Source organism: Microcystis sp. LE19-195.1E (assembly GCF_027532095.1).
Classification (GTDB): Bacteria; Cyanobacteriota; Cyanobacteriia; order Cyanobacteriales; family Microcystaceae; genus Microcystis; species Microcystis aeruginosa.
Map to the genome: position 1 here is coordinate 1 of NZ_JAPZSZ010000010.1, position 57,671 is coordinate 57,671.

Annotated in this window: 53 protein-coding genes and 2 pseudogenes (1 of these 55 running past the window's edge); 24 read left to right on the forward strand and 31 right to left on the reverse strand. The window is 42.2% G+C overall.

Going from position 1 to position 57,671, the window contains the following annotated elements; all coding sequences use genetic code 11:
* Positions 1–141: 141 nt before the first annotated feature.
* Together O9300_RS00425 and O9300_RS00430 are read left to right on the forward strand one after the other, a co-directional pair.
* A pseudogene (locus O9300_RS00425) lies at positions 142–257 on the forward strand (IS1 family transposase); the annotation flags it as partial.
* 444 nt (positions 258–701) lie between these two features.
* Positions 702–1,913, forward strand: a complete 1,212-nt coding sequence (locus tag O9300_RS00430; RefSeq protein ID WP_287969454.1) for a PulJ/GspJ family protein — start codon at positions 702–704, stop codon at positions 1,911–1,913.
* A 239-nt stretch (positions 1,914–2,152) separates the two neighbouring features.
* On the opposite strand, the gene trpE is transcribed toward O9300_RS00430, so the two are convergent.
* From trpE to O9300_RS00475, 9 genes are all read right to left on the reverse strand, one after another.
* Complete coding sequence (trpE, locus tag O9300_RS00435; RefSeq protein ID WP_287969365.1) at positions 2,153–3,673, reverse strand: anthranilate synthase component I; 1,521 nt, start codon at positions 3,671–3,673, stop codon at positions 2,153–2,155.
* A gap of 358 nt (positions 3,674–4,031) precedes the next feature.
* Complete coding sequence (locus O9300_RS00440; RefSeq protein WP_002796771.1) at positions 4,032–4,457, reverse strand: photosystem I reaction center subunit II PsaD; 426 nt, start codon at positions 4,455–4,457, stop codon at positions 4,032–4,034.
* A gap of 168 nt (positions 4,458–4,625) precedes the next feature.
* Complete coding sequence (locus O9300_RS00445) at positions 4,626–6,263, reverse strand: ABC transporter permease (RefSeq protein WP_287969368.1); 1,638 nt, start codon at positions 6,261–6,263, stop codon at positions 4,626–4,628.
* A 65-nt stretch (positions 6,264–6,328) separates the two neighbouring features.
* Positions 6,329–6,655: a hypothetical protein gene (locus O9300_RS00450; RefSeq protein WP_287969369.1), complete on the reverse strand. Its 327-nt coding sequence runs from the start codon at positions 6,653–6,655 to the stop codon at positions 6,329–6,331.
* A complete protein-coding gene (locus O9300_RS00455) occupies positions 6,655–6,882 on the reverse strand; it encodes a hypothetical protein (protein ID WP_287969371.1) in 228 nt (75 codons plus the stop codon). Before O9300_RS00455 ends, O9300_RS00450 begins: the two co-directional genes overlap by 1 nt.
* A gap of 180 nt (positions 6,883–7,062) precedes the next feature.
* Positions 7,063–7,872: an MBL fold metallo-hydrolase gene (locus tag O9300_RS00460; RefSeq protein WP_287969374.1), complete on the reverse strand. Its 810-nt coding sequence runs from the start codon at positions 7,870–7,872 to the stop codon at positions 7,063–7,065.
* A 61-nt stretch (positions 7,873–7,933) separates the two neighbouring features.
* Positions 7,934–8,521: an anthranilate synthase component II gene (locus O9300_RS00465; RefSeq protein WP_287969376.1), complete on the reverse strand. Its 588-nt coding sequence runs from the start codon at positions 8,519–8,521 to the stop codon at positions 7,934–7,936.
* A gap of 338 nt (positions 8,522–8,859) precedes the next feature.
* Entirely contained in the window at positions 8,860–9,360 is a 501-nt protein-coding gene (locus tag O9300_RS00470; protein ID WP_002758466.1) for a pentapeptide repeat-containing protein, read from the reverse strand.
* Between the two features lie 2 nt (positions 9,361–9,362).
* Positions 9,363–10,751 (reverse strand): LCP family protein, encoded by a 1,389-nt coding sequence (locus tag O9300_RS00475; protein WP_287969380.1) that lies wholly within the window; start codon positions 10,749–10,751, stop codon positions 9,363–9,365.
* 512 nt (positions 10,752–11,263) lie between these two features.
* On the opposite strand from O9300_RS00475, the gene O9300_RS00480 reads away from it, so the two are divergent.
* Together O9300_RS00480 and O9300_RS00485 are read left to right on the forward strand one after the other, a co-directional pair.
* Positions 11,264–11,941 (forward strand): C40 family peptidase, encoded by a 678-nt coding sequence (locus tag O9300_RS00480; RefSeq protein ID WP_287969382.1) that lies wholly within the window; start codon positions 11,264–11,266, stop codon positions 11,939–11,941.
* 162 nt (positions 11,942–12,103) lie between these two features.
* Positions 12,104–15,208 carry an efflux RND transporter permease subunit gene (locus O9300_RS00485; protein WP_287969384.1) on the forward strand — a complete coding sequence of 1,035 codons (3,105 nt, stop codon included), beginning with the start codon at positions 12,104–12,106 and terminating at the stop codon, positions 15,206–15,208.
* A gap of 860 nt (positions 15,209–16,068) precedes the next feature.
* Here O9300_RS00485 and O9300_RS00490 read toward each other — a convergent pair.
* From O9300_RS00490 to O9300_RS00500, 3 genes are all read right to left on the reverse strand, one after another.
* Positions 16,069–18,438 carry an endonuclease MutS2 gene (locus tag O9300_RS00490; RefSeq protein ID WP_287969386.1) on the reverse strand — a complete coding sequence of 790 codons (2,370 nt, stop codon included), beginning with the start codon at positions 18,436–18,438 and terminating at the stop codon, positions 16,069–16,071.
* 168 nt (positions 18,439–18,606) lie between these two features.
* On the reverse strand, positions 18,607–19,008 hold the full coding sequence (gene psb27 / locus O9300_RS00495; protein WP_287969387.1) for a photosystem II protein Psb27: 402 nt from the start codon (positions 19,006–19,008) through the stop codon (positions 18,607–18,609).
* Positions 19,009–19,303: 295 nt separating this feature from the next.
* Complete coding sequence (locus tag O9300_RS00500; RefSeq protein ID WP_287969390.1) at positions 19,304–20,668, reverse strand: sensor histidine kinase; 1,365 nt, start codon at positions 20,666–20,668, stop codon at positions 19,304–19,306.
* Between the two features lie 242 nt (positions 20,669–20,910).
* Here O9300_RS00500 and O9300_RS00505 point away from each other — a divergent pair, with 242 nt between their 5' ends.
* The 3 genes from O9300_RS00505 to O9300_RS00515 all read left to right on the forward strand — a co-directional run bounded on the left by O9300_RS00505 (position 20,911) and on the right by O9300_RS00515 (position 23,310).
* Positions 20,911–22,170 (forward strand): RNA-guided endonuclease InsQ/TnpB family protein, encoded by a 1,260-nt coding sequence (locus tag O9300_RS00505; RefSeq protein ID WP_190722986.1) that lies wholly within the window; start codon positions 20,911–20,913, stop codon positions 22,168–22,170.
* Positions 22,145–22,837, forward strand: a complete 693-nt coding sequence (locus O9300_RS00510) for a response regulator transcription factor (protein WP_002758477.1) — start codon at positions 22,145–22,147, stop codon at positions 22,835–22,837. Before O9300_RS00505 ends, O9300_RS00510 begins: the two co-directional genes overlap by 26 nt.
* A gap of 170 nt (positions 22,838–23,007) precedes the next feature.
* Positions 23,008–23,310: a hypothetical protein gene (locus O9300_RS00515; RefSeq protein WP_287969392.1), complete on the forward strand. Its 303-nt coding sequence runs from the start codon at positions 23,008–23,010 to the stop codon at positions 23,308–23,310.
* A gap of 57 nt (positions 23,311–23,367) precedes the next feature.
* Here O9300_RS00515 and O9300_RS00520 read toward each other — a convergent pair whose 3' ends face one another.
* Entirely contained in the window at positions 23,368–23,856 is a 489-nt protein-coding gene (locus O9300_RS00520; RefSeq protein ID WP_159249892.1) for a helix-turn-helix domain-containing protein, read from the reverse strand.
* A 161-nt stretch (positions 23,857–24,017) separates the two neighbouring features.
* On the opposite strand from O9300_RS00520, the gene O9300_RS00525 reads away from it, so the two are divergent.
* The 8 genes from O9300_RS00525 to O9300_RS00560 all read left to right on the forward strand — a co-directional run bounded on the left by O9300_RS00525 (position 24,018) and on the right by O9300_RS00560 (position 29,754).
* Positions 24,018–25,169, forward strand: a complete 1,152-nt coding sequence (locus O9300_RS00525) for a HesA/MoeB/ThiF family protein (protein ID WP_159297604.1) — start codon at positions 24,018–24,020, stop codon at positions 25,167–25,169.
* Between the two features lie 8 nt (positions 25,170–25,177).
* Positions 25,178–25,429: an EsaB/YukD family protein gene (locus O9300_RS00530; RefSeq protein ID WP_287969395.1), complete on the forward strand. Its 252-nt coding sequence runs from the start codon at positions 25,178–25,180 to the stop codon at positions 25,427–25,429.
* A gap of 2 nt (positions 25,430–25,431) precedes the next feature.
* On the forward strand, positions 25,432–25,926 hold the full coding sequence (locus tag O9300_RS00535; protein WP_287739674.1) for a ubiquitin-conjugating enzyme E2: 495 nt from the start codon (positions 25,432–25,434) through the stop codon (positions 25,924–25,926).
* 104 nt (positions 25,927–26,030) lie between these two features.
* On the forward strand, positions 26,031–27,308 hold the full coding sequence (locus tag O9300_RS00540; protein WP_287969398.1) for a Mov34/MPN/PAD-1 family protein: 1,278 nt from the start codon (positions 26,031–26,033) through the stop codon (positions 27,306–27,308).
* A gap of 292 nt (positions 27,309–27,600) precedes the next feature.
* Positions 27,601–27,795 carry a hypothetical protein gene (locus O9300_RS00545; RefSeq protein WP_232023740.1) on the forward strand — a complete coding sequence of 65 codons (195 nt, stop codon included), beginning with the start codon at positions 27,601–27,603 and terminating at the stop codon, positions 27,793–27,795.
* A 16-nt stretch (positions 27,796–27,811) separates the two neighbouring features.
* A complete protein-coding gene (locus O9300_RS00550; protein ID WP_287739677.1) occupies positions 27,812–28,381 on the forward strand; it encodes a hypothetical protein in 570 nt (189 codons plus the stop codon).
* 30 nt (positions 28,382–28,411) lie between these two features.
* Positions 28,412–29,014 (forward strand): hypothetical protein, encoded by a 603-nt coding sequence (locus tag O9300_RS00555; RefSeq protein ID WP_287739678.1) that lies wholly within the window; start codon positions 28,412–28,414, stop codon positions 29,012–29,014.
* Between the two features lie 176 nt (positions 29,015–29,190).
* Entirely contained in the window at positions 29,191–29,754 is a 564-nt protein-coding gene (locus O9300_RS00560; RefSeq protein ID WP_272015323.1) for a Uma2 family endonuclease, read from the forward strand.
* Positions 29,755–29,885: 131 nt separating this feature from the next.
* Here the strand turns inward: O9300_RS00560 and O9300_RS00565 are convergent, their stop codons facing one another.
* A complete protein-coding gene (locus O9300_RS00565; RefSeq protein WP_287969402.1) occupies positions 29,886–30,545 on the reverse strand; it encodes an SDR family oxidoreductase in 660 nt (219 codons plus the stop codon).
* Positions 30,546–30,668: 123 nt separating this feature from the next.
* Here O9300_RS00565 and O9300_RS00570 point away from each other — a divergent pair, with 123 nt between their 5' ends.
* The 3 genes from O9300_RS00570 (at position 30,669) to O9300_RS00580 (ending at position 34,495) form a co-directional block, all read left to right on the forward strand.
* Positions 30,669–31,373, forward strand: coding sequence for a DUF1997 domain-containing protein (locus O9300_RS00570; RefSeq protein WP_287969404.1), 705 nt, complete (start codon positions 30,669–30,671; stop codon positions 31,371–31,373).
* A 152-nt stretch (positions 31,374–31,525) separates the two neighbouring features.
* On the forward strand, positions 31,526–33,319 hold the full coding sequence (gene typA / locus O9300_RS00575; RefSeq protein WP_287731961.1) for a translational GTPase TypA: 1,794 nt from the start codon (positions 31,526–31,528) through the stop codon (positions 33,317–33,319).
* Between the two features lie 204 nt (positions 33,320–33,523).
* Positions 33,524–34,495 carry a ribose-phosphate pyrophosphokinase gene (locus O9300_RS00580; RefSeq protein ID WP_287969456.1) on the forward strand — a complete coding sequence of 324 codons (972 nt, stop codon included), beginning with the start codon at positions 33,524–33,526 and terminating at the stop codon, positions 34,493–34,495.
* A 272-nt stretch (positions 34,496–34,767) separates the two neighbouring features.
* On the opposite strand, the gene lepB is transcribed toward O9300_RS00580, so the two are convergent.
* The gene (gene lepB, locus O9300_RS00585) at positions 34,768–35,370 is read right to left on the reverse strand and encodes a signal peptidase I (protein ID WP_287739680.1); all 603 of its coding nucleotides are present in this window, start codon (positions 35,368–35,370) and stop codon (positions 34,768–34,770) included.
* Positions 35,371–35,664: 294 nt separating this feature from the next.
* Here lepB and O9300_RS00590 point away from each other — a divergent pair, with 294 nt between their 5' ends.
* Entirely contained in the window at positions 35,665–37,836 is a 2,172-nt protein-coding gene (locus tag O9300_RS00590) for an EF-hand domain-containing protein (RefSeq protein WP_287969406.1), read from the forward strand.
* 187 nt (positions 37,837–38,023) lie between these two features.
* On the opposite strand, the pseudogene O9300_RS00595 reads toward O9300_RS00590, so the two are convergent.
* From O9300_RS00595 to O9300_RS00660, 14 genes and pseudogenes are all read right to left on the reverse strand, one after another.
* Positions 38,024–38,695: pseudogene (locus O9300_RS00595) on the reverse strand (DUF2290 domain-containing protein).
* Between the two features lie 7 nt (positions 38,696–38,702).
* Positions 38,703–40,802, reverse strand: coding sequence for a DEAD/DEAH box helicase (locus O9300_RS00600; protein WP_287969409.1), 2,100 nt, complete (start codon positions 40,800–40,802; stop codon positions 38,703–38,705).
* Between the two features lie 271 nt (positions 40,803–41,073).
* Entirely contained in the window at positions 41,074–41,736 is a 663-nt protein-coding gene (locus O9300_RS00605; RefSeq protein ID WP_125730147.1) for a Na(+)/H(+) antiporter subunit B, read from the reverse strand.
* The gene (locus O9300_RS00610) at positions 41,736–42,278 is read right to left on the reverse strand and encodes a DUF4040 domain-containing protein (RefSeq protein ID WP_287969412.1); all 543 of its coding nucleotides are present in this window, start codon (positions 42,276–42,278) and stop codon (positions 41,736–41,738) included. Before O9300_RS00610 ends, O9300_RS00605 begins: the two co-directional genes overlap by 1 nt.
* Positions 42,279–42,286: 8 nt before the next feature.
* Positions 42,287–42,556: a monovalent cation/H(+) antiporter subunit G gene (locus tag O9300_RS00615; RefSeq protein ID WP_002752066.1), complete on the reverse strand. Its 270-nt coding sequence runs from the start codon at positions 42,554–42,556 to the stop codon at positions 42,287–42,289.
* Complete coding sequence (locus O9300_RS00620; protein ID WP_002739224.1) at positions 42,553–42,804, reverse strand: hypothetical protein; 252 nt, start codon at positions 42,802–42,804, stop codon at positions 42,553–42,555. Before O9300_RS00620 ends, O9300_RS00615 begins: the two co-directional genes overlap by 4 nt.
* Entirely contained in the window at positions 42,801–43,184 is a 384-nt protein-coding gene (locus O9300_RS00625) for a Na+/H+ antiporter subunit E (protein WP_287969414.1), read from the reverse strand. Before O9300_RS00625 ends, O9300_RS00620 begins: the two co-directional genes overlap by 4 nt.
* On the reverse strand, positions 43,181–44,617 hold the full coding sequence (locus O9300_RS00630; RefSeq protein ID WP_287969415.1) for a cation:proton antiporter: 1,437 nt from the start codon (positions 44,615–44,617) through the stop codon (positions 43,181–43,183). The genes O9300_RS00625 and O9300_RS00630 overlap by 4 nt, the downstream gene beginning before the upstream one ends.
* Positions 44,614–44,961, reverse strand: a complete 348-nt coding sequence (locus tag O9300_RS00635; RefSeq protein WP_002761414.1) for an NADH-quinone oxidoreductase subunit K — start codon at positions 44,959–44,961, stop codon at positions 44,614–44,616. The genes O9300_RS00630 and O9300_RS00635 overlap by 4 nt, the downstream gene beginning before the upstream one ends.
* 539 nt (positions 44,962–45,500) lie before the next feature.
* Positions 45,501–46,145 carry an HNH endonuclease family protein gene (locus O9300_RS00640; RefSeq protein WP_287969418.1) on the reverse strand — a complete coding sequence of 215 codons (645 nt, stop codon included), beginning with the start codon at positions 46,143–46,145 and terminating at the stop codon, positions 45,501–45,503.
* A gap of 17 nt (positions 46,146–46,162) precedes the next feature.
* Positions 46,163–47,533: an AAA family ATPase gene (locus tag O9300_RS00645; RefSeq protein WP_287969421.1), complete on the reverse strand. Its 1,371-nt coding sequence runs from the start codon at positions 47,531–47,533 to the stop codon at positions 46,163–46,165.
* Between the two features lie 115 nt (positions 47,534–47,648).
* Positions 47,649–48,695 carry a class 1 fructose-bisphosphatase gene (fbp, locus tag O9300_RS00650; RefSeq protein ID WP_002801107.1) on the reverse strand — a complete coding sequence of 349 codons (1,047 nt, stop codon included), beginning with the start codon at positions 48,693–48,695 and terminating at the stop codon, positions 47,649–47,651.
* 177 nt (positions 48,696–48,872) lie between these two features.
* Positions 48,873–49,655: a DUF3153 domain-containing protein gene (locus O9300_RS00655; RefSeq protein WP_287969424.1), complete on the reverse strand. Its 783-nt coding sequence runs from the start codon at positions 49,653–49,655 to the stop codon at positions 48,873–48,875.
* A gap of 2 nt (positions 49,656–49,657) precedes the next feature.
* On the reverse strand, positions 49,658–51,910 hold the full coding sequence (locus O9300_RS00660; RefSeq protein WP_287969427.1) for a ribonuclease R family protein: 2,253 nt from the start codon (positions 51,908–51,910) through the stop codon (positions 49,658–49,660).
* 92 nt (positions 51,911–52,002) lie between these two features.
* Between O9300_RS00660 and O9300_RS00665 the strand changes: the two genes are divergently transcribed.
* The gene (locus tag O9300_RS00665; RefSeq protein ID WP_287969429.1) at positions 52,003–52,134 is read left to right on the forward strand and encodes a hypothetical protein; all 132 of its coding nucleotides are present in this window, start codon (positions 52,003–52,005) and stop codon (positions 52,132–52,134) included.
* Positions 52,135–52,334: 200 nt separating this feature from the next.
* Positions 52,335–53,111 (forward strand): slr1353 family protein, encoded by a 777-nt coding sequence (locus O9300_RS00670; RefSeq protein ID WP_287731477.1) that lies wholly within the window; start codon positions 52,335–52,337, stop codon positions 53,109–53,111.
* A 339-nt stretch (positions 53,112–53,450) separates the two neighbouring features.
* Here O9300_RS00670 and O9300_RS00675 read toward each other — a convergent pair whose 3' ends face one another.
* Positions 53,451–54,647: a DUF4377 domain-containing protein gene (locus O9300_RS00675; protein ID WP_287969433.1), complete on the reverse strand. Its 1,197-nt coding sequence runs from the start codon at positions 54,645–54,647 to the stop codon at positions 53,451–53,453.
* A 263-nt stretch (positions 54,648–54,910) separates the two neighbouring features.
* Here O9300_RS00675 and O9300_RS00680 point away from each other — a divergent pair, with 263 nt between their 5' ends.
* The 3 genes from O9300_RS00680 (at position 54,911) to O9300_RS00690 (ending at position 56,416) form a co-directional block, all read left to right on the forward strand.
* Entirely contained in the window at positions 54,911–55,255 is a 345-nt protein-coding gene (locus O9300_RS00680) for a YbaB/EbfC family nucleoid-associated protein (protein ID WP_002783109.1), read from the forward strand.
* Between the two features lie 59 nt (positions 55,256–55,314).
* Positions 55,315–56,037, forward strand: a complete 723-nt coding sequence (locus O9300_RS00685) for a pyridoxine 5'-phosphate synthase (RefSeq protein ID WP_287969437.1) — start codon at positions 55,315–55,317, stop codon at positions 56,035–56,037.
* 67 nt (positions 56,038–56,104) lie between these two features.
* Positions 56,105–56,416, forward strand: coding sequence for an MgPME-cyclase complex family protein (locus O9300_RS00690; protein WP_002783106.1), 312 nt, complete (start codon positions 56,105–56,107; stop codon positions 56,414–56,416).
* A gap of 222 nt (positions 56,417–56,638) precedes the next feature.
* Here the strand turns inward: O9300_RS00690 and O9300_RS00695 are convergent, their stop codons facing one another.
* Positions 56,639–57,671: the 3' portion of a DUF655 domain-containing protein gene (locus tag O9300_RS00695; RefSeq protein WP_287969442.1), read on the reverse strand. 608 nt of this gene lie beyond the right edge of the window; the window shows 1,033 of its 1,641 coding nt (coding positions 609–1,641); the start codon falls outside the window, past its right edge — the gene reads right to left on this strand; it ends in the stop codon at positions 56,639–56,641.

Below are 57,671 nucleotides of genomic sequence, written 5' to 3' on the forward strand. Positions count from 1 at the left end.
TGAAAATTTTTGCCTCAAACCCTATCTGCGTAAGGACTTCAGGATTTTGTGTCCAGTAGTCCATTAGTATTATATGGCTTTAACTCAGGCTCTGTAAGACTTTTAGCCATAGCTAGTATGTTTATACGGGGGAAGTCCAGAAATAATACCTTTCGACAAAGGATTTCTCGGCTGGTGAGAGAGAGTCTATCTTTCTCTAAAAAAATGGAGAATCACGTTGGGGATCCCTTTGGTATTTTATCCATGACTACAATGCACAGCAAAGGATTAAGCCGCCATCACTACTACCGAATCACCACCCATCCTTGATTGTAACCAGTCCTTGTGCCTTCTTATATCCTTGAGGGTCAACAATTATACCAATACAATTGTACAGAAAAACTCACCTGTAAAATCACTTACTCCCCAAAGCGATTAATAGCTGTGAACAAAATCACATTTTTGGCCATACCTAAATCACTATCTAGAGGATTTTCTCGGTCTATTGTGTAGTTAGTGGTGAAGTTAGTTAGGTCAAGACATTTTTCATCGGGAGTTTTCTGGGGAAATTGTCAAGGAAGTAGGTAGTAGTAAATTTTCACTGGTTTCCGAAAACCCTTTTCGACTTGATTGACCGATAGTTTAATAAAATCTCTGTGACTGCAATAAATGTTAAATATTTAGGCAAGTATATAAAATGGGAATCAGGACAGGTTAAAGCTATGCGTTTTTATTTAGAGTATATCAATCACTTGGGTCGTTTGCAGAAAAAATCCGCTCATCGTCGTCTGCAAGCGGGTTTCACGATTACAGAAGTCTTACTGGCAGGTTTGATGATGCTGATTGCCGTCTTGGTGGCGGGAATTGGCTTGATTAACCTGCTCAGAAGTAACTATCGAGCTAATGCCGATAGTGAAATCCGGAATAATCTTAATCGTACTCTAGAGTTTGTTTCAGATGAAGTGAGACGAGCAAGAATTATCGCTAATTCTGAAACAGCGATCACGAGTACTGAAGTACCCACAGTAGCGAAAGCAGGGAAAGCAGTTCTTGCTTTCCAAATTCCCGACCCCAACAATCCCAGTCAGGCTCCGCTCGATGAACAGATCGTTTACTATACCACCGGCCCTGAAAGTAGCTTGACCGGTTCGCGAGTCTTGTGGCGCTTTGGTCCAAACTTGGACGATAAGGGCAACTACATCACCCCCGCAAATGTTGCTACTTGGCAACATTCCCCCGTCACCGATATGTTAGCAGCGACTGCTAAGAACTCCAATTGTCCTACGGATTTTAACCGAATCGTCGCCCCTAGCAGTACTGTGGACGGTTTTTTTGCCTGTGTTCACAAGGATGGTAATCAAGTGATTTTGAATGCCAACGCTCAGGTAAAGATGACTACCAATGAGAAAGTTGAATACTCTGTCAGTACCAGAGTTTTCTCGAGAGCTTGTGGTGAAATATTTTGCCTCGCAAGCGGCACCTCAGACTCTCCCACCTCTACTACCACCTCTACTACCACCTCTACTCGTCCTTTTGCTAACAAAAGTGGTGGCGGGTCTAAAACAGAAACTCTACCCGTCCTTACCGTGCCGGCAACTGTTACAGCTACAGTTATTCAAGGAACAACTTGTACATTCAGTTCTTCCTGCGGTGTTGTTACTGCACCTGACAAATATTTGCCTGAGAAACCGGAAGGAGCTTTCGGTTCACCTGTTCTGGCAAATGCTGGAGATGGCATTTTGGTTTCTGTGAATGGGTTGCGTAATGTCTATGAAGACACTGAAGCTCAAACCGTAGATGTATATACCTCTGATAGCAGCAATTTACCTCCAAGCATCAAGAGTCTTACTAATAACGAAATTTTATTCGTGTTTACGACTAAAACGACTCCAGCAACCTCCTATCATATTTTAGTAACCATTGAACCCAAGTAGCTAAACTTATGGCAATAAGCTGAAACCTTGATGTTATCCTGGTTAGGGTTTGCGGCAAAAAGCTTTTCCTGGGGGCAGGGTGTAGGGTGTGGGGTGTGGGGTGTAGGGTTTTACCCATTTTCAGGGGGTCAATTACCTAATTTTCAGGGAAAAAGTCCCTGAATTTTCCCCCCGATCACTTCAATCACTGGCACTTTTTGATGGGAAAAAAGTCTAAAGGACGATCCTGGGCAAAAAATCTAACTTAAACAGCGAATTGCCTCCAATAAACCCCTGGCTTTGTTGAGGGTTTCTTCATACTCTTTCTCCGGCTCAGAATCGGCTACTAACCCTGCTCCTGCTTGCACGGAAACCAGATAATTTTGATTACCTTGGGGACGAACAATCATAGTGCGAATTGTGATGGCACTATTTAACTGTCCCTCGAAATCGTAGTAACCATAAACCCCTGAATAGGGACCACGACGACAGGGTTCCAATTCATGGATAATTTCCATAGCGCGAATTTTCGGGGCCCCACTGACGGTTCCCGCGGGAAAACAAGCTTTTAATAAATCCCAAGCACTTTTATTGGTTGCTAAATCCCCGACCACATTACTAACAATGTGCATAACGTGGGAATAACGTTCAATTATCATTAATTCATCCACTTTGACCGTACCTCGATCGCACACCCGACCTAGATCATTTCTCCCCAAATCCACTAACATAATATGCTCGGCAATTTCTTTGGGATCTTGCAATAAATCCGTTGCTAAAGCTTGATCTTCACTCAAGTTTTGTCCCCGGCGACGGGTGCCAGCAATTGGTCTGACCGTAGCCTTTATTTTACCTAATTCGTCCCGTTCTGCCTTAACCATCACTTCAGGACTAGAGCCAATAATTTGCCAATCCTTAAAGTTATAAAAAGCCATGTAAGGAGAAGGATTAATCAGACGCAGGGAACGATATAAATCGAAGGGATGACCCTGATAATTAGCATTTAAACGCTGGGAAATAACCACCTGAAAAATATCCCCCGCTTTGATGTAATCCTTCGCTTTCAAGACATTTTGACAGAATTTTTCCTGAGTTGTATTGCTTTCATAGACTAATTCTTTCCCCTGACCAACGGGTAATAATTCCAGGGTTTTGGCATTAGTTGGTAGGGGTAATCGTAACTTCAGAACTAACTGTGTCACTCGATCGCAGGCCGCTTGATAAGCGGCCGCTAAATCGGGATTTTTACCCCGGATATCGGCATAAGCGATCGCCCAGATTTTCCGTTTAACTTGATCGAAAATAATCAGATTATCCACCTGCATCCAAATACCATCTGGTAGATCGGCATCGGTAGCGGGATAAATAGGCACTCGCGGTTCGATCCAATTAATTAATTCATAACCCCAAAAACCAAATAAACCCCCTATTCCGGCGGGTAATTGCGGCAATTTAACCGGCACGATCGGGGCTAAACATTGGGTTAAAATCTCGAAAGGATCCCCCGAAAAAATCTCTTGAGAACCATTGCGAAAACTTTGGGTAGTGGTGTTTCCCCGCGCTTCTAATACCCAGACGGGATCACCTCCTAAAAAGCTGTAGCGTCCCAAGGTTTCGCCCCCTTCCACCGACTCTAATAAAAAATTGTAGGCTTGATTGGCACAAACTTTATACCAGGCCGAAACGGGTGTTTCTAGGTCAGCGATCCATTCTTGATAGACAGGAATAAAGTTACCTTGGCCAGCGAGTTCACGAAAGCGATCGAAGTCGGGGAAGATCATATTTTGATGGTTCAGGAAACGGATAGCACAACACTTGTAGGGGAGAAAACGGAATTATGAATTATGAATTATGAAGGAGTGGGAAGTGGGAAAGTGGGGAAGTGGGGAGGTGGGGAAGTGGGGAAGTGGGGAAGTGGGGGAATTTCAACTAAAACCCTAACACCCCCCGCAACGCGCACACAGTGACCACCCTATCTCCTGACTCCTAACTCCTAACCCCAGGAAAAACTTTTTCAGCAAACCCTAACTAGCAATTAATTGCCGATTGCGATAAGAGAAATCGAGAGTCAGAAGTTAAATCTTGGGGCTAAATAGCTTCTTAATCTAACTCCCCACTCTCGATTTTAGGGATTATTTATTATGCTTCGTAGGGAGTGACACCAGAGAACTTAATTGTCGCTGGTTCGGGGTTTTTGCCGATATTGCGGTCTTTTTTGCCGAAAAATTCACGACCGGCGTTAACTTTTTCGGGGAAGACACCATCAGCAGGGTGGAGATATTGCACTTCACCACTGGGGTAAATCCGATAGATTTTGTAATCTTCGATTTTGGGCTTGAATTTCGTCCGTAATTGGGTACCAAGAGCGAGCGCGTGTTCTTTGCGGGCCAAATAGAGGAGATTTTCGCCTTCGTTCATGATAGCGGCGCCACCGGTGGGCATTTCAAAGACTTGTTCTTTGCTGCTGGTCCAGGTGATGGCGTACTTTTCTTCCAGATCGGCTTTGGTGAGTAAACCGCCCGTGCTGCCACCGAACTTAGGAGCTTTTCCAGAAAGTTCTGTCATAGGATTTTGTTCTCTCTACAAAAATAAACAAAAGGGGTTTTAGGGAATCCTATCACTGACACCCCCTCTCTCTAGTAGTCTTGTCAAGAACTGTAACATTATTTTGTACTACACTATAGAACTAAGCTCTTGGCCGATCGCCAACTTGCCTAGGAATCAGCCGCCACTTTAATCGATCGCCCGCCGGGAAATTTGCCAACTTAAAAAAATTACCGGAATTAATCCCACCAAGACAATGGCCAGGGCCGGTGCCGCCGCTTCCACTAAACGTTCATCACTGGCGTATTGATAAACGCGCACCGCTAGGGTATCAAAATTAAAAGGTCTTAAGACCAAAGTAGCCGGTAATTCCTTCATCACATCGACAAAAACTAACATAGCCGCCGTCAATAATCCCCCCGACAAAAGAGGAATATGCACTTTAATTAAAGTGGCCCCGGTGCCATAGCCAAGGCTGCGGGAAGCATCATCTAAACTAGGTTTAATTTTACTTAAACTCGATTCTAATGTGGAAAAAGCTACGGCTAAAAACCGGACAATATAGGCAAAAATCACACAGAAAATCGTGCCGCTCAGAATTAAATTGATATTTAATCCTTGATTGAAAAAGTTATCTAATTTGCCGAGAGGAATTAAAACCCCCACTGCGATCACGATGCCGGGGATAGCGTAACCAGCCGCCGCAATCCGCACAGAACCCTTAAGAGTTTTATTCGGATTAATTCTTTCCCCGTAGGCGAGAATTAAAGCTAAAACTACCGCAATAATTGCGCTTAAACTAGCCAGAAAAAAACTGTTTACCGATAAACTAAGAAAGTCATTATTAAAAGTTTCTTGGGCATGATTAAAGGCTAGATAGGCCAGATAGAAAGCAGGGGCGATAAACCCAAGAAATACTGGTAAAAAACAGGCGATCATTACCCAAAAACTCCGAACAAATCCTAGTTTGTACTTAGTCGGTGACTGGAAACGATTGGTCATTTCATAGTAACGAGCTTGACGACGGGAGGATTGTTCAAGGAAAACTAAAACGAGGATAAATACCATTAAAACTGTGGATAACTGCCCCGCAGCTATGCGATCGCCCATACCGAACCAAGTATTATAAATCCCCGTGGTAAAAGCATTAATTCCAAAATACTGCACCGTACCAAAATCGTTAAGAGTTTCCATTAAAGCTAGAGCTAATCCCGCCATAATTGCCGGTCTTGCTAGGGGTAAAGCGACAGTAAAAAAACTGCGCCAAGGATTACATCCCAAGGAGCGACTTGCCTCCACCGTGCAGACAGATTGCTCTAAAAAACCGACCCTTGCTAACAGATAAACGTAGGGATAAAGCACCAGTATTAACATCAGAATCCCCCCCCAGAGAGAACGGATATTAGGAAACCAATAATCCTCGACACTATTCCAACCGAAAACACTTCTTAAGAACGTCTGCACCGGACCAAAATAGTCCATCATATTGGTATAAGTATAGGCCAAGAGATAGGCAGGAGCGGCAAGGGGTAGTAATAATAACCATTGAAATTGTTGACAACCGGGAAATTGACACATCGTTGTTAACCAAGCTGTGCCGACACCGATGATTAAAACGCCGCTGCCCACCCCGCACATTAACCAAAAAGAATTAACTAGATAATCCCAGAGAACAGTTTCGATCAGATGTTGCCAGACTTGACTGGAATTAGTTAATAAACTACTGGCAACCGATAAAATTGGCAGGGAAACAAGCAGGGCAATTAGTAAAACCGCAATTGTCCATCCCTGTCTAAAAAAAGAGCGAGATTCTTTCAGCAAAAACATTTTTAATAAGATTGTTAAAGCAATTTTTAGAGAACGGTCTAGTTATGCCTTCTTCGCTTGTGAGGTCAACTTACAGCCAGCAGTTCATTCAGCTTGTTTTTCAGATTTGGCGATGTCATCAGTGGGTTGTAAACTTCTCCTGCGTAAGGTTGCCAAACATAACTAGGGCTAAAGGAGCGAAAGACTGGCAATATTCCTAGCTCGCCTGCAAGTGGTTTCGCTAAAACCAGTCCTGGGATAGATAGATTGGATGATTCTTCGATAAGCTCAGTGTATGTTCTAAATTCATCGACTTCAACACCAACCAGTGCATAACGGAAGGTGGGGGCAAATCCTAGGGACTGATAGAATAGAAAATCTAGGAGAACATTAGTATCAATTAAAACTCTCACTAAAGATATTTCTCCACCCGACGATCTTCCAACATGGCAGCCACTTCTTGGTCGGTTGGTGCAAGTTGGTCTGTTTTGAGTAAGCCACGCATCCGTTCAATTGCACCAGAACGATCAGGTCTAGCAATTGGGGTACTCTGCAAGGACTCAATAATGGCGCTAACTAGCGCAAGTCGATCGCTCGGTGATAGCTTAACCGCTTCTTCCTTTAGGTCTTGTAGTAACATAGACATTCCTTGGGGCTGAATATTCTGGAATTTATTAAAAATAATTATAACCCTGATTTATGATCAGGGCTGTAGGGTGAGTTGGCAATAACGTAACCCGGCGAATATCAGGAAATTGATGGTGCGTTACACGAGAAAAAATTAGTTAATCAATAGGCCTAGGTCATTGGCTCCTAAAAATTAGGATTTCTGTAACAGTTTGCGGTAGTCAAACACGCGAATGAGAGTCCCTTTTTTGGGTAAATCGGCGGCACGAATCCGTAATTTGTTGTCCTCGATCAAACGGATATTTTTATCCTTGACTAACTTGAGAAACTCATCTACAGACACCAATTCACAGGCATTTTTATCGGCGGCACTGGTAAAGTATTGCGTCGGGACAGCAATTCGCGGCTGTAAAACTTCGATCGCCTGTTTTGCTTCTTGGGGATTATAATTTTTTGGACCACCTCCCACGGGAATAAAAGCTAAATCCGGCGAACCTAGGAGAATTCTTTGTTCTAATTCGATTGGGGCCGCTGCCCCCCCTAAATGGACAATACTAATCCCCGCTTGGGTCCAACGCCAGGCCACATTCATACCGAAACGTTGCCCACCCATGCGATCGTGGGCGATACTAATACCCTGTAATTTTAATTTACCCAGATCGTAGGCCCCCGGCTCAAACAAAATTTTCGGATTACCGGGTAAACCCTCGGCCGCCCCTTCATCCCACAGTTGACTACTAATTAAAACGATATCTGCTTCTACTTTTGGCAAAGGAAAACCCGCCGTACAACCGATCGCCCGGAAAGGATTAACTAGGACTCTTTGCCCTCCTCCGGTGAATAAAAAGCAACTATGACCCAACCATTGAACTAAGAGGGAATTATCGGGTTTTTGGGGGGAAGTGGGGTTAGTGGGTTTCGGTTTAGTTTCCGCTAAAACTGAGCTTACTGCCACGGTTAAGAAACTTGCCCCCGCCGATAAGATAAAATCTCGCCTTTTCATAAATGTAGATGCAGAATTAATCAATTGAAGGTTAATTTCAGGGGTTGGGGATTAGCAAACACTAGAGGGATCGCAGAAAGTTTCTTAAAAGTTCCTTGCCAGCAGTGGTTAAAATACTTTCGGGATGAAATTGTACTCCTTGAATGTGGGGGTAATCCCGATGACGGACTCCCATGACCGTGCCATCTTCTACCCAGGCCGTGATCTCTAAATTATCCGGCATGGTGGAGCGCTCGATCACTAAACTATGGTAACGGGTGGCAGTAAAAGGATTTTCTAAGCCTTGAAATACCCCTTCATTGTTGTGATAGATTGGGGAAGTTTTGCCGTGCATCAAGACTGGGGACCAGACCACATCCCCTCCGAATACCTGACCGATACTTTGATGACCGAGACAGACCCCCAAGATTGGCATATAGGGGCCAAATTTGGCGATTAATTCCAGAGATATGCCCGCATCGACCGGACGACCCGGACCGGGGGAAATGACAATTCCATCCGGCCGCATTTGTTCGATCGTGGCCAGATCGATTTTATCATTACGATAGACCTCGATCGGCACGGCGATCGGGAACTCGGAGGCTAATTCTCCCAAATACTGGACTAAATTGTAGGTAAAACTATCATAGTTGTCGATGACGATTATCAAGAGTCTCTCTCCTTTCTTTAGCCTCGCTCAGTATTTTCATTCTACACCCCGGCTGTCTCGATCGAGATAGCCGGGGTGTAGGGGGTAGGCTATTTTTGAGCAGTCAGCTAGAATCTGCCCGGAATTGCTAATTAGGGTTTGCGGCAAAAAGTTTTTTGTGGGGACAGGGTGTGGGGTGTGGGGTGTGGGGTGTGGGGTTTTGAGGGGGTCAATTACCTAACTTTCAGGGAAAAAGTCCAGGGATTTTCCCCCCGATCACTCCCAGATCTGGTACTTTTTGATTGATAAAAAGTCTAAAATTATTACCCAACAAGGTTTTTAGATTTATTCAGCAAACCCTAATCACAGCCTAAACTATCTCTGGTGGCCACTCCCGTGACCGGATTAATCCCATCGGCCCGTTCACACATTAACTTGACCTGGTAGTTATCAATGACCGCGTTAGTGAAATCGGCCCCGGTAATAATTGTGTCATAAAAACGGCTACGAGTAGCGATCGCATCGGTAAAAATAGTATTGGTTAAATCGGCAAAATCGAGGGTAACTCTATCTACCAAAGAGGCGGTCAAATCGGCCCCTTTTAAGTTAGCTTTTAAGAGGACAGCCTCGGTGAGAATGCTATAGGATAAATCGGCCCCTTCTAGGTTAACTCCCCGCATCGCGGCGGCGGCGAAAACTCCTCCGCGTAAATCCTGATGGGAAAAATCCCGATCTTGCAGCTGGGCAAAACTATAGTTAATCGTTTTATCTTGGGCTAAAGCCACTGGACGGGCCGCGAAAAGTAGCCAAAGAATCGCCAGCAAAATAATTAAAACCAGACTGAAAAAATTTTTCAACATTGTTACTGTTGAGCGTCGAGAAACTGGGCCACATCATCACCCACCCGAATGGTTAGGTCTGAGTCTAAAGCACCAGTGGAGGATGATTCTACTTTACCGATTCCCAATTGATTTTTCAAGACGTTAGCCGACTGAACATCACCTTTTTGGGCAATAATTGCCGTGGTTTCTAGCTTTTGGGAGGAGTCATCGCTAATATAAACATTTGTATAGCCCCGTTTGGCCAGATAATTACGAGTACGACGGGCTAAACCTTTGGTATGGGTGGCATTTTGAATGGCAATCCTCAGACTATAAACGGAGGTTTCTCCCCCGGAATAGTTATCGGTAAAATTGTTAGCCACAATGGTTCTGATTTCGCGACGGTTCAAAATCCAATAACTGCGACCATCGTATTCCTCAAGGCTATTAAACCGGCCGGGGAGTAGGATCATTCTCAAGTCATCCTGTTTAATTTCCCTGCCAAAATTAGCGATAGCCAGCATTTCCTCGACGCTTAAATTCGTATCGATATATTGTTGTAAAACCTGTACTGCTTTCGGGAGACTGGGGAGAATTGTCGGACTAAAAATCTTTTGTTGTAGTGCTTTTAATAAAATTTGTTGTCTTTGTACGCGACCGACATCGCCGTATTGGGGGTTACGAAAACGGGCAAATTGTTCGGCCTGGTCGCCGTTGAGATTTTGCCAACCCTCTTGTAAATCAATTTCTAATTTTTGGGTGACATCTTTATGATACATTCGTTCGGGGACATAAACCTCTACACCCCCGACTAAATCGACTAATTCCTTAAAGGCATCGGTAGTCACCCGCACATAGCGATCGATGGTAATATCCCCTAAAGTATTACTAACCACTGCTGCCGCTAGAGTTGGTCCGCCGTGAACATTGGCATCGTTAATTTTAGTGAAACCGTGGCCGGGGATTCTGACACGGCTATCGCGAGGGATAGACAACATTCTCACGGTTTTATCGCCGGGGTCGAAGCGCACTAGGAGCATGGTGTCGCTGCGACCTTTAAATACATCGTCGCTGTTTTTGGCATCTAAAACTCGATCGATGCCCATAACTAAAATATTAACAGGACGAGAAAGCTGCTGGTTAATTAAGCTATTCCAAGCTTGAGCCTCAAGGATGTCTGTTTGGGTGGGAAAAGTCGTTTTTTGGAAGATAGCCCCAATTGGTGCGGGTAAGGGACTAATTAAAGCGACGGCAGCCCCGAGAGTAGCGGAAACTAGGGCGGTAAAACTGAGGGTTATTCCCCAAAATAAGCCCCTTTGCAGGGGAGATGCTTTTTTAAAACCGGACATGACTGAACTGACCACCGTGACGGTATTTTCTGAGTTTTGGCTGTATTCTTGCTTTTCAAACCGCCCGGAAACATTGGCCATGGACTAACCTCAACATCTGATTAAAAGCTTACTCTAGGAGGTGACTGCTGATCGATAGAATCTATCTCTAGCCCAAAAGTTCCATATATTGGTCACTCCCCCCTCCCGCCGGTTATTGTAACATATTGTTAAGGAACCGGCTATCATAGACCTGTGGTAAAAATCAAAATTTGTCTTGGTTGGTTAGGAGTCGGTCGTCAGTAGTCAGTAGTCAGGAGAATTAAGAATGAATAATGAGCAATTAAATGGTCTATTTAGAGATTTTATGCCATTTAATCCTTATTTTTGCGTTTTTTGAACCCTGAAAAGTTAATTAGGCAAGAGGAATTTGAGGGATTCAGTTCGGTTATAAATTATCTCTGTGGCCAAGAATTAAGAGAGGTGGAAACTTGAAGATGACAGAACTAAGGTTACTCTCCTTATTTATTTTATCATTAAATCCTCAATTTTATCCCTTAGCTTTTGGCTAGTTGGGCATTTGTTTCTGTCAATATAACTCTGACCTATTTTTTATGAAAATCATCTCTATTCCCCCATCATCGACCCAAGAATATCTCTGTATAAGAGACTTAAATCTCTACAATTCTCCCAGTTGTCAAGAGTTAGCTACCCAAGCACAACAGGGAAGACACTTAAAATTTATTTCCCTAAAAATTACCGAAAAAGGGCTACAAATTCAGCTAAGGGAAGATAATTATTTAGCTTGGTTATGCGGAGAAGATTTAGATGCAATTGCGGTGGCCACCACAGCTTATCAAAAAATTACTCTAACTCGTTCAGACATAGAAAAACATATTCCTGAGATTATCACTTTTACTCAGGAAGCAAGGAACCGTACCAATCATTATCTCTGGGGTGGAACCCTTGCACCTAATTACGATTGTTCAGGATTAATCCAGGCTGCTTTTGCCACTTTTGGCATTTGGCTGCCGAGGGATTCCTATCAACAGGAGGCTTTTTGTCAAAAAATAAACCGAGAGGAATTACTCCCAGGAGATTTAATTTTTTTTGGTGATAAAAGAGTTAATCATGTGGCGTTATATCTAGGGAATAATCAATATATCCACAGTTCAGGAAAAGAAACAGGTAACAATGGTATCGCTATAAATCTACTTACTGATGATAGGGATAGCGTCAGTCTTCATTATTATCAAAAATTATGGAGTTTCGGTCGAGTTATGCACAATTAATCAGTTATCAGGGAAATGGGGAAATGGGGAAATGGGGAAATGGGGAAATGGGGAAATGGGGAAATGGGGAAATTTCAACTAAAACCCTAAAACCCTAAAACCCCAAAACCCCAAAACCCCAACCCCTAACTCCTCACTCCTTACTCTCCCCCATAGGTAATCATGTCAGAAAACATCTCCCTAAGCGGTCTGTCAATTCGTCGTCACATAGGAGTATTGATGTTAACTATAGCAGTTATCATCATCGGTCTTTTTTTTCTAAATCGTTTAGAAGTGGACTTGCTTCCTTCTATCACTTATCCCCGCATTAGTTTAAGGATGAATGTACCCGGAGTTTCCCCGGAAGTCATTCTCGAAGAAGTCACTAAACCCCTAGAAGAAGGAATGAGTGCCACCGAGGGAGTAGTGCAAGTTTATTCAGAAACTCGCGAGGGAAGGATGCGAGTAGATTTATTTTTTCAACCGGGGGGAGACTTAAATGTCGCTTTAAATGAAGCTACCGAAAGTTTTAATCGTGTCCGACAAAATTTACCCGATATTATTGAGGAACCGCGCTTAAACAAATTTGAACCCTCTCGTTTACCCGTCTATGAATTCGCTGTCGTTTCTGATACCCTATCCCTAAAAGATTTAAGATTATTTGCCGATGAAGAATTAGGGAGAGAATTAGGATTTGTGGAAGGAGTGGCAGTGGTGGACGTGATTGGGGGAGTTAGAGAAGAAATTCAAGTTAATATTGACCTGCAGCGATTACAATCTTTAGGAGTGGGATTAAATCAGGTTTTAGACACCCTAAAAAGACGCAATCAGGACATCTCTGGGGGCCGACTAGAGGGAGAAACCGGGGAACCTTTAACCCGTGCGGTGGGGAAATTTAAAAACGTAGCCGATATCCAAGATTTAGCACTGACCGATAGTAATAATCCCGAAGAAAAAATCTATCTGCGGGATGTGGCCAGAGTTATCGATGGGACAGAAGAACAAAGAATTTTTGTCACCCTAAATGGAAAAAATGCCGTGAGGGTTAGCGTCCAAAAACAACCGAATGCGAACACGATTGCTGTGGTAGAAGGGGTCAAAAAACGCATTACAGAATTAAAAAAATCCGGGTTAATGACCGGGGGAATACAAGTCGTCCCCACTACTGATGAGTCTGTATTTATCCAAAACGCGGTTAATAACGTGGTTTCGTCGGGACTAGCGGGGACAATTCTAGCAGGACTGACTGTATTCGTCTTTCTCGGTTCCCTGCGACAGACTTTTATCATTACCCTAGCGATTCCTCTTTCTACCCTCGTCGCAATTATCTGTATGAAGTTATTCGGGTTATCGATAAATGTGTTTAGTTTGGGAGGATTAGCACTAGGGGTGGGTATCGTGGTGGATAATTCCATTGTCATGCTGGAAAATATTGCCCTCAAAGTTAATCAAAACCAAAATAAGCGAGATTTTTTAGAAATTGCCCGGAATAGCAGCCAAGAGGTAGAATCTGCTTTATTGGCCTCCACTGCGACTAATCTCGTCTCTATCCTGCCATTTTTATTACTGGGTGGTTTTATTTCCCTGCTGTTTAACGAGATTATCCTCACTATCAGTTTTGCTGTGGCTGCTTCTCTGCTGTGTGCGTTAACCGTTGTTCCCATGTTGGCCAGTCGTTTGTTAAATATGGGGGTTTCCAGTGGTATTCAGCGATTTTGGCTCTTAAGAGTCTTTAGTCAACGTCTAGAAGGTTTAACCATCCTCTACGGTCGTTTTTTAGCTAAAATCATCCACTACAGAATACCTGTTATCCTGCTGGCCTTTTTAATTTTAGGGGGAAGTAGTTTTTATCTCTGGCAATATATCCCCCAAGAAGTCTTTAGTCGTATTCAAACCGGACAGGTGAACGTTTTTGCCCAATTTCCCCCGGGTACCAATTTAAATACTAACCGTCAGGTGATGCGGGAAGTAGAAAAGATTTTATTATCACAACCGGAAACTGAGTATGTTTTTACTACCAGTGGCGGTTCTCTTTTTGGCACAACTACCAATGAAAATATTTTGCGCGCTTCTAGTACGATTAATCTCAAAAAAGGCACTAATACAGAAGCATATATCGAACGGATGAGCAAAGCACTAGAGCAATTAAACCTCGTTAACGTGCGTTTGCGTCTCACCCCCGGTCAAGTGCGCGGTATTATTCTGAATAACTCTCCCTCCGTTGGTGCCGATGTGGATGTGATGTTACAGGGACGCGATGGGAAAACTTTAGAGCAAGCTGGTGAAGAAATCCTCAGTATTCTCGATGAAAAAGTCCCTAGTGCGCGTTTTCGTGCCGATGCTGACCCCAGACAACCAGAAATTCAGATTAAACCCGATTGGACACGCTTAAATAGTTTGGGATTGAGTACCCTGGAAGTGGGACAAACGCTACGGACCGCTATTCAAGGATCGATCCCCACCCAACTGCAACGGGGAGAAAGATTAATCGATATCCGAGTGCAATTGGACCCCAACTCGCGGCAAAAAATTAGTGACATATCACAAATACCTATTTTTGTCAATAGACAAGAAGACTTAAAATTAGCAGATATAGCCCGGATTGAAGCGGGAAAAACCCCCGGAGTCATCCAGAGAATCAATCAGCGTCAAGTTTTTATTATTATCGGCAGTTTAGTCGAAGGGGCGAAATTAAGTGACGCACTCGTGGGGGTACAATCGGTTTTAAATTCCACTCCCTTACCCGATGGTATCAGCATTTTACCCAGTGCTGCCGCCACGTCTAATCAAGAAATTCAGGGTTCTTTGGGTTTATTAGCGGGTTTATCAGTATTTTTAGTCTTTGTGGTCATGGCCGTGCAGTATAACTCACTCATAGACCCTTTGGTGATTATGTTAACCGTTCCTTTGGCCCTAGCGGGGGGAATTTTCGGACTATATTTGACCAAAACCCCGATTAATGCCATTGTCATCGTCGGGGTGGTTTTATTGGTGGGCATTGTGGTTAATAACGGGATTATTATGGTGGAATTGGCGAATCAATTGCGGCAAGAATTCGGTTTTACTCGACTACAAGCTATTTTAAAGGCCGCTCCCCAACGTTTACGACCGATTTTAATGACTACCGTGACCACGGTTTTAGGTTTATTTCCCCTCGCTTTAGGATTGGGAGAGGGGGGAGAATTCCTGCAACCTTTAGGAATTGTCGTTTTTTCGGGTTTGTCTTTAGCAACTCTGTTAACTCTGTTTATTATTCCCTGTTTTTACGTTTTATTCTCTAGAAAATAATCCCCCTGCACAGTGGGAAGTGGGGAAGTGGGGAAGTGAGGAAGTGGGGAAGTGGGGAAGTGGGGAGAATAAATAAAAAAAGTCTCCTATCTCCTGACTCCTGACTCCTGACTCCTGACTCCTGACTCCTGACTCCTAACTCCTAACTCCTGACTCGGAGAATACTGTCTCCTAACCCAATGTTGGCCAAAGATAAGCAAAAATTATTTACTGACTCCAAAAACTTGAGAATATTTAAATTAACATTTCGCAATATTTATAAATTCTTAAGAATTAATTGAGAAAGATTTTTATTTAACAACGATGTTACAATGGTTACAGCGATTTGATAGAATTTCATAATGGGTTATTATGTGCTTTTTTGGGCAGCAATGGCTCAAACCCTTGCCACACCTACAAGGTGATCCTAATTAAGACAGGTAAATCAGTCAATTTCACCCATAACGATGATCTTTTTTTTGTGTAGTTTTATTGCAAAAAAAAAGTTTTTTTGACAAAAAACACAAAGTATGATAGGAACCCAATGTATTTCTGGCTGCCAGTAGTTATTGCAGAGTGGGAAGTGGGGAAGTGGGGAAGTGGGGAAGTGGGGAAGGGGAGCATCTCACCTTTGTAACCCCTAAATCAGGTTTTATGTCAAACTATTTTGAAAGCCTTACTAGAAACCAGTTTGAGGGACAAGTATAATTACTCACTTGTATAAAAATGAGATGCTCCCTGGGGAATGGGGAAGTGGGGAAGTGGGGAGTATTTTCAGTGATCAGTAAACAGTAAACAGTGAACTGAAAACTCACATCTGATAACTGATAACTGATTCAAGGCTGACTCCTAACCCGACAAAAAACTTTTTGCCGCAAACCCTAAGTTAAATAAGCGATAGTTACCCCCGAACCTCCCTCATTTTGGGGGGCTAATTGAAAGCGTTTTACCTGGGGATGACGGGATAAAAAATCGTGAACACCTTGACGCAATTTCCCCGTACCTTTACCGTGAATAATCCATAATATGCCCGATGGGGTGGCGCGGGTGATCGCCTGTTCGATATCCGTTTCTGACTCTGCCACCCTTGAACCGCGAATATCGACAGTATTATTAGCAGTACGAATTAAAGGAGTCTCCTGGGGTTTTGCGGGAGTTTGTGGCAAATTTTTGGCAGGTTTTGGCGCAGTTTCCACTTTTTGACCATCCAAAGACTCAATCTGGTCTAAGGGTAGGGTCATCTTCATCATCCCGAAACGCAGGGAAATCTCGTCTGATGCCGGTGAAATTGCTAAAACTTCGGCAGTTTGTCCCAAATTGGGCAAGCGCACCCTTTCCCCCACTTGCGGACGATAATTAACCTTAGTTTTTTCCGTTTTTGGTAATAACCTTTCTGCGATCGCAGTTAACTCCTCTGTGGCTTTTTGGGCATCTTTACCGGTTTTTGTTCCCGCTTGCAATCGGCGAATAACGTCATTAATCTCTGCTTTTGCCGATAGTAAAGCCTTTTGTATCTCCTGCTCCTGATAACGCTTTAATTCTCGCTCTCTCTCCTGTAGAGAATTGGCCCGCGTGGAAACTTCTGTATAAAATTTCTCCGTTTGTTGCAGTAATTGACTAGCTTCCTTAGCTTTTGACTCCTGTTCTCGTCTTTGCGCTTCCAAACCAGCAATTACTTGATTTATCTCCTCCGATAACCCCCCCAGATGATTTCTCGCTTCGGCCACAATTTCGGGACTTAATCCCAAACGCTGGGCAATAGTTAAAGCATTAGAACGCCCCGGAATGCCCCATAATAGTCGATAAGTGGGGGAAAGAGTGCGATCATCAAACTCTACCGAGGCATTTTCAAAGCGAGAATCTCGATACTTTAACGCTTTTAATTCCCCGTAGTGAGTGGTAGCCACCGTCAGTAAACTATGATCGGCGAGGTATTGTAAAATAGCGATCGCTAAAGGACTTCCCTCAGCCGGATCCGTACCTGCTCCCACCTCATCGAGTAAAACCAAGGAACGAGAATTTAAAGCCGCTAAAATGCGGACAATCCGGCGAATGTGACCCGAAAAAGTCGATAAACTCTGTTGCAAAGACTGTTCATCCCCGATATCGGCTAAAACGTGATCGAACCAGGGTATCTCTACCGGTTCCCGCGCTGGAATAAACAGGCCCGCTTTCGCCATTAAAGCCGCTAATCCGAGGGTTTTTAAAGTAACGGTTTTTCCGCCGGTATTTGGTCCGGTGATGGCAACAACGCGAATTTCTGGGCTAATCTGCACATTTATTGGTACGACCTCCCCCCCCTGTTCGTGGTGTTTTTGCCACCAGAGCAAAGGATGACGCAAATTCCGCAAAGTAATCGTTTCTGAACCATCGATAAAGTGGGGGGGATTACCCTCTAACCATAAACTGTAACGGGCCCTAGCGGTGGCCAGATCGAGCCTAGTAGCGATCGCTAGTAAATATTCTAAGTCCTCAAAGGCTTCGGCGATTGTATTACTTAACTGCCGCAGGATTTTTTCTTCTTCGATTTGTTCCTGACGACGATATTGCCGCAGTTGATTGCCTTGGTCAACGATAGAGTGAGGTTCAATGTAAAAAGTCGCTCCTGTGCTGGAAGTATCGTGAATTATCCCCGGTATTTGCTCTTTTTGTGCTGCTTTGACGGGAATCACCCAGCGGTCGCTTCTTTGGGTAATGACCGCTTCTTGGATAGCACCGCCCTGTTTTTGCATGATATCCTGCAATTTGCGGTAAATTCGCTCTTTAATCACCTTCATTTGTCCCCGAATTTCCCGTAATTGGGGACTAGCGCGATCGGATATCCGGCCATCTTCATCGATACAACGGTGTATTTCCTGTTCTATCTCTGGATAGGTGCGAATTTCGGCTACTAACTCTTTTAAAACTGGTATATCTTCCTGTTCGTCAATTAAACGCCGTAAACGTCGCACTCCGGCCAAAGTCGTGGCAATATTTAAAAGTTCCTGTCCCGATAATAACCCCCCCAGATGCGCCCTTTCTAGGGCATCACCGATGTCGGTAATCCCATCAAAGGAAAGACGACTATCTAATTTTTGTTCTAAGCTATAAACTTCTTTGGTTTGGCAGAGTAGGTTTAAACTTTCCTCTTTGCTTTCTGGTAACGGCAATTGACGAATCGCGATCGCACCGAGTTTAGTCGCTGCAAAAGTAGCTAGGTGTTGACATAGCCGCGGCCATTCCAATAATTCTAGGGTTTCGTCTTGAATCAATTTTGTAGTTTTTTATAATACGCTTTGTATTTCTAGTCTAACCGGATTTGGTCTGATTTTTACAGGAGTGGGGTGTGGGGTATGGGGTGTGGGGAGATGGAGGGATTTCAACTAATACCCCAAAACCCCAACTCCCCAAAACCCTAACACCCAACCCCTAATCTGTATCTAAATTCCTTTCTGGAGAGAGAATTGTACCTGTTTAAATTCTTGTTTTAAACGTTGTTTGAGTTTGTCGGGGATGGGACGGGAACCGTAGGCGGTATAATAACCAGCTAGAGAGTTTAAGGCTGTTTGCATAGTAGTGAAAGAACGCAAACCCCCGGATTTTTTATCTCGTCGGTAGAGGGAGATGTAATCGTTGATTTGTTCCTTTGCTTGCGACTCAACTGTCGCTTTATTCGGGTCATCTTTGACTAAATCAAGGGCTGTGGTTAAAGTTTCAATCACCGTCAGGGTATCCTGTCCATAATTGCCGGTTAACTGCGAACTACTAGAACAACCCATCAATCCGATGACCAGGACGAGAACCAAAGCTAATAAGCGAGAAATGTAAGGTTTTAGAGACATATTTTCAACACCATAAGTTAATCCCAAGTCACCTTATCCTATCAGGAAACCGTGACCAGTTCCCCAGGAGAGTTAACTGGCTGCAAAAATCAGGGGTCAACTGGGGGTAAATAGCCAAAATATAGGCTTTTTGGGCGGTAAAAGCCCTATTTTTGCCTAAAATTTCGATGCCATCAACCCGGAGTGAGTTGATTCTGGACTAATTCCAGCTGCGATAAAAATTCTTCGTTGCTTTCGTCCGGTTTCGAAAGAAAGAAAGTTACATTTTGTCATCTTTAGACCGCTCAAGCTGGAACTAGGGTGAAATGGGCAGTTTGACGGTAAAGCTTGTTCCCTTATCCACTTGGCTATCTAGGGCGATTTCGCCGCGGTGGAGTTCGACGCATTTTTTAACCACTGCTAACCCCAATCCCGTGCCGATAATATTTTCCACATTCTGACCCCGATAAAAGGGTTCATAGATCTTACCTCTATCTTCCTCGGCAATGCCGATACCGTGATCCCGGACTTGAAAAACAATGCGATCGCTATCTTTCCACAAAATCAAACTAATCCCTGCTCCTGTGGGGGAATATTTAATCGCATTTAAGAGTAAATTACTTAAAATCGAGTAGAGCAGTTTCTCATCTAGATAAGGACGGATCATCAATCCCTGACTGACAAATTTAATCGGGGTATTATTTTTATTGATAAATTGAAAATCCTCGACTAAATTTAAACAAAAAGCTTCAATATCGAGCGGCTCTAGCCGACAACTGAGATTACCAGATTCTGCCCTTGTTAAAATCAAAATATCTGTTAAGAATTGATTCATTAGCTTGACAGAAGACTGGATTCTATATAGGTTTTTTCTGCTCGACTGTTCTGCATCTTTTAAGCCATTTTCTAATAACTGCGAGGCGGAAAGAATCACGGTTAAAGGAGTTCGGAACTCATGGGATATCATAGAAAAAAGCTGAATTTTTAGATCGGAAAGTTCTTTTTCCTGTAGTAATAAACGGTGAATTTCATCACTTTTTTGTCGCCGTTTCTCTTGCCAAAAAATCAAAAAATAAACTCCGGAAATAATCCCAAAACTGATAAAAGTTCCCAGTAAACCCAAAAGAGAATTTTCGCTGATACTATCCCTAGAACTAGCGATGCTACTTCTTAAATTCCTTTTCTGACTAGCTTGTAAATAGGTAAGAAGATTTTGAAACTTATCCCGGACTTCGACACTTTTAACCGTGATTGCATCTTGAGAAATATCATCGGATTGATCGGATTTATAGGTGGCGATCGATTGATTAAATAAAGTAATTCGCCGATACATTAAATCCCCGATCTCAGTCACCATTTCCCGCTCGAAATCCGTGCCGTTTTCTAATTGTTTAGCCAGGAGTTGCCAGTTAGATTGCATCAAAGCGATCGCCCGATGATGACGGCTTAATTCCCTAGGGCTGCCAGTTGTGATATAACCCCGTCTTCCCGATTCGGCCACCGCCATGTTAGCGTAAAGATTAGCGAGATTATCGATGATCTCGTAGGTAACTTCCACCTCGGCAGCGCGCTGACGCAGGGCGAGGGTATTGCGATAGGAAACTAGGCTAATAGTTCCCATCAATAAGACAGTTAGCCCGAAACCTCCCGCGATCCATTTTCCTTGTTTGAGCCAATTCATCAGGAGTTAACCGACGCTATTTCCAGCTTACTCTATCTAAATGGAGCAAGAGGACTCCCGTTAAATTTCTCCTTAATTAAAAATATACCAGAAATTAACGGGAGATGAATTGCCCCCAGAATCTAAACTAACGCGACAGCGTTTCCTAATAAGGAAAGGCTTGATTCTTAAGGTATGTATGAGCTTGACATATTTAAGCGGAAGTGTTATACTGAAAAGATAGCACAGATGGGGTCAGGCTGATGTTAAATGTTTTAAAAGTGAGAATATACCCAAACAAAAAACAGGAACTAGCCTTAGCTAAAAACTTTGGTTGCGTCCGTTTTGTTGGGAATTACTACTTAAATAAAACTAACAATCAGTACCTAGAGACTGGTAAAGGAATGACCTACTGTGACATGGCAAAAGACCTTACCAAACTCAAGAAACAGCTGGATTTTGAATGGTTAGCTGAGGCTACTGCCGCTACCTTGCAGCAATCATTGAAAAACTTAGAATCTGCTTTTAAGAACTTCTTCTCAAAAAGAACAAAATTCCCTAAATTTAAAAGTAAGCACAAAAAACAATCAATCCGTTATCCTGAAAGTTGTTCAATTAGAAATAAGGGAATTAAGCTACCTAAATTAGGGGTTGTAAAAGCTAAGATTTCTCAAGTAATAAATGGTAAGATTAAATCCGTAACTGTTTCTAAAACCAGTACAGATAAATATTTGGCTGCCATCTTGTTTGAGATGGATGACTCAACAACCATTGAAAAACTAAAAATATCAGGGATAGACCTAGGTTTATCTTCTTTAGTTACGGTTTTTGATGGTGAAACAACCTACAAGATTGACCCAATCAAACCTACCAGAAAATATGCTAAACGTTTAAAGCGGAGACAACAAGCATTGTCTCGTAAAGCCAAGGGGTCTAATAATCGCCAAAAAGCCATTAAGGAGGTAGCCAAGGTTCACGAAAAGATAGCAAATACTAGACAGGATTTTCTTCATAAACTCTCCAGAAAGTTATGCGATGAAAACCAAATCGTTGTAGCCGAGAATCTGAATATTAAAGGGTTAGCAAGGACTAAATTAGCCAAATCAATACATGACGCTGGTTTTGGTATGTTGCTTAATTTCTTGGACTACAAGCTAAAAAGAGAGGGAGGAAAACTTGTAGAAGTTGACAGGTTTTATCCGAGTACAAAACTCTGTTCTTGCTGTGGATTTAAAAATGATTTATTGACTCTCAGTATTCGTGAATGGATTTGTCCAGAATGTAAGACGCAGCACGATAGAGATGAAAACGCCGCCAAGAATGTAAGGGAAGAAGGTATGAGAATACTGTCAACAAATACCGATGGACAGTCGGAATTTCAAGCTTGGGGAGAAACTGTAAGACTCGTTGGTACTTGTACCGAAAAGCGGGTTTGGGGTGAATCAAGAATCCCCCGTCACAGCGTCAGCTTAACGGCGGGAGTGTCAAGTCTAGACCATGCGAATTTTAGTAGTAGAAGATGATATGCAACTAGCCGAGATTTTGCGAGAGGCATTGAGCGAGCGACAATACGTTGTCGATGTGGCTAGAGACGGAGAAGAAGGCTGGAATTGGCTAGAATTAGGCAAATATGACCTTTTAGTTCTCGATGTCACCCTGCCAAAATTAAGCGGAACTTTGCTCTGTCAACGTCTGCGACGAGCGGAATCCCATCATCCCGTCTCTGCTAATGCCACCGTTCCCGTCCTATTATTAACCGCAAGGGATACGGTAATCGATAAAATCGACGGATTAGACGCAGGGGCCGATGATTATGTCACTAAACCCTTCGATTTGGGCGAATTAATGGCGCGGATTCGGGCCTTGATCCGACGTGGCAGCAGCACCAGCAGTGTTTTATTATCTTGGGGGGGGTTGCAGTTAAATCCCAGTACCCACGAGGCCAGTTATAACGGTCAACTTCTTTCCCTCACCCCCAAGGAATTCGCTCTCTTAGAATTACTTGTTACCCATGGGCGCCGGGTCTTAAGTCGATCAGGTATTATTGAGCGAGTTTGGTCTTTGGACGATTCTCCGGCCGAGGAAACCGTTACTTCCCATATTCGCGGTCTTCGTCACAAGCTAAAATCCCTCGGTGCGCCGGAAGACTTTATTGAAACCGTTCACGGTCTTGGTTATCGTTTAAAGTAATATCTGCCTTGGGACAGTAGACAAAATCATTTCTGCACGAAATCTGCACGAAGTTTGCAGAGGGTTTCCATAATCACCCGTTAAATTAGAAAGTTAGACAGGTGCAGGGCTTCTAAACAATCAGAGCGGTCAAACCTGTGACTCTCCTCTCCTAAACGGGGCTGCTTGACATGATTTATACGCGATTTGACTATCACGGTTGGCAGATTGAATTGAGCGCAGAAATGCAGGGTTATTCTTTTCAATGTTGGCGAGTGGATGGCAGGGAAGGAATTAGCGATTGCCTAGTTTATGCCACCTCTGAACAAGCTTTAGCGGCTGCCCGACACCGGGCGGATCTAGAGTCCGCTTGTCTTGCCCTACTGCGGTTTCTCAATGATATCGGCGGCCGGAATTATTACCTCACCCGCGATGATCGCGATGCTCTTAGCCGGTCAATTTTAGAATATGCCCGTCTAGGTGATGTTTTCTAATTTCTTCCCCGGAAGTTTTCCCCTGATTGAGAACATGATCATCATTCAAACGCTTAATCAAGTATCCATTTTCTCAGCGTCTTGACTTTTTTCTGATTCATTTTGATAACTACCCATATTATTTGAGGTAGGGATGGCAAGATTGAAATGAATAACGACTTGAGTTGTTTCTACAGTCACATTAGTTATATTAGCCACACTTTGCTCAGGTAAAAGCTTAGTCATCGGAATTTCAGCAGAAGGATGTTTATAACCTGCTTCTTCTAACCATTGGGTAATATTACGCCAATTATCAATACGTCCGTTATTCTTATCCAGTAAATTCTTAACATAACGATACACCGTAGCACAAAGATCCGTCTCTACCCCGTTAGGGTTTTTATGGAGTTTTTCAGCGATTTCTGAGGGACTACAGCCACACAGTAGGCCGCGCAGATGAGTTTTTTCCACAGGGGTTAGGGGTTTTCCTTTGGCGAAGGTGAGATCAGCGTAGAGGGTTTGTAAGTCCCACTGTTGCGCTGCTTGAGTAAATGGCTCATTGTGCATTGTTGTTACACCCTGATAAACTCCTGATAGCATCTTAGCAAAAAATCTGATATTTGTTAGCATTTACCCTGATATTCTTCTGAAATCATGGAGTAGTATATCAGTATAGGCACTGAATAAAATCAGTAAACAGCCTATATTTCTCAGTGTTCTTAGAGTATATGGAATGGACTGATGTATCTCTACCGCCAGATGAACGATATTCCCGACATGGCCTAATCGATTGGTGGAATCAAGATAAACTTACCCGTGCAAACGTATTAGTTGTTGGGGCGGGTGCTTTAGGGAATGAGGTACTGAAAAATCTGGCTTTAATTGGCGTTGGTCACATCACTGTCATTGATTTTGATACTGTATCAATTACTAATTTGACTCGTTCTGTTTTATTTAGAGAGTCAGACGTAAATCAGCCTAAAGTCGAAGTTGCCCGTCGCATGATACTAGAGATTAATCCCGACATATCAGTGAGAGCAATTCAGGGAGATTTAGAGTTTGATCTTGGTGTCGGGAATGTGCGGGAACATGACATTATTATTGGTTGTTTAGACAGTATCAATGCTCGTTGGGCAATTAATAACATGGCCTATCGTGCGGGGATTCCGTGGATTAATGGGGGAATTGGTGTGGTTAATGGAGAAATCAGTTTCTTCGATCCTAACACCGATGCTGCTTGTTATGAATGTACCATTACAGATCGGATGTGGAAACGCCGAAACCAGCGATATTCTTGTCAAGGTTTAAAACGGGATCTCCCAGAGAAATCAATGCCCACAACTGCGACAATTACTTCCATTATTGCGGCAATGGAAGTTCAACAGGCTTTACTTTATTTACACCAAAAAGAGGGGGTATTAGAAGCAGGAGAAAAGCTTTTTCTGAACTTAAATCCTTGGAATGCCTTTAAGGTCAAAATTCCTCGTCAAGAGTATTGTTTAGCCCATGATTTAACCCTTGAACCGAGTATTAAGTTAACTTATTCACCAAGTTTAACGGTTGAGGAAATTCTTAAACAGTTAGATGTGTCTGGATTTTCTGATTCGGTGCTTTGGCTACGAAATGAAGTCATTGATAGGATGCAATGCTTAAATTGTGGTGATCAAGAACCGATCAACATTCCTCGTTCTCAGTTTGCTGAAAGAGATATTGTATGTCCTAACTGTCAACAAGAAAGACAGATTCAGATATTAGATAAATTCTCTTTAGCAACTACCCAAAACCCTATTAACCTTGAACAATTATGTCTTCCTCATAACGAGATTCTACATTGCGAGACATCCCAAGGTCGAATATCAATTCAATTTTGCCCAACATAGGAGGAACTATGAGCGATTTATCTGTTACCGTTCGTATGGCAGATGGAACCCGTAAAGCTGCTGTAACTTTACCTGCCACTTTGACAGTAGATCAAATTGTTTCTACTACTCAATCCAAATGGAATTTACCTGCTAATGTTGATTATTCAGTGCGTTTAGAGAGTACAAGACAAGAATTAAATGGTTCAAGCACTTTAGCTTCAGCAGGGGTTCAAAATGGCGATGTTTTAGAAGTTTATCCTATCTTAGAGGCGGGTTAATTATGGGTGTTAGAGAAACAAGGCTAACCAATGATTTACGACAAGTCTCAGAATTAATTGCGAATTCTGGCGGTAGTTTAAAACTGATTTCTAAAACAGGAAATCCCCCCTATGAATATATCATCGAATACCGATGTAAGGGGATAGAACAAGTTAATGGGAATAATCCTGTTTATCGCAATACTCATCAGGTAAAAATCATACTAGGAACTAATTATCCTAGAGAAAAACCCAGTGCACAGTTTTTAACGCCCATTTTTCATCCTAATGTTTTTTCTAACCAAAATGTCTGTCTAGGAAATTATTGGACACCGGGAGAAACCGTAACCGAGTTAATTTTGAGAATTGGCAAAATTATTCAATACTCTAAAGATGTCCTAAATTTAAACAGTCCTGCTAATAGTACAGCAAAAACTTGGGCTAGTAATAATATGTCAAGGTTTCCCGTTGATACCCAAACCTTAAAAGTTAATTTTGGTTGGACTGATATCAGTTAGGCTAATCTTTAAGGTCGAAAAAGAATGGGCAATTTTCTTAGATGATTGCCCTCAATGTCCGTAAAAACTTTTTTGCTTACTCACTATTCCATAGGTAAATTATCATGTCTAACCGAGAAGAAATAAATATCGTCTGGCAAGAAAGCGATGATGTTTATAAACCAATTCCTAAAAATCTCAGGGATTTTATGGGACAAAAAGGTATTAATCGTCAACCTGAAGAAAGCGAAAGCGTATATGGAGTATATATTAATGCCGATGCTTTAAGAAATCTAAAAGCTCATTTAAAATCTAACCTAAGAGTTGAACAAGGGGGAATTCTTTTCGGGAATGCTTATGAAGATACTGATTTAGGAATCTATGTTGATATTACCGCAGCCGTGGCCGCCCCTGCTACTGTTGGCACAGGCGCACATTTAGATTTTACCCCTAATTCTTGGACAGGAATTATGGACTATGCTAAGGCACAACATCCAGACGATAATATTGTGGGTTGGTATCACTCTCATCCCAATTTAAGTGCTTTTATGTCTGGGACAGATATGAACACGCAACAGGCATTTTTTTATCATCCTTGGTGCTTATCTATTGTTTATGATCCCTGTCGTGAAGACATGAAATTTTTTCTGGGAAGAACGGCTCAACAAATTAAACCTAAAATTTATGGAAATGTTGGGGCTAATTTACCAAGTGAAAAATATCCAGAAAAAAGAACAGATAAAATATCCTGGCAAGATGGTCCACGAAGAAAGACCAAAAGACCTACTAGACGAAATTCAGATGTCATCAGACCTCTGATATTATCGTTAATAATTGTTATCTTCCTTTTACTACTTGCTAATTTACTAGGTTTAGGTAATATCTCTAGCAGTCAACAACATAACTCTCCGTTTGACTTTTACTTAGAAGAAATGTCATCAAAAGATTTTCAAAACCTAAGGGAGTTAAGCGATAGCCACCCAGAGTATCTTAAGTCTTCTGTTTTTAAAGGTGGGGATAAGCTTGGTAGTGGTGGAAGAGTTAAACTGCTTGTCGCTAAACCCTCACAAAAACAGTCAATTCAATCGGTTAATTTAAAATATCAAGAAATTGATTTATCTCGGAAAATGGATATCGTCGATGCTCGATCTATTTTTCATCCTCATTTTGATAATTACTTTCAAGGAAGTAATTTCCAAAATCGAAGTATTCCTATATCAGTCGGCGAGAATGCTGATAAAGGCTTTATTTTCTTTATGTATAGCTACAATTCAAATCCCAATCAAGAAGATTTAGGAAAAAGTGGAGAAAGTGTAGATAGCGTTATTTACATACCAAATCGTATTGAATATCTAACTAAAAACACTTCTCATCTACAAAGAATCAGGGAGGGATTAAAATAATCAGGAAGGGATTATTATGAGCAACAATAACAGTAATTCTGGATGTTCTGGTTGGCTTGGTATCATATATCTTCTAGCTTTAATTGCATGGTTTCCGATTGGGTGGATAATCCTTGCTATAATAATCGTAATAGGTGTTATTAGCAATAATAGCTCTAATGGAAGCAGAAGTAGCGGTGGGTCAAAGTCACAATCATCATCAACTTCACCTTCTAGAAATACACCCGTTGTTGCTTTTCCTGATGATCTTCATAATATTCTGATTGATATAAGTCAGGGAGAAATTAGAGATATGATTAGTCAAGAACCCTTTCGGCCTGGAGAAAAAGTTTATCTATGTTCAGTCCACCGATTAGCTTACCATGAAGATAGTTGGCAATATAATAATTGTCAATGCAGTTCTTGTGGTCATGGAAACAGCACTAAAGCTTATACTGTGCCTAGTCCCATTGATTTAAGACAAATTAAATGGGAAGATCGTGGATAATTAATAGGTTATCTCTATGTTTTGGTTAGTTGCCGTTGGATGTATTTTTATTGCTGGAATTATTATTTATTGTTTTAATAAAGCCAACGGTTCGAGACTATTATCCTACCGTAGAAATTCTAGACAATTAACTGATACATCTTCAATTAGATGGCGAGATATTTCCACATCATCATCTAATCGACCTACTCCCACACCTGATCAATCTTCAATAGTATGGCGGGATATTCCTCCCGAATTATCTAATTCTAACCCACAAGAATTTACTTTACCTGAGTTTGAATTAGTTGAAGTATGGGAATCAAACGATTTTTTAGAAGATTCATCTAATGATCATTCTACGAATAACAATACTGCCTTTTTAGATACTGACTATAATCCCACCATTCAAGAATTATTAAAATCAGTCATTGGTTCAAGGGATCTCTTAACTCAAGCAGAATTTCGACCTAGACAACAGGTTTATTTCTGTAGTAACTGTACTCTAGCTCATCGTCAAGATAGTTGGCAAGAAAGTGGAAATAGGTGTAATCAATGTGGAAGTAGTGAACACACTCGATTATATACTTTACCTGATAATAATTAATTTAATTTGACTTAAAAAAGGAAACCAAAAATGAAGCAAATTTACGGAATTGAACCTGATTTATGTATTCACAATCCAGCGTTAATCCTAGATTTCGGTAAAGATATTATTTTACCTCAATATTTCTATGATCAACTTAAACATCTTCAAGCGGGTAATTATTATCAAGCAACCGAATCAGCTAATCAAATTTTTCAATCTTTACAACCCATTGAAGAATTAGACAATATTCTTGCTTTTAAAACACCTCAAAACGGGTTCATTTACTTTCTAAATCAAGAAATTAGTGTAAACAACACTGAATTTACCGAAGATCAATTTGATCTTAGCAACCCCTTACATCGATATTTATTAAGTTTATTGAGTTTTTCCCGATTATTAGAAACTCCCACTACTTTTTTGATCAATTCATCTGCACTAATCTCAAAATGTACTCTGTTAAAATTTGGCTTAGTTAATGTTAGCGATTTTTCCCATTACAGTGAGTCATGGCTAAACGCAGACCTGCTTTTATCAATTGAATCTAAACTTACTGCGGTAACTCCCAGAAGAGAAATTACAGAAATTGAATGGACTGATGATCCGGAGATAATCGGTCAGTTTATTCCTAATATTTCTTGGCAAGATTTGTAAAGTGGCGTTGTCAGATCAGAATATGAAAGATGCAATGCAATCCTTGCTATCAAAGTAATTTGAGTTCCCATCTGATTCGGATCATCTTTCAATTTGACAACGCCCCGTTTTTGATCTTCTCTGCTTGGAGAAATTGCGTTAAAATTAACGATCATAGCGATCAATAAAAAAATTTTATGGTTGTCACTGTTAATAATTCCCTGACACTAAGGGAATTTCTACAATTACCAGAAACTAAACCCGCCAAGGAATTTATTGACGGTCAAATTATTCCTAAACCAATGCCCCAAGGTAAACATAGCACTATTCAAGGTGATTTGGTTCCGGCTATTAACGCCAGTCTAAAACCCCAACGAATTGCCCGTGCTTATCCCGAATTGCGTTGTACTTTTGGCAGTCGTTCTCTAGTTCCTGATGTTTCAGTTTTTCTCTGGGAAAATATTCCTCGCGATAGCGAGGGAAAAGTATTAAATACTTTTGCGATCGCTCCTGACTGGCTAATTGAAATTCTCTCTCCAGATCAAAATCAGACTAAAGTTGTTAAAAATATCCTTTATTGTCTGGATCACGGCACTCAAATGGGTTGGTTAATCGATCCAGAAGAAGAAATTATCTTTGTTTATTTTAGTGATCGAACTATCGCTATTTTTGAATCAGAAAATGCTCTTTTACCCGTCCCCGCTTTTGCTACGAATTTTCAAATCACCCTCGGTCAATTATTTGACTGGTTAAGAGGTTAACGGATTATCAGTTATCAGTTACCAGTTATCAGATATGAGTTTTTAGTTTCCACATTTGGGTTATCATTTCACTGATTACTGTTTGCTGATTACTGTTTACTGTTCACTGATTACTGATTACTGTTCACTGTTTAGGTGACACTTTGAAACAATTGAGGCCAATCGAGATTGGGTGCGTCTGAGGGGGCAACAATTTCGAGAATTTTATTGTTAGCGGCGGGATAAAATAGGGATTCTACGCAAACGGAAGCCACTTTTGTGCGGGGAATATTGCCCTCAGAAAGGGTATCGGCGGATGACATTTTAATGGCATTAAGATTATCATCGTTTTTGAGGCCTCCGGGGCGCACGATCGTGTAGGTTAGTCCACTATTGATTAAATAGGCTTCCGCTTGTTTTTTCCAGAATAAAATTAACCAAAAGAGATTGAGGGGGTGGAAAAAGTTGGATACACAGAGGGAAGTAACGAGAACAAAATGTTCGATTCCTTTCTTTTTTGCGGCATCGATGAGATTTTTAGTTCCCAAGTAGTCCACTAACAAAGGTTCCGTGGGATTAAAACTCGGTCTGGCTCCCGTGGCGCATAGCAAAACGCTACAATCAGCGATTAGTGCCTCTAACTTATCGGCCTGTTGGACATCTCCGACGACGATTTCCACCCCTGCTGGCAAAATTTCCGCCGCTTTCTCTGGGTTTCTCACCAAAGCGCGTACGGGAATCTGACGTTCGACTAATTGGGCAACGATTCGCCGTCCCGTTTCCCCTGTGGCTCCTGCTACAAATGCTTTCATCGCTTCTTGACCTAATAGTTTTTAACAATACGTTACACTAATCTCAATTCTACAAATTTCCCCGATCCTTTGGCAGTTAATCCCCAACTGTTTCTAGCACTATCATTTTCCAGGTTTTAAGTCATGCAGCGTCCCCCCATTAACTCCCTAGCTCGCGAATCTGTAGAAGTCAAAGAAGACAATCAATTTCTCGGTTTTCAAACCCATTTTGCCGGATGTATGGATATGTATAGCAATCAGGACAAGGTTGCCGATTATCTGGGCGCTCACGAAGGTTGGTTTTGTCGTTGTGCCGAACCGATGAAAACTCTGCCCTTCGGTGACAATGGTTATATTATCACCATCGGTAAATATGGTGCTTTTGGCTATGAACTGGAGCCGAAAATCGCCGTGGTTCTGGAGCTGCCCGTCAATGGAGTCTATCATACTCGCAGTGTTCCCATTCCCGATCAACCGTTTTTAGGCTATCTAGTGGATTATCAGGCAATTATGAAACTAGAGGAAATGCCGCTATCTTCTCCTAGTCAGGAAATTGAGGCAATTTTTCGGCAACAGGGACGGGATATTCCGGCGGTTATCACCCAAGTCACCTGGGAACTGCGTATGGATGTTATGGTTAAGTTTCCCAAGTTTATTTATAAGATTCCCCGTTCAATTCTCCAAAAAACCGGTGATAAACTGTTGACGCAAATTGTTCGCCAAGTTTCCCCCCGCTTAACCTACAAAGTTCAAGAGGATTTTCACTCTAGCTTCAATTTACCCCTACCCCCTGCCTCCAGTCGTCTTTTCTATCGTCTCGACTCCTGCGAGGGTGGGTTACTTGCCTAGGGTTTGGGGGGTCTGTCAACAGTAAGCAGTAGAGCTTGCTGATGGGAAACCAAGGAAAAATAAAGATTTGCTAACGGTGCTGGTCAGTCTAAGCTAGAATTATTAAGAAATGTTTACTTGTAAAAATAAACCTAAGACTACTTCAATATTTTATGTCTCTGCCTATCCGTAACGTTGCTATCATTGCTCACGTTGACCACGGGAAAACCACCCTCGTCGATGCACTCCTCAAACAGTCGGGAATCTTTCGAGAAGGGGAAGATGTACCCACCTGCGTCATGGATTCCAATGACCTCGAAAGAGAACGCGGTATCACCATTCTGGCCAAAAACACCGCCGTTCGTTACCAAGACACCCTGATTAACATCGTCGATACTCCCGGTCACGCCGACTTTGGTGGCGAAGTGGAACGGGTTTTAGGCATGGTGGACGGTTGTATCCTGATTGTCGATGCTAACGAGGGGCCGATGCCCCAAACCCGTTTTGTGCTGAAAAAAGCCCTAGAAAAGGGATTAAGACCGATTGTCGTGGTCAATAAAATCGATCGCCCTAACGTCGATCCTAACCTAGCCGTGGACAAAGTTTTCGATCTGTTTGTGGAACTGGGTGCCGATGACGACCAATGTGATTTTACTACTCTGTTCGCTTCCGGGATGCAAGGATTCGCCAAAGAAAGTCTCGAAGACGAGGACAAAGATATGCAGCCCCTCTTTGAAGCGATTTTACACCACGTTCCACCACCGGCCGGGGACGTTAACAAACCCCTACAGCTGCAAGTAACCACCCTCGATTACTCGGAATACTTAGGACGCATCGTTATCGGCCGCATCCATAACGGCGTAATTAAAGCTGGTCAACAGGCAGCTTTAGTAAAGGATACGGGCGCGGTTGTCAAGGGTAAAATAACAAAACTTCTTGGTTTTGAAGGTCTTAAACGGGTGGAACTAAACGAGGCCAGCGCCGGTAATATCGTCGCCGTGGCTGGTTTTGCCGACGCTAACATCGGGGAAACCGTAACTTTAGCCGATGACCCGCAAGCTTTACCCCTAATTAAAGTCGATGAACCGACCCTACAAATGACCTTCTCGGTGAACGATTCTCCCTTTGCCGGTCAGGAAGGCACTTTTGTCACCTCGCGGCAAATTCGCGATCGTCTAATGCGAGAATTAGAAACTAATGTCGCCCTGCGGGTGGAAGAAAGTGATTCTGCCGAGAAATTCCTGGTTTCGGGACGGGGGGAACTGCATTTAGGCATTCTCATCGAAACCATGCGTCGGGAAGGCTACGAATTCCAAGTATCGCAGCCGCAAGTTATCTACCGCGAAATTAACGGTCAACCCTGCGAACCCTACGAATACCTCGTTTTAGATGTACCCGAAGAAGCGGTGGGTTCCAGTATCGAACGTCTCGGCCAACGGAAAGGGGAAATGCAGGATATGCAGACGGGCAGCAATGGCCGTACTCAATTGGAATTCGTGATTCCGGCCCGGGGTTTAATCGGTTTCCGGGGCGAATTTATCCGTCTGAGTCGCGGTGAGGGGATTATGAACCATAGTTTTCTCGAATATCGTCCTTTCTCCGGGGAATTAGCCACCCGTTACAATGGCGTGATTACTGCCTTTGAGGAAGGAGTCGCCACTTTCTACGCCCTCAAAAACGCCGAAGACCGGGGAGTATTCTTTATTACTCCGGGGACAAGAGTGTATAAAAACATGATTATCGGCGAAAGCAACCGGCCCCAGGACGTGGAGATCAATATCTGCAAAACTAAACAGTTAACTAACCATCGTTCCGCCACCGGGGATGAATTGGTTCAGTTACAATCCCCCGTGGATATGAGTCTCGAACGCGCCCTCGAATACATTGGACCAGATGAGTTGGTAGAAATTACCCCGAAATCGATCCGTCTGCGTAAATTACCGGTGAAAAAGTTAGCCAAACGTTAATCGGTTTTGACAAAATCCGGCGGCAATTTTGCCATGGCCGTTGCTGCTAAAAGGGGCAGCAATGGCTCGAAGATGATCGGTAATTGGTTAAGATTGAGATCTAACAAAGAAATCCACTCAGATTTTCAACAAAACTGAGATGATAGAAAAAAGTGCCTTGAGTTTGAGGGTAAAGAATCTGCTGTGAGCTATTCTGCTACTTTGATGCGACATCCGATGTTTCCCGCCGCGTCGGACAGCAATCGTCTGCGTCTCTTTTCGGGATCCGCTAATGTATCTCTCGCCCAAGAGGTGGCCCGTTATCTGGGTATGGATGTGGGGCCGATGATTCGTAAACGTTTCGCCGATGGTGAATTGTACATCCAGATTCAGGAATCGATCCGGGGCTGTGATGTCTATTTAATTCAACCCTGTTGCAATCCCGTCAACGATCACTTGATGGAATTGTTGATCATGATTGATGCCTGTCGTCGTGCTTCTGCCCGACAAATTACCGCCGTAATTCCCTATTATGGTTATGCTCGCGCCGATCGCAAAACCGCCGGCCGGGAATCGATCGCCGCTAAACTGGTGGCTAATCTGATCACGGAAGCGGGGGCAAGTCGCGTGTTGGCCATGGATTTGCATTCGGCCCAAATTCAAGGTTATTTCGATATTCCCTTCGATCACGTTTACGGTTCCCCAGTGGTGGTGGACTATCTTCTCAGTAAAAAATTACCCGATATCGTCGTGGTTTCTCCCGATGTGGGTGGGGTGGCCAGGGCGCGGGCTTTTGCCAAAAAACTCAGTGATGCTCCCCTAGCAATTATTGATAAACGCCGGCAAACCCATAATGTGGCGGAAGTGATGAACTTGATCGGCGATGTTAAGGATAAAACGGCGGTTTTAGTCGATGATATGATCGATACGGCCGGTACGATCGCTCAAGGGGCGCAGTTACTGAAAGCCAAGGGGGCGCGACAGGTTTATGCTTGTGCCACCCATCCGGTTTTTTCTGGTCCTGCGATCGAGCGTTTATCCAGTGGCATAGTCGAGGAAGTGATCGTTACTAACACGATTCCCGTCCCCCAAGAACATTTTTTCCCGCAACTGAAAGTCTTGCCGGTTGCCCCGATTCTGGGGGAGGCCATATGGCGCATCCATGAGGACAATTCCGTGAGTAATATGTTCAAATAGACGGACGAATCCCCCTAAAACTAGGGGGAATTTTTATATTTAGGGCTTGCTGAATAAATGTGAAATGTAGGCAAGGTAAGGGTTTTGTGGCTTTTCTCGTGAAACAGGTGCAAGATTTTGAGAGAATCGTGCTTCAAAACCTTGCGTCTTCATCAGCCCGCGTCCTGTAGGGGCGAAGCATTCGGGCAATAACCTATCGGTGAAACCGTAGATTTTCTATCCGAATGCTTCGCCCGTACTTTTTGCCGCAAACCCTATTTATTTTCTTGACATTAATTCTGATTTGTGGCAGCGTCGGGGTTGTCAAGTCCTCCCAGACGATTGAAGGGCCAAAAACGCACCACGGCGCGACCGATTAAGTTGTCCCGGGGAACGAAGCCCCAAGCGTGGGAATCATAACTATTATTGCGATTATCGCCCAAAACCAAATATTGATCGGGGGGAACTGTCACCGGTCCGAAAGTATAATTAGGTTCTTCGGCGATATACTTTTCCGCTAAAACTTTACCGTTGACGTGAACTAGACCGTTTTTGACTTCCACCTTATCCCCCGGCAGTCCAATCACCCGTTTAATAAAAGCATCATGAAAATTTTGAGCTTTGAGAGCGGCTGTCGGACTAAAAACCACTATATCACCCCGTTCTGGCTTCTGAAAATGATAGCTAACTTTCTCGATAATTAGGCGATCGTTAATCTGGAGAGTGGGTTCCATGGAAGAAGAGGGAATATAACGGGCCTCGGCCACAAAAGTGCGGATGCCAAAAGCCAAAATTCCAGCCGTGACAATGGTTTTAACTGCTTCTAGCCAAGGGTTTTCTTGGGGGACGGGAGGAGGAGAGGGTTTTTCGGATTTATGGTTCAAGCTTTCAGCCATAGAATTTAAACTTTTGAGAAGGATTAAGCCAATACGCTCTTTAATGTTCTAGTCTAGTGATAGTAGCAGCGTAGATAATATTTTAAGACAATTTTCCCACATATACTGGATCACTGTTAATTTGTCAACGCCGCACCCTGCTGCCTGAAGGGGAATTTCCTCGGGGGTAGAAAAAGGCAATGCAGTCCCTCAAAAAGGCAAGTTTTTCGCCGCTATTAAAGTAAAAGCTTGATAATTCGAGGATTGAAGCCCTAATCTCCCTTAAAAGTCTCTTCTCCGTCACTACTTAGACCTATGTTTGCACAAATTCCCGAACGATCAATGCACTATCTGCGATGGGTTGTTACCATCGCTTGGTTAATTCTGATATTTTCTCTGTTTTTTGACCCGATTTCGGCACAATTAACCGATACTAATAATCTCTCTAGTCCCCTGAGAGTTGATCCCGATGTGTGCATTAAAGTCCAGGGGGTTTGCTTACCCCAATCCTCCTATCAGTTAGCTGCGCCGATTTTTTGGGGAATAGTGGTTCCTAGTAGCATTTTTATCTTATTAGTATTCGGTCACGAACTCTGGCGGCGTATCTGTCCTTTATCCTTTCTTTCTCAAATACCGCGCGCTTTGGGTAAACAGCGTCAGAAAAAATACACCGATAAATCGGGGAAAGTCCGCTATGAAATCTATAAAGTGCCGAAAAACTCTTGGTTAGCCCGGAATTATCTCTATCTACAATTAAGTCTGTTATTTTTGGGTTTATGCGGACGGATTCTCTTTGATAATTCCGATCGCTTAGTCTTGGGTAGCTTTTTAATCTTTACTATTCTAGGGGCGATCTTTGTGGGTTATTGGTATGGGGGCAAATCTTGGTGTAACTATTTCTGTCCCATGAGTCCAGTGGAAAGGATTTACAGTGAACCGAGGGGTTTACTGAATAGTACCGCTCACGAAGACAGTCGCGGTGGGATTACTCAATCCATGTGTCGTATTGTCCGTGAAGATGGTAGCGAACAAAGTGCCTGTGTTGCCTGTCAGAGTCCCTGTATCGATATCGATGCGGAAAGATCCTATTGGGATGGGATAACTAACAGAGATCGCCAATGGCTTTATTACGGTTATTTTGGCTTAGTTTTTGGCTATTCTATCTATTATTATCTCTATGCTGGCAATTGGGACTATTATTTCTCTGGAGCTTGGGCGCACGAAGAAAATCAACTAGAATCCCTCTTTCAACCGGGTTTTTATCTTGCTGGTCAGGCAATTGCGATTCCGAAGCTGGTAGCTGTTTCCTTAACTTTGGCAATCTGCACTTTTTTGGGTTACTTTCTCGGTAAAAAAGTTGAAAATGCCTATAAAGTCTATAGAATCCGCAAAAAGTCGCCCTTACCGACCGAAATTATCCGTCACCGCGTCTTTACTGTCGGAACTTTTCTGATTTTCAATTTCTTCTTTATTTTCGCTGGTCGTTCTTTTATTAATCTTTTGCCAAAATTTTGGCATTATTTCGCTGATATTTTACCGGCTGTTTTGAGTAGTTTATGGTTATATCGCACCTGGACAAGGGAGCCGGGCCGTTACCAACGAGAAGGACTAGCGGGAAGATTGCGTAAACAGTTGGGTAAACTGGGTCTCGATACGGCTAAATATCTCGATGGGCGATCGCTGGAAGCTTTGGACGCGGATGAGGTGTATGTGTTAGCCAAGATACTGCCGGATTTCACCCACCAGAAGTGTTTAAAAGCCTATAAAGCCGTGTTAAAAGAGGTTTTGGAGGAGGGATATACTGACTTCGGCCACAGCCTCGAAATCCTAGAACAAATGCGCTTAGAGTTGACGATTACCGAGGCCGAACATCAGGCAATTTTAACAGAGTTGGGTGTGGAATCGGCCGAACTTCTCGATCCGGACAAGCAGTATAGTCGCGAGGATTGGTTGCGTTTGCAGAGTTACCGCGATGCTTTGTTAGAAAGTTTGTTGGTGACTTGGAAAAAAGACCCCGATCGCCGGGTGGGGTCAGAATTGCTGGAAGTGTTAACCGGTAAGAGTTCCAGGGAGGCGATCAAGCATTTATTGACGGAATTGCCGGCTGCGGAAACGGAAACTGTCGAGTCTTTGCGTCGCCAGTACAGAGTTACCGGTCAGGAGGAGGAAACGATTCTCCATCGTCCTCTGTCCCGTCAATTATGGCAAAATATCGCCCGTGCTTTTCAGGTCTTCGATCGTCTATCTTTTAGTAGTGACAGCGATCGTGATCAACAGGAAAGAATTTTATTGGAAAGATTCCAGCTATTCGATAGTGATGGCTCCGGACAAATTAGCCTTGAGGAGTTAAAAGCTTGTCTTCAGGCGATCAAACCGGGGGTGACAGACAAGGAAATCGAAGCTATGTTACACCATGCCGATACCGGTCGCGATCATCAGATTAGTTTTCCGGAGTTTCGCAACCTACTGCACCAATTCCACAAATAAACTGTCTTCAGTTAAGGAGTCTTTATTTTCCCTGACTCCTTATTCCTTGAAAAAATAGCTGTTCGCAGGCAGGCACGGATTCCCATTATACTAGAAAGTATAAGGCAAGTTGAGGGATTTTGTCAAGCTTTTTTGAGAAAAAATTTCGAGGTTTCGCTGAACTGTATGAGGGTAAATCCGATAGGGACTATAGAGAGGGAGATTTAATAGCAAAATGTAGTATATTCGTTTCTATTTCAGTTATGGTTTCTGGAAATCGCTGATTGTTAAAATTGATCTGCTCGGAATATAGATGATAGGCTGTATTGTAAAAGTTACGAAGGATAAAAGCAATAAATATGCTGGGTGTTAAAGGGGAGGACACTGGAATTCGGCAGTTTTTGAATTGTCCTAGGGTGAGATGACATCTGGGGTGATGAATCTCTTGAAAATTATCAGGATCGTAATCAAATCTAATCGGTACAGCTACAATATTTTTGTCGATAATATCGGCAAATATCTCATCTTCTTCATATAGTTCTGGCTCATTTTGAAAAGATTATAAATAAGGGGATGAGAAGAAAGCTAGTCTATGGGATAATAACTGCGATCCTTGGAAGCGATAAAGTAATTGAATCAAGGCTCCATCAATCATTTTAATATTATAATTCTTACCGCGATCAAGCTCATCATAAATATCTTGATAGGCAACATTTTTTAGGGCAATGGATAAGTCGGAACTATTGGCATAGCTAATCTCAGAAATATTTTGACTCAATTTATTCAAAGTCGGAAAGTTCTGCTGACTTGATAATCCTACTTCTATCAATTTAGCCGTTAAATTTTTAACATCTTTAAAGATATTCTGAACATTAAGCATTTCTTAACTATTCTTGGAATATTTTGATAATTTCGTTTTTTTCATCTGATGAAAATTCTATACTTTTTAACTTGGCAATTAATTCTTGCTTTTCCCTGTCATTTTTATATCTCTTGGTATTAAGAGTATCTCGATAAACCTTCTTCATTTGTTGAAGTTCTTCGGGGGTTGGATAGGTAAACTCAAGAGCAAAATTTCTCGATTTAATTTCCTGAAATTCCCTCTCTAAAGCTGGCATATTTGCTCCATAACCAATAACTCTTAACCAAGCTTTACTTCTAGTCATCGCTGTAAATAAAATATTGCGGTTACTAGCAATTTGTGAACCAGATAAACATTCTTGAGCGTTAATGAAATAAACCATTGCCGCTTCATTGCCTTTTGCACGATAAATCTGTGTAAAAGCAATCGAGTTTTCTTGAAAAAACTCATCGGGAGAAGATGTGCTACCTGCTAAATGAGAATTAATATTTTTTGTAAATAACATTTCTCTAGCTTTTCCAAAAACGTTGCGAGCATTTTTAGGTATTGGATGGATAACCATAATATCTTGGCATCTTAATTCATCTTCGTTGAGATTCTTTGCAATTTGTTCCACTAGCCATTCAAATTGCTCCTGATTGTTATCGAAAGATTTAAAGTTGATAATATCATCGATAGAAGAATGTTCTTCAAGGAATTTAGGACTGGTTTTGGGGGTTCTAATCAGTTTAACAAATTCTCCTGATTTTAATTCTCCTTCTTCAACCTCATAACCAATATCTTGCCATAATTGAGGATTATCAAACATTTGAATTAGTCCCTGTGGATAATAAACTCCAAAACCTAGAGCATGAGCAGAGGACAGAATAGGACGAGAATTTCTGTAACAAGTATTTAAAACCACATCTTGTTGGGGTTCGCTGGGTAAATTCTCCAATTTAACTCTAGGATTACCATGATTATCATTTCCAAAAATAACTTCGGGAGAATGCATGACTTTACTATTTAAGCTTTGCAACTCATCATAGGCATAAACTAAACGTTTATCATCTTTCAAGATTTCATAGCAGAGTCTTAAGAAGTCTTGAGGAAAATCTTGAGCTTCATCAATTAAAATAAGATCATAATATTGATGAAATTTTTTAATCTCTCGGAAGGCTTTTTGACAGACAAACTCAAAAGGGTCTTCATTCAACAAATATGTTAGGTTGTTTGCTTGACTAAAATCTAAATATTCAATATTATGTCGTTTACATAGCTCATAATAAATTCCTTCTATCTCAGGACTTCCCCAAGCGTGAATAATTTTTACTTTTTCCCAGTCTGGTTCGGAATTTTTATGCTCATAACTAAACCGAGTAATTAAATCTTTGTATTGATCCTTTAACGAGCGTGTATAGAAGGTAACAGCAATATTCCAATCGGGATGAGTTGCATGAAGATAAGCTACTTTCAGCGCTAAGACAATTGTTTTTCCCGAACCTGCTAAACCTCTAATTCTTTGTACACCTTTAGTGGTTTCTAAAACAGCCTTATTTTGAGTTTCATCAAGATTAGCGATAGAATCTTCTAATTTTTTTAACTTTGCTCCCCTAGAATCTGGTTTAACAACATAACTGCGAGCGTCTTTTTTTCTAATGGTTGTAACAGCTTGTATAACTGAGTTGACTTTCTCGAAATATTCAGAATCATTGCCTTGACATTTCTTGATAAAATCATCAAGATCTTTATCTTTAATAAGAACAGGATATTCCTCTGGGTTAATTCCTTCTGGATAATTATTCCAAATCGGTGCATAGGTGGCTACAGAAATGTTAACTATTAGCTTTCTTTTTTGAACAAGCTCTTTATAAGACAGCAGTTTTGCTTCTAACTTGGTTATGCTCTCGTCTTGAGTGCCTTCAATATCCAAATCATAATTTTTTCCCTCATCAATATTAAAAATAATAACCCCTTGCTGACGAGAGACTAATAGAGCATCAATTTGATATCCTCCTTGGGGAGTTCCAATAATAGGATAGCCGATATACAATGTTCCCTCTATATCTGTTCTTTCCTCAAAATATTTAGCTAATCTTTGAGAAGATACAGGTTTAGCTGAAGAACCGCGAATAACGTTAACCATAATTTTTACCTCGGGAGTTCTTTTAGCAGAATCATTAGATGCCTATTGATTCTTGAGGAGGGCAACAAAATTACTATAGCATTTTTTCAACCATCAAGTCATGTTATGATTATCGGTTAATCCCCAGTTTTGACCTAAAGCTATAAATTATAGCTATTAAGTAGGGAGGCACAATTATTTGTAGGATGGGTTAGCGGTAGCGTAACATGAGTGGGCGTTGGGTTTCATGCTTCAACCCAACCTACGTTCTATAAATATAGATATTAACCTCTCACAATAAACCGCGATAGCGGATAAAAACGAGGATTACTGCCCAGGAACCTAAAGCTACTTTAACGGCGACTAAAATGTTTAGTATCGGCAAAATGCCGCCACTAAATAGCGCACCTAATTCCCCGTGGGGTAACTCAAATCCTGAGAGAGTAATGGCGGCTAAAACAATAAAAACTAAGACGGAAATTTTCTCCCATGTTGCCGCTTGCCAACGGCGATAAATTGCTTGCATCCATTCGGGAGACGAGGTAATTGCTATTAAACCAATTGCCGTACCTCCGGCGACTCCGGCGGCAAAACCTCCCCCCGGACTTAAATGTCCGCGGATAGCTAATTCAATGCCCACTAAAGCGGTAATTGTTGCCCCTAAACGGGCTAAAATAATTGAAGGTTGGTCAGTAAATTGATGGATTTTACTGGCGGGTTTTTCGGTGGCTAAAAGAAAATTCGCCCCCATAATGGCAATGGTAAAAACAACCACTTCATAGATGGTATCGTAAAGACGATTACGAAAAATCACTACCGAAACCGCATTAGGAACACCGCCGTCGCGCACTAGGGATTCAACAATTTCTAAGGATGATACAGAGGAAGCAGTATTGGGAATAATTACCATTTTGATAGCGAAGGCAATGGCGGCTAGAGTATAAATCCATTTCATTAGTGTTTCTCCTCTAATTTTCGGGTTTCAATACAGGTTAAAATCGTGTTGGCTGCCGTTAATTCATTTTTAAAAATATCGTAGAGATAGGGTAATCTAATTGTGGTTTCGTAGGAGATAGTTTCTGGATTGTCTTGACGGATACAGACGGCATGAATATCCTTATCCATAAGTGCCTGTTGCAAAGCTTGTTTATCACTGTAGGCAACTAATTCTAAACGCATAAAACGTTTACTTAAAACCGTTTGTAGTTGAGTTTTTAACTGTTCTAAAACTGTATCGTTTTCCTCCGCAATTACTCCTAAACGCATCACTAAAGAGGAACGAATCGCCACCGCGTAGAGAGTTACGGCTAACATGGTTCCCATCAAAGCTTCGGTTAAAGACACATCTGCTGCACCTAATAAAGCATAAACTAAGGCTGCTATTGCTCCCAAAACCCCGCGAATTACTAGAGCTTGGTAGGGATTAGATTGTAACATCACCATCGCCGCAGTTAAAGGCAAGAGGGCAACAATAACATAGAGATAACTTTCATTCATCTTTAATTCTACTCTCGATCGCTAGAAGTATAAGCTAAAACGTAGCCTAACATGGTGTTCCAAATTGCTAAGGAAATTATTGCCAATAACAATAAAGGCCAATTTTGGGGAACTTTCAAAAGTAGCCCGAAAATAATCGCCATGGAACCCAAAGTATCAGCGACAGATAGACCGTGTAATTTATATAATACCGAGCGCTTGTCTAAAAGATGCGCCGTTCCCCAAAACCAGAAAAAAACTCCGATAGCGATGCAGATATAACTGAAAATGTCAATCATGATTCGTTCAATCGTTTAAGAATTTGTGCTAATAACATAAAGCCGGCATTACCGACACTGAGAATAATCACTGCTACCACTCCAATCATCCAATCATCCCGCAGAACTGAAACCACTAGAATAATAATCGATGATTTACTGGAAGCACTGGCAAAGGCGGCCATTTTTTGCCAAATATCATCATTTTTTGCCACTTCATAAAGGGGAATTAATAGGGCGACAATCATGGCAATGAGAACAATATTCATCCCTGGTTACTCCGTTTAATTAGATGAACTTCATAACCCTCATTTTCCTTGTATTCGGTGACGATAGTTTTCGGTGTAAAAGTAATGAGAAATATATCCCAAAAAGCCAATCTGGGTGAACGTTTACCCGAAATTCTCTCCAAAATAATTTCTTCTTCCTTGTGGGGACGAAAGATGATTTCAAACGCTTCTTTATAAGCTTGGGGAATAGCCAGCAAAACTTTAATTATTACCTTTAACCAATCGCCTAAAGTTTCGCTAGAGGCGAAATTACGAGGCAAAAGAAAAGCAATAGCCACCCCGATCATAATATTAGCGGGGGTAAAATTAGCGGTGAGCAAAAACCACATAGTTAAACGCAGAATTATATGTCCAATCATGCTAAAACCATCCAAAACAATAGAACTAACATTATACTCATCATACCGATGAGATGATCAAATTGTTCCCAAGCTCGCGATAATTTTAGGGATAACTTTTTGAAAACTCCCAGATATAACCACCACCCGGCACCGATGACGGCTAAAGCTTTGATAAGATTGGGGAGATTATAAGCTTCAACATAGACGGCATTGGCTAAAAATAGGGCGGCAAGGAGTAGAATTATTGCTATCCAGAAACCGATAGTTAGCTTCTGTTTACTTTCGCCACCAGCGTGGGGTAAAAAGATAAATTTAGCAAAGGAAATCGCCGTCCCCACCGCCACAAGATTGATCATAATCTCTTGCCAGGGGACTAAATTTTTCATCGTTAACGCTTTCGCACCAAAACCAGATAATAGGGGGAATCCAGAGATAGAAAAACTAGCAACCACTAGGGCAATCCAGAGGGAATTAGGGATCGATTGTTGCTGTAATTCTTTAAAATTGCGACTGGGTAAAACTCCCGCTAACAGAAATAGGCAAGATTTAACTAAACCGTGGGTAAGGGTATAAAAACCACTGACTACCGGGGCGGCTAAAATAAAACCTAACTGGGAAATAGTATGGAAGGCTAACATCCGCTTGCTATCCTTTTCAAACACTGCGTATGACACGCCAAAAATCGCCGTTAGCACCCCGAAAAGCCGAATTAGGACATCCAAATCCTCTAGGATTAAAGCACAGCGCAGGAGGGGAAAAATGCCAGCTTTTACCACCACCCCCGACATCAGCGCCGAGACGGAGGTTTCCGATTCCGAGTGTGTCATCGGTAGCCATAATCCCGAGACAAAGATTCCCCCTTTGACTAATAATCCCATGAAGATTAAAGCCAAGGCTTCGGGAGGTGCGCCCTTTAAACCAGCAAAAGCAAAGGAATTATTGGCTTTATAGACTAAAACTGCGCCAATAAGGTAAAATAACATCGCCACATTGCTGATAAACAGATAACGCAGGGCAACCCAGAGAGAGCGATCGCTGCGAGGGTAGGCAATCACCAGAAAAGCGGCAATACTAATTACTTCTAGGGCAACGTAAACGCTAATAAAATCCTCACAGACGAAGACAGAGTTAATACTGCCGTGGAGAATGATAGCTTGGGCGTAAAAAAAGGCGGTTTTGCTACTTTCCCAGTTATAAAAAATAACTGCCATCGTTACTAGGGCATTAGTGAGGATAAAATAGGCACTTAACTGATCGGCTACCAGTCTCACGCCATAATTATCTAGTAGGTTGAGGGTTATGGGGGAGGATTGGCTAAATAAAAGGAGAGAATAGGCGAGAGAGATAATAGTGGCGGCGAGAGCCAGATATTTGTCTAATCGCGGCAATAAATAGATGATAAAGCCGATCAAAAAGGGTAAACTTATCCAAGCGATCGTTAAAGTATTCATGGTGTATTATTTTTTTCTATCTCGCTGCTGTCGAGGGTGGGGTTATCTTTAGCTAATTTCATTACTCCCACCAGCATTAACGCCTGAATGGAAAAACCGATGACGATCGCTGTTAAAATCACTGCTTGGGGTACAGGATCAGCGTAATTTTGCTGTTTAACTGTACTGAGGATGGGAGTAAATAAACCGTCACGGGAAGAAATCACCACATAGTAGGCGATAACGCCCGTACTCATGACATCCATGGCGATAATCTTCATGATTAAGTTTTTTTTCAGGAATGTTCCTAAAAATCCGCACAAAACGGTGGCGAATACAAACAACTCTAGGAGGGGAATCGTCACTGGGCTTCTTGATTAGATTTGGTTATGAGTCAAAATATTTCTTCTAATTATCCTCGATCGAGTCCTATTTATCAAAAAAATCTCAAGATTATGGGGGGAATTTTCGGGCGGCAAATAGATTGTTTTGGATCTATAATTATTATTGAAAAAAATAAAAACAAGCGGTTTCGCTTTAATAATGTATATCTTGCCAGAGAGCGCAATCAGTAATGTTTTGGAAATCTTTGATATTTTTGCTGGCAATAATAACCCGACGACTGGGATATTTTTCTTTGAGTAGAGTCCAGAATTACAATCACTCTTTTAATCCCATCCCTGAACTTTTCTGGCTCTCCTAAACTGGTTATAGCAAATTAGTAGTTTAAATCAGCCTAAACCCTTAAATAGCCTGGAATCCAACCAAGAAAAAAGCTTTTTTTATTAAAATTGCTTTTTTGAATTCTGGTGAGCCTTACTTCTTTTAAACGTCCGCTGCATTTAAGTTGTTATCTGTCTGTTTTAGGTTTTAATTTAGAGCAGATTTATCAAGAGGGTTGCTCTTAAGCCTGGAGCCAACTTCTCAAGATATTAATTACTACTGGAGTGAAAGGTTCCATTTGATCTTGCTGAGGTTGTGATAGGTCACTGATTAATATATTTAATATTTCATCATCCTCTAAGCCGTCATCTGGATTTATGCCATTTTCCCATAATAAAGCATTAGACAACTGCTTCCGTTTTTCGATCAAAGCACGGTTATTTTTTTCATGGTCACCCAAATTTAAAACTCGAATCGTGACAGCTGCCCGATCGCTCAATCCTTCTACCCGTCCACTAATTTTGAATCGTAGTTCTGTTTCACATTCTGTCATCAGGGGAGTTAGGGGTAGGTGTTGAGATTTATGTGCATCACCGCATTGATTGGGGGTATTACAACTAGCAACAATATTTGAAAAGTCGAGCGTACGTTTAGGATTTAGCTTTTGAGCTTCTAAATGCTCATTATGGCAAGCATTAATTTTTTCGATTCGCTGGCAGCAATAGGCACAAAGATAAAACTGCTCATTAAGAGCATAGTCTCGAATCTTTGCCCGAACGACTTTCCCTTCTTCTGTTTTATCTAAATCATCGTATGCCCCATAAGGGTTCTTCCTCTTCCAAGCTGTTAAACAACAAGGTTCAGCCCCTTTACTAATGGTTCGCATAAGGTTCAGCCCCTTTACTAATGGTTCCCATGACGCAATTCTTGTTTACGGAGCAGTAGTTTTGCTTTGACCAATTCGAGATGACTGGCAGGTAGTTCCTCACTTAATTCTGCCAGCAATTGTTGAGCCTCGGTTAGCTTTGAATCTTGTATGGCATCTAGCAGATCGTTCAATTCAGTATCAATTTTCTCATTACGAATGCTGGTATTCATGACATCTAATAAGACAGTATTAGCATCTTGCCCATACTGAGAGGGCAACTGTCGCAATTCGCCACTAGCTAAAGTGTAGATCAAAACATTTTTACAATCACTGATCACTAGAGGTGAATGGGTTGTCAGCACAAACTGACAATTTGGGAAAGTTTCGGTCAGGCGCTCGCAGAGGCGACGTTGCCAAGAGGGATGTAAATGCAAATCGACTTCATCAATCAAAACGATACCATCACCTGCTAAAGGATTTTCTAAGGCAGGGTTCAGCATGGCTAGACGGCGGGCAATATCACCCACAAGAGCCATTAGGGATTTTTCGCCTTGTGAAAGTTGGGCGACGTTGAGGGTTTCACCATTTTTGTCCACTGCCATGTAGAGACGAGGTTTACGACGGACTCTAAGGTTATCCAGATGGGGCATAAATCGGCCAATGGCGGTGCGAACTGCTGTTAATTGCCGATCTTTAGCGGAGGCATTGCGTTCGTTTAACCATCGCCATACGTCTTGATTGGTTTCAGCTAGTGGTCTTAGTTGGTTGAGAACGTCTTCAGGAATTCCTGATTCATTTTCGGTATCTTCCCGTTCTCGGAACCATTCAAAAAAGCGACGAAAGTCAACGCCCTGACTTAAGGAGTTATCATAACCGTCCAATTGCAAAAAGGTATGCTTAGTCCTAATTGTTAGTGGAATATCGAGTACGACACGCTCGACAGGATAAAACGCAATTAGGGGTAGGCTAGTTTTGTCATCATGGGTGAGGGCATCACGATAACGATTGGCCAAGCGCGTACAGTCATTAAGGTTGCTATTATATTGGGCTTTACGTCCTTTTCTACTTTTTGCAAGAATCCATCTGAAATAATGGTCAATATCGCTTTGATCAGGATTGTTTAATGAGTTGGAGGAATCCCAGACTTCGATTTCAATGCTGCCAGCATTAGCAGTATTAAATATGGCATCTTCAGAAATAGGGTTACCACTCCCTTTTTCTGTAAGTAAACGAGCAGTAAACCAACTAAGAGAAGTTGCTAATGCTTTTAGTATAGCAGTTTTACCAGCCCCGTTATTACCAACAAAAACGGTAATGTTGCTTGGGTTTTGCTCTGTAGGCGCCAAGGAAATTTCCAGCTTTTCAAATAGCCCGATGTTATTTAAGATGACCCGTTGAATTTCCATATCGGTGAGAGTGGCGAGGGATATGCTGACTGCTGATAGACTAGATATAAAACCGTAAAACAGTTAGAAAATAGTGAAAATATCTGGCTTCCTAATCGCTAAATAAAACTATAAGTTAAACTCGATCGCGATGACGGCGATCAGCGATAAAAGACTCCACCAATTTAACATCTTCGACACTACCGATCACTAAAGGTGTGCGGTAGTGTAATTTATCGGGAACGATATCTAAAAGATTTGTCACCCCATCACTAGCTTTACCTCCTGCCTGTTCAATTAAAAAAGCAAGGGGAGCAGTTTCATAAATTAAGCGCAATTTTCCCTGGGGATTTTTAACAGTACCCGGATAGAGAAAAACGCCTCCCTGCATTAAAATTCGATGGATATCTCCCACTAATGCCCCACTGTAACGGGCCGTGTAACCATCATGACGGTGGACATAACGAGTATAGTCGCGAATTGCCTCATCCCACTGCCAAAAATTGCCCTCATTGGTACTATAAATCGGACCGTGATCGGGGATAATAATATTCTCTTGGGCGAGGATAAATTCCCCTAAACTGGGGTCAAGGACAAAGGCATGAACACCGCGACCGATCGAGTAAACTAAAATAGTCGAAGGTCCGTAGAGAATATAACCGGCGGCGATTTGTTGACGACCATTTTGCAGTAAATCCCGCGCCTCTCCGTCTAAATCATTGCCTTCCTGTTGACGGATGGCAAAAATCGAACCCACATTTAGGTTAATATCCACATTGGAAGAACCATCGATCGGGTCGTAGAGTAGGGTATAGCGACCGATGGGACAGTTTTCTGGGATATAATAGGGTTTATCCATTTCCTCGGAAGCAAGACGGCAAACTAAACCACTTTGCTTAAAAACCGAGATAAATACTTCATTGGCAAAAACGTCCATTTTCTTGACCGATTCCCCTTGGACGTTGGTTTCTCCAGTAAAACCTAGTACATCCGCCATTAATCCCGCTTTGCTGAGACGACGGGCAATTAATTTCCCCGCTAGGGCAATCCGACTCATAATTGCGCTTAAATCCTGCGCGTCGGGGGAAAAGCTTTGTAGTTGTTGCAGGACGTGACGGGAGAGGGTGGTACAATCTCGATCGAGGCTATGTTCGGGGATAGAAAAGGGAATATTGCTAACCATAACTGTAATTGCCAGTAATAAAGTAAAAAAGGGAAACCCGTCTAGTCTCAATTGTGACTATGATTTGATCCTAGCCAAGATTTTCCCTATTGCAGGCCAATTTTTAGATCAGTTTTAGAGTTGGCTAATTTTCCCCTCATTGATCATTAAATCCCGGTCAATAGTTGCCCTCTCGATTTAAGTCGATGGGGATACACCGGGCAAGCGTTTATATTTCAAGTAATAGGCAAAACCTGTTATTAAAACAATAACTATTGTGCCGATACCTAAATAGTTAGGAACCCAAAAAGCTGCCGTAATGGTGTTAATGTCTCCCGGTTTTAAATGCCAAATTAACTGATCATCAACTTGTTCTACCGGGGGATTTAATCCTGAGTCATCTTCAATATTTTGACCAGCGAAGGGAGTCTTTAAAGCGAAGTCGATATCGACTAAAGAACCGGGGCTAACGATAATATTTCCCTGTTCAGAAAGTACACCTAAAGCCCGCAAATCAACGGTTAATTTTAAGTTTTTCTGAGTCAAAAAGAACCAATCTCGTTCTGTAACTGCCAGTTTTGAGTCTAGTTGCAGTAACTTTATATCATCGGTATTAGCAGAGTTTTTGATTTTAAAGGAAGAACTAGGATCAAAAAATTGATTGAATTTTTCCTCTAATTCCTGACTATTACTAAAGGGAATAGTCACCATTATTTCTCGTTCGGAAATAGGAGCGGTTTTCCCCTTAAGTAATTTTGCCCTCTGTTCGATACTATTTAACCATTTAGTGGCTTCGGTTTGACTGAGACTGGTTAAGCGTTGTCCGAGGGTGATATGTTGAATAATTTCCCCGTGGTGTTGGTGGGGAAAATTAATGCCCACATCGTAACGGACACAGCCGGTTAAAAAGAGAAAAATACCGCATAAAAAGGGCAGAATAAAGCGGGTTTTTCCGATTTTTTCGGTGGTTGGTTGATTCATAATTAATCTTCTTCTAAGTCGTCATAACTTGCTGAACTGCCACCGCTAACCGTAACTAGATCGATTTGCTGACGATAATAGTCTACATCTTTTACCTCCACTTCTACCTCATCACCGAGACGATAGGCAACGCGATTTTTCCGTCCTACCAAACAGCTATGACGGGCCCGATATTCATACCAATCATCCTTGAGAGAAGAAACATGGACCAACCCTTCCACTAATAAATCGGAAATTTCCACGAAGAAACCATAGGATTGTACACCGGTAATTAAGCCGCGAAAAACTTGACCCATTCTTTCTTTCATTTTCTCGGCTTTTTTCAATCCTTCTAGGTCTTTTTCCGCATCTTCAGCAATTTTTGAGCGATCATTGAGATGGGAAACAATGAGGTGGCTTTCTTCTTCTAACTCCTCCTGAATTTGACTTGGTAGAATATTCCAATGAATCTGTCCATGACAGCTATTACTGCCCAAATTAACCCCGACTTTGACGATTTTGCTGCGGCGATCTTTCCCTTCTGTTAATAAGATTTTTAACACCCGTTGTACCCAAAGATCGGCATATCTTTGCAGGGGTGAGAGACAGTGGGTATAATTGCCAGGATAGGCCAAACCAAAATGGTGTAAAGGATGGCTGCTATATCTAACTAATTTGAGAGTTTCTTGCAGGAGATAATTGAGGACTTTCACCGATGTGGAAGCGGAAAAAATGCGGGTGAGATTTTGATAGTCATTGGGTTTAATCTCCTCCTCGGCAGTTAAATTTAATTCTGCCCCTAAATTATTGGCTAATTTGAGTAAATCCTCCAATTCATCCCAATCCGGTTCCGATTGTCCACAGTAGATACAGGGTAAGTGTAAAGCTTGCAAATGTTCAGCGACGACTTTGCCGGCTAAAATTGCCACTTCTGTCAGTAAAGAACGGGCCGGTAAATTATTAGAAGCGAGAACAGTCCCCCCCCGTCCTTCGTCTTTGTAGGGAGAGATTTTGTCTAATTGAATATCAAAACTACCCCGCTGCAGACGTTGGGATTTTAGGGTGGGGCAAACGCTAAAAAATAAATCTTTCAGGGTTTCAACGGTATCGGTGGGGGCAGCTGCGCTATCTTCTTCACTGAGCAGATCGCGCACCTGTTGATAGGTAAAATGTTGATCCACTTGGATGAGGCTGCGGGTGATTTCGTACTCCACTAGCTCCCCCTTGTCATCGAGGGTGACGAGGATAGAAATAGCGGGGCGCTGTTCTTGCGGTGACAGGGAACAACGACTGGTAACGGCAGCCGGGACTAATGGCAGCACTTTTTCGCCTAAATAGACGGCAGTTCCCCGTTTTTTGGCAACTTTATCCAATAATCCGCCCCGTTCAATGTAACGGGCCACATCGCTGATATGAATGGCGACTCGCCAGCGATTTTGGTTGATTTTCTCTAAAGAAAAGGCATTTTCAATGATCGGGGGATAATCCAGGGGGTTGTCATCTTCGATGGTAAAGGTGAAGAGTGGGGTTAAATCTCGCAGTTGTTCTTTTTCGCCACTATCGAAGAAATCCGCTAAATTATCGGCAATTTCGAGGGCTTCCGGCGGAAAATTATGGGGTAGATCGTGTTTACAGGAGACGATATCGGTGTCGGCAGCGGCCTCGGCCGTGGAACCGAGAACACGAGTAACTTTACCGATGGGAGGCATTTCCCCTAGGGGATAACGGAGGACGGAAACATGAACGAGGTGATCGATGTTTTCTTGGAGATTTTGACCGTTTTCGAGGAGATTAAGGGTAAATTTCAGGCGATCATCCAGGGGAACCGCCACAAACCGCTCATTTTCCTGTTTTACTTGCGCTAGAAGCGAAGGATTAGCCCGTTCGAGAATTAATCTCACCTCTCCCTCCGGGGAACGACGACGGGTTCCCTCGCGGATGATTTTGACTAAAACTCGATCGCCATTCCAAGCGTTACTTAAATGATTTTTCGAGACGTAGATGTCATCAGCATCTTCGATATCTTGGATAGCAAAGCAAAATTCTTTACTGGAACAGCGCAGCTTTGCTTCTACGACATTTTCCTCGATCACACGACGATAGCGCCCGCGTTCTTTGACAACCATTCCCAGACGTTCCAAAGCATCGAGAATCACTTGCAATTTTTCGCAGCTTTCGGGATCGTCTTCGCAGCCCAGTTTTTTTTCGAGAAGTTTACCCGTAGCTAATTTATCATCACTAAGATGAGAGAGGAGTGTGGCGATCGAGAAGTCCATCTAACAATAATCCTTACTTACAAGACACTGACGGAATCGTGAATAATTAAGTTTAAATACTTAATAATGAGAAGATTGATTTAAACAAACTATTGACTCGAGAGATTATCTCTGTCGGGGTAATTGCGATCGCTGTTGGTGACAGTGAAGGTAAACTGACCAAGCATCGAACACCCGAACCTACCCTGAGAATTATCGAAGCCTTCGTTAGTATAAGCCAATAGCGAACACCGGCAACTTTTCGGCGATCGCTAGTCTTTCTGGCAGAAGCTTCAGCCTAGTAGAATCTTGTTGCTGTGGGCAAGGCTAATCCTAGAACTGAAAATTTTATCTAACCTTTAATCTTAGCAAGAACTTGCTACATTTTTCCATAATTGCGATAGAGTATTCTAATATAAGTACAAAAGAACTCGAAAAAGTCACCATGTTGCAAAAGTTACGCCAACGTTACCCCCAAGTTGCCCTGATTAGCGAGTTAGTTCAAATCGATCACGGCAAGTATATTGTGAAAGCGATCGTCGAAATTGAGGGAAAAACGGTCGTTACAGGTTTAGCTGCGGCAGATACGGTGGAAATAGCCGAAGATAGAGCCAGAGAACGAGCTTTACTGCTTTTAGAGGCTGAAAACACCCCCGATCTCCAGCCTGTGGAAAAAATCAGCCCCAATAATATTTCTCTACCAGAAGATTTACCTAAACCCGTCGCTAGTGCCAAAAAATCGACCAAAACGGCTAAAGTCACTGAAATACCTCGTCCTGAAGCTAAAATTGAACCAGAATTACCTCAAGTTAAGGATATTCCCCCAGCCAAAATTGAACCAGAATTACCTCAAGTTAAGGATATTCCCCCAGCTAAAATTGAACCGGAATTACCTCAAGTTAAGGATATTCCTTTACCAGAACCAGAGCCTTTATTATTAGAAATGGAAACCGATAATTACTCCTTATTATCAGAATTGCCAGAAGAAGCGAGTTTAACCGAAGAAGAACCCCCAGAACCGGAACCAGTTGTTGTTATTCCCGAAGAAATCGATTATTCAGTTCTTAAAACTAAAATTGATGTGGAGATGAAACGATTAGCTTGGACCACAGAAAAAGGTCGGGAATACCTGATTTCTACCTATGGCAAAAAGTCCCGTTTACTGCTAACTAATGAGGAGTTATTAGAATTCTATAACTACTTATCTAGTATCAGTGCCTAATCACTAAACCTGCTGCATAAATCAAAAATCTTCCGTTAAGTGAGGAGTCTGCGAGCCAGTATTCTCCGATTCAGGAGAAGCAGAAAGAAATAGATTATTTCCTGGCAGTAGAAAAGCGATCTTTTTCTGGAAAAATCCTTAAATTAAGGACTTTAAGAGCAAGTCTGCGATTAAAAACTCAATTTTGCGGGAGATATAATAAAAAAGGAAGCTATTAAGTAGGGAGGCACAATTATTTGTAGGATGGGTTAGCGGTAGCGTAACATAATCGGGCGTTGGGTTTCATGCTTCAACCCAACCTACGTTCTGATAACTGATAACTGATAACTGATAACTGAATTAGTTTCTCACCGCTTCTGTTTCCACTTCTTTGGGAACAACAACTGGCACTCCGCTGACTGTTTCGATTTGATAAATAACGCGACTTAATTGGGAAGGACAACAGAGAGGATCCGTGTCTTTATAGCGATTAAAAACCACAATAATTCGATCGCTATTTTGTAAAACAATTCTCTGAGATGCTCCATCAGTGCGGGAATCCATCGGTCGCTGGGAAAGAGTGCCAGCGAATTTACCATCGACAAAAACAAAGTCTTGATAACCCATCGGTCGGCACATTCCATCCACTCCACTCATGGCCGAAATAACGCTAGTTTTACCATAGGTTTGCACGGACCCGTACAGTAACCATCCTGCTTTATTAAGCGCTTGATCATTGGCAGTAATTGCCGGACGAACCTGTTCACGACACTGGTTATCAATCACGGTTTTAACGGGAGATTTGGGGATAGGTGCCTTGGCTTTATTCCAATTAGTTAACGGTCGATCAAACCAAGCTCGCGGAGTCTCTTTTTCTGGGGTTTGGCTAATAACTTCTAATAGCTTCCATGTTTCCGAATTTTGATTATTAGCTGGATTGGAGACGGTTTCAATGCTAACTTTAATTTGATAGAAAAATCCTGGTTTATAATCAAATCCCTCGATACTATTGGCGAACAATCTCCAGTTTTCCTCTGGTTTTTCTCGTATCTGTAAACAGTCTTTGGTTGGGCCTTGGCTACAGGGTTGTTTCCTAGAATTGATATAAATTGTCTTTTCCGTGCGCGTGGTGGTCGGTGCGGGGGTAAAAGTGAGGATTCCTAAACCTTCGGGAGTACGATAAAATAACTGTAAATCGCCTTTAGCTGTCACTTGGAATTGTTCCACTCCTTGCAAGGCGGCCAGATATTGATTTTCTTGTTTCATCTGCGGTTCCGGACAAGCTTTTTTGGTAGTAGCGATCGCTTGGTTGATCTGGAACGTGCCATTATTGACTTGATAGCCGGTATTATACTGGTTGCATCCGGCCGAACCACTGAGGATATTTTTCTGGAAAGCGGCAGTAATTTCCGTTTCTTTGACCAAACTTCCGGCTGTCCACCCCCTTAGTTTCCATCGAGTCCCCTCCAAAGGGGAAGTATTAGCGATCGCCGCTTTCCCCGCTAAAGCACAACTTAGGGCAATTGTCAAGAAAATTCCCGTTTTTTTGGCGTTCAAAATTGCTATTCTCCTCGTCAAAGCAACAATTGTATTATGGCGTGGGGTAATCGACTGAGTGGTTAGGATAATTTTTCGGATTTCTCTTTCTGACCATCCCGTGACGGATGAAGAGAGAACAAGTTCCCTCAAACCTTAACCCAGTCAGAAAGTCATCGTTGTCAATAATCACTTTTTGCCCTCAAATGGCCAAAAGTTGACCCCAGTTCACCTTAAGCAGTACAATAAAAACCTTGAGTGACCCCTTAAACAAAAAAAACATCATGGCACAAGGACAAGGATTCGGATTCGGTCTCGGTAAGATTAAAGAATTACAAGACGCTTTCCAAAAAGCGCAACAGGTGCAACAAGGGGCCAAAGTTCTGCAAGAAGAACTGGAAAATATGGAAATTCCCGGCCAGAGTGAAAATGGCTTGGTGACAGTCTATCTCAGTGGCAACCAAGAACCCCGGGGGATTGAAATCGATCCGGCTCTCCTCTCCCAAGAACCGGAGATTGTGGCCGAGTCTATTCTAGAAGCCATGAAGGCCGCCTATATTGCTTCTACGGAAACCATGCGCGCCAAAATGGAAGAACTGACCAGTGGTTTAAATATCCCCAGTATGTAATCGCTTTTGACGGCAATGGTAAGATGGAAAGTTGGACTAACAAACAAGGAGGTTCAACTTTGCTGACTTTGGGTGTCAATATCGACCATGTGGCCACAATTCGCCAAGCGCGCCGCACCGTGGAACCGGATCCCGTGGCGGCGGCAGTTTTGGCCGAAATCGGTGGTGCTGATGGCATTACCGTTCACTTGCGCGAGGATCGTCGTCATATCCAAGATCGCGATGTGCGGATTCTCCGGCAAACGGTGCGGACTCATCTGAATCTGGAAATGGCCCCGACGGAGGAAATGATCGCCATTGCTCTCGATATTAAACCCGATTATGTCACCCTTGTCCCCGAAAAGCGCCAGGAAGTGACCACGGAAGGGGGGATCGATATGCTGGGCAATTTTGACCGTTTTTGTCGGGTTGTAGAGCGCCTGCAATCGGCTAATATCCCCGTTAGTTGGTTTATTGATGCCGATTTTGCCCAAATTCAAGCGGCCGCTAATACGGGAGCGAAATTTATTGAACTCCATACCGGTCAATACGCCGAAGCACAACAGGAGAGCGATCGTCAAGCATCGTTAACAATTCTTAAAGAAGGTTGTGAATACGCTTCCTCTCTGGGTTTGCGGGTGAATGCTGGTCACGGTTTGACCTATTGGAATGTTTATGCCGTCGCCTGTTTGCCCAATATGGAAGAATTGAACATTGGTCACACAATTATCAGTCGTGCGGTTTTGGTCGGGTTGGAACGGGCTGTTAGGGAAATGAAATTGGCTATGCGTGGACAATTGTAAAAGCCATCAGCTATCAGCTAATCTCCCGACTAACGAACAATTACACTGAAAAATTAAAGGAAAGATGATGACAACTTATTATTATTTGGTAGCCAGTCAAAAGTTTTTAGAAGAAGAAGCGATCGAAAAGGAAGTTTTGAAGGAAAGAATCAGGAATTATCAAGAAAAAGGTCAAGAAATTGATTTTTGGTTAATTGCCAATCCGGCTTTTTTAGATACTCCCGCTTTTGCCGATATCAAAAAGAAAACTCCCCAACCGGCAGCGGCGATTGTTTCTCTCAATCAACAGTTTATTACTTGGCTAAAATTGCGTCTAGAATACGTTATTACCGGACAGTTTGAGGCTCCTTCCGATACTATTCCCGAACCGTTAAAATAACCCTTTTGGACTGTGGTAAGTAAGTGGTTCTAATTAAATAGAAGATAGATTTTGGGTTCGATCCCCCCTGCCCCCCTTGATAAGGGGGGTGCCGATCCCCCCTTAATCCCCCCTTAATAAGGGGGGTATCTGACGATTTTTAACACCTACCTACTTAGCTTGCTGTAACAAGGGAAAATTGCTAGTTTTTGTCTGTGGAAGAAAATACAGACGAGGCAATCATCACCAGCTGACTTTGCCTTTGAGCTTGTTAATTTTTACCCGACCGATTCCCGATACTCGATCCAAATCTTCTAGGGAAGTAAAGGGTTTTTCTTGCCGGGCTGCGATAATTTTTTCGGCTAATTTGCCACTGATACCGGGTAAACTATCTAGTTCTTCTTTTGTGGCGGTGTTTAAATTAATTAAGCGCTCACTTTTAATTGTTACAGATTGGGGGCAGTTTTTTCTATCCTGTTCGATCCGATTTTTAATAGTTTCCGGCAGTCCTAATTTAGCGGTACGGTAAAGATATTGAAATTCTCGATCGAAATGAGCGGCAACGGTGGGATTATCGATAATAACTAAAGCTTCATCGTTTTGATGGTTAGCGGCTCTTGACCAATTATGAGAACCAGTAATCACAATTTTATCATCGATTAAACCGAATTTATGGTGTAATTTATCTCCCGGGGCTAGAGCGGGAACTCCTAGGGTATTAATTGGGTTTTGCCAAGGCTGATTATCTGGTTCATAACGACATTTATTACTGAGAGCAACTCCTAATAAATCTAATCCTTCGCTATAGTATCGGAAGGCAAAACTAGGATCAATTAAAGCTTTAATTTCTATCCCTTTTTGATGTCGTTGGGCGAGAAGATTAGCTAGAGGCTGTTCCGTCAGGACAAACAGGGCTAAATTCACGGATTTTTCAGCTTTATTTAAAGTTTCACCTATGAGACCATTGCTAGTAATTGCCCAGGGATAAGTGGTAGAATCGGGGGAAAATTTTACCGTCAGACTACTATTACCGATAGTAATTTTTTGCGGTTTTCTTTGGGGTTTATCTAACCCAAATCTAGGACGATCTTCCCTTCCCCACATCAGATTAAATTCTTGTTGAAAAACTCTAGCTAGTGGGGGATTAGTAATGACTAATAAGTGATTGGCATTCCCGACAGTTTTGGGATTAGAAAAGTCTCCATGAATATCACTTAAGGTATAGTTAGCTGAACTGATTAAAGTAGTGTAATTATCAATAACCATGAATTTATGG

Coding starts and splice junctions, on each gene's coding strand:
- O9300_RS00430 (WP_287969454.1), top strand. CDS start 702: ATGCGTTTTTATTTAGAGTATATCAATCACTTGGGTCGTTTGCAGAAA.
- trpE (WP_287969365.1), bottom strand. CDS start 3,673: ATGATCTTCCCCGACTTCGATCGCTTTCGTGAACTCGCTGGCCAAGGT.
- O9300_RS00440 (WP_002796771.1), bottom strand. CDS start 4,457: ATGACAGAACTTTCTGGAAAAGCTCCTAAGTTCGGTGGCAGCACGGGC.
- O9300_RS00445 (WP_287969368.1), bottom strand. CDS start 6,263: ATGTTTTTGCTGAAAGAATCTCGCTCTTTTTTTAGACAGGGATGGACA.
- O9300_RS00455 (WP_287969371.1), bottom strand. CDS start 6,882: ATGTTACTACAAGACCTAAAGGAAGAAGCGGTTAAGCTATCACCGAGC.
- O9300_RS00460 (WP_287969374.1), bottom strand. CDS start 7,872: ATGAAAAGGCGAGATTTTATCTTATCGGCGGGGGCAAGTTTCTTAACC.
- O9300_RS00470 (WP_002758466.1), bottom strand. CDS start 9,360: ATGTTGAAAAATTTTTTCAGTCTGGTTTTAATTATTTTGCTGGCGATT.
- O9300_RS00475 (WP_287969380.1), bottom strand. CDS start 10,751: ATGGCCAATGTTTCCGGGCGGTTTGAAAAGCAAGAATACAGCCAAAAC.
- O9300_RS00480 (WP_287969382.1), top strand. CDS start 11,264: ATGAAAATCATCTCTATTCCCCCATCATCGACCCAAGAATATCTCTGT.
- O9300_RS00485 (WP_287969384.1), top strand. CDS start 12,104: ATGTCAGAAAACATCTCCCTAAGCGGTCTGTCAATTCGTCGTCACATA.
- psb27 (WP_287969387.1), bottom strand. CDS start 19,008: ATGTCTCTAAAACCTTACATTTCTCGCTTATTAGCTTTGGTTCTCGTC.
- O9300_RS00500 (WP_287969390.1), bottom strand. CDS start 20,668: ATGAATTGGCTCAAACAAGGAAAATGGATCGCGGGAGGTTTCGGGCTA.
- O9300_RS00505 (WP_190722986.1), top strand. CDS start 20,911: ATGTTAAATGTTTTAAAAGTGAGAATATACCCAAACAAAAAACAGGAA.
- O9300_RS00510 (WP_002758477.1), top strand. CDS start 22,145: ATGCGAATTTTAGTAGTAGAAGATGATATGCAACTAGCCGAGATTTTG.
- O9300_RS00515 (WP_287969392.1), top strand. CDS start 23,008: ATGATTTATACGCGATTTGACTATCACGGTTGGCAGATTGAATTGAGC.
- O9300_RS00520 (WP_159249892.1), bottom strand. CDS start 23,856: ATGCACAATGAGCCATTTACTCAAGCAGCGCAACAGTGGGACTTACAA.
- O9300_RS00525 (WP_159297604.1), top strand. CDS start 24,018: ATGGAATGGACTGATGTATCTCTACCGCCAGATGAACGATATTCCCGA.
- O9300_RS00530 (WP_287969395.1), top strand. CDS start 25,178: ATGAGCGATTTATCTGTTACCGTTCGTATGGCAGATGGAACCCGTAAA.
- O9300_RS00535 (WP_287739674.1), top strand. CDS start 25,432: ATGGGTGTTAGAGAAACAAGGCTAACCAATGATTTACGACAAGTCTCA.
- O9300_RS00540 (WP_287969398.1), top strand. CDS start 26,031: ATGTCTAACCGAGAAGAAATAAATATCGTCTGGCAAGAAAGCGATGAT.
- O9300_RS00545 (WP_232023740.1), top strand. CDS start 27,601: ATGATTAGTCAAGAACCCTTTCGGCCTGGAGAAAAAGTTTATCTATGT.
- O9300_RS00550 (WP_287739677.1), top strand. CDS start 27,812: ATGTTTTGGTTAGTTGCCGTTGGATGTATTTTTATTGCTGGAATTATT.
- O9300_RS00555 (WP_287739678.1), top strand. CDS start 28,412: ATGAAGCAAATTTACGGAATTGAACCTGATTTATGTATTCACAATCCA.
- O9300_RS00560 (WP_272015323.1), top strand. CDS start 29,191: ATGGTTGTCACTGTTAATAATTCCCTGACACTAAGGGAATTTCTACAA.
- O9300_RS00565 (WP_287969402.1), bottom strand. CDS start 30,545: ATGAAAGCATTTGTAGCAGGAGCCACAGGGGAAACGGGACGGCGAATC.
- O9300_RS00570 (WP_287969404.1), top strand. CDS start 30,669: ATGCAGCGTCCCCCCATTAACTCCCTAGCTCGCGAATCTGTAGAAGTC.
- typA (WP_287731961.1), top strand. CDS start 31,526: ATGTCTCTGCCTATCCGTAACGTTGCTATCATTGCTCACGTTGACCAC.
- O9300_RS00580 (WP_287969456.1), top strand. CDS start 33,524: ATGCGACATCCGATGTTTCCCGCCGCGTCGGACAGCAATCGTCTGCGT.
- lepB (WP_287739680.1), bottom strand. CDS start 35,370: ATGGCTGAAAGCTTGAACCATAAATCCGAAAAACCCTCTCCTCCTCCC.
- O9300_RS00590 (WP_287969406.1), top strand. CDS start 35,665: ATGTTTGCACAAATTCCCGAACGATCAATGCACTATCTGCGATGGGTT.
- O9300_RS00600 (WP_287969409.1), bottom strand. CDS start 40,802: ATGGTTAACGTTATTCGCGGTTCTTCAGCTAAACCTGTATCTTCTCAA.
- O9300_RS00605 (WP_125730147.1), bottom strand. CDS start 41,736: ATGAAATGGATTTATACTCTAGCCGCCATTGCCTTCGCTATCAAAATG.
- O9300_RS00610 (WP_287969412.1), bottom strand. CDS start 42,278: ATGAATGAAAGTTATCTCTATGTTATTGTTGCCCTCTTGCCTTTAACT.
- O9300_RS00615 (WP_002752066.1), bottom strand. CDS start 42,556: ATGATTGACATTTTCAGTTATATCTGCATCGCTATCGGAGTTTTTTTC.
- O9300_RS00620 (WP_002739224.1), bottom strand. CDS start 42,804: ATGAATATTGTTCTCATTGCCATGATTGTCGCCCTATTAATTCCCCTT.
- O9300_RS00625 (WP_287969414.1), bottom strand. CDS start 43,184: ATGATTGGACATATAATTCTGCGTTTAACTATGTGGTTTTTGCTCACC.
- O9300_RS00630 (WP_287969415.1), bottom strand. CDS start 44,617: ATGAATACTTTAACGATCGCTTGGATAAGTTTACCCTTTTTGATCGGC.
- O9300_RS00640 (WP_287969418.1), bottom strand. CDS start 46,145: ATGCGAACCATTAGTAAAGGGGCTGAACCTTGTTGTTTAACAGCTTGG.
- O9300_RS00645 (WP_287969421.1), bottom strand. CDS start 47,533: ATGGAAATTCAACGGGTCATCTTAAATAACATCGGGCTATTTGAAAAG.
- fbp (WP_002801107.1), bottom strand. CDS start 48,695: ATGGTTAGCAATATTCCCTTTTCTATCCCCGAACATAGCCTCGATCGA.
- O9300_RS00655 (WP_287969424.1), bottom strand. CDS start 49,655: ATGAATCAACCAACCACCGAAAAAATCGGAAAAACCCGCTTTATTCTG.
- O9300_RS00660 (WP_287969427.1), bottom strand. CDS start 51,910: ATGGACTTCTCGATCGCCACACTCCTCTCTCATCTTAGTGATGATAAA.
- O9300_RS00670 (WP_287731477.1), top strand. CDS start 52,335: ATGTTGCAAAAGTTACGCCAACGTTACCCCCAAGTTGCCCTGATTAGC.
- O9300_RS00680 (WP_002783109.1), top strand. CDS start 54,911: ATGGCACAAGGACAAGGATTCGGATTCGGTCTCGGTAAGATTAAAGAA.
- O9300_RS00690 (WP_002783106.1), top strand. CDS start 56,105: ATGACAACTTATTATTATTTGGTAGCCAGTCAAAAGTTTTTAGAAGAA.